The sequence below is a fragment of the Xanthomonas sp. 3307 genome (assembly GCF_014199735.1).
GTDB lineage: Bacteria > Pseudomonadota > Gammaproteobacteria > Xanthomonadales > Xanthomonadaceae > Xanthomonas_A > Xanthomonas_A rydalmerensis.
Genome location: NZ_JACHOG010000009.1, coordinates 56576 through 113090 on the forward strand (window position 1 = coordinate 56576; position 56515 = coordinate 113090).

The window sequence follows — 56515 nt, forward strand, 5'->3', positions numbered from 1 at the left end:
GGGGCGCCGGCACCGGACAAGGGCGTTGCAATGCAGAAAAGCGGGAAGTCGATGGCGCCGCCGGCGGTGCTGCTCGACGCCGAAGTGCAGGTCGAAAGCTTCCGCCAGGTGCGCGAGGCGCACCGCCTGGAGCTGATCGAGGACTACGTGGAGCTGATTTCCGACCTCCTTGCCGATGGCGGCGAAGCGCGGCAGGTGGATATCGCCGCGCGCCTGGGCGTGGCCCAGCCGACCGTGGCCAAGATGCTCAAGCGCCTGGTCAAGGGCGGCTGGGTGGTGCAGCGCCCCTACCGTGGCGTGTTCCTCACCCCTGAGGGCGAGGCGCTGGCCGCGGCCAGCCGGCAGCGCCACCAGACCGTGGAGCAGTTCCTGCTGGCCTTGGGCATCGACGCCGACACCGCGCGCCGCGATGCCGAGGGCATCGAGCATCACGTCAGCGAAGCGACGCTGGCGGTGTTCGCCGAATTCGTGCGCAAGCACGGCGCGGCGCGATGACTGTCGGCGACGACGCGCAACTGGCGCGCGACGAGCACTGGATGCGGCACGCACTGGCCCTGGCCGAGCGCGCCGAGCGCGAGTTCGACGAGATCCCGGTCGGTGCGGTCCTGGTCTCGGCCGAGGATGAGGTGTTGGGCGAGGGCTGGAACCTCAACATCGCCGAACACGATCCCAGCGCGCATGCCGAGATCGTCGCGCTGCGCCAGGCCGGCCGCCGGCTCGGCAACCATCGCCTGGTCGGCAGCCGCCTGTACGTGACTCTGGAACCGTGCGCGATGTGCGCGATGGCGGTGGTGCATGCGCGGGTGGCGGAGCTGGTCTACGCCGCCACCGATCCCAAGACCGGGGCCTGCGGCAGCGTGTTCGACCTGATCGCCGACCCGCGCCACAACCATCGCGTGCAGGTGCGTGGCGGGGTGCTGGCGGCGGCGGCCAGCACGCGGCTGACCAACTATTTCCGCGCCAAGCGCGGCAAGCCGCCACTCGGCGAGTGAGCGTCCAGCCCCTGCCTGTCACGCAGCCCGCGCGGTATCATTGACGCTTGATACGACACTTCCGCGCCGGCCTCGCCGCCGCGAACGACAGGACGGTGATATGGCGCAAGCGCACGTGGCGAACGATCGGCTGATCTGGATCGATCTGGAAATGACCGGCTTGGATACCGATCGCGATTCGATCATCGAAATCGCCACGGTGGTGACCGACGCGCAGCTCAACGTGCTGGCCGAAGGCCCGGAGTTCGCCATCGCTCATCCGCTGCAGACGCTGGAGGCGATGGACGAGTGGAACCGCAACCAGCACCGCCATTCCGGTCTGTGGCAGCGCGTGCTCGACAGCCAGGTCACGCTGGCGCAGGCCGAGGCCGAGACCATGGCGTTCCTGACCCAGTGGTGCAAGCCCGGCACCTCGCCGATGTGCGGCAACTCGATCTGCCAGGACCGGCGTTTCCTGCACCGGCAGATGCCGCGGCTGGAGCGGTTCTTCCACTACCGCAATCTTGACGTGTCGACGTTGAAGGAACTGGCGCGGCGCTGGGCGCCGGCGGTGTCGGCCGGCCTGACCAAGACCTCCTCGCATACCGCGCTCAGCGACGTGCACGATTCCATCGACGAACTGCGCTACTACCGTCCCTTCATGGGCAGGCTGGGCGGGCAGGGCGAGGGCTGATCCGCGAACCTTGCGCGTCGGGGCGCATGCGGAACACCGCCCGACGCTCGTCGGGCGGATGCAGTGGTGCAGGAATACAGAAGGTGAAGCCGCCGCTCAGCGCGCCAGCGGCGGTCCCGGCTTGGTCTCGCCGTCGTCGGTGACGCCTTTGGTCAACAATTCCGCGATCGGGCGGCCGTCGGCATCGTGGTGGTACACGTGCAGGTCGCGTTGCGGATACGGAATGCTCAGCCCGTTCTCCAGCAGCTGGTTGCGGATCTGCTCCAGCGTGCTGCTCTTGGCCGCGCCGAAATCGCTGTTCTTGGCGTAGCCGAACAACATCAGGTCCACCGTGCTCTCGCCCAGGTTGGTGACCTGCACGAATGGGGCGGGCGTCTTCAGGATGTTCGGATTCTCCTGCGCGATCTGCAGCAACAGCTCCTGCGCCTTCTTCAGGTCGTCGCCGTAGCCGACGCCGACGGTGATCTCCAGGCGCCGGTTGGGCAGGGTGCTGTAGTTGACGATCGGCGCGGTGGTGATGGTGCTGTTGGGCAGGGTCACCATGCGCTCGTCGAAGGTGCGGATGCGGGTCTGGAAGATACGGATCTCGTCGACCACGCCTTCCTGCCCGGCCACCACCACGTGGTCGCCGTCGCGCATCGGCCGCAGCACGATCAGCATCACCCCGGAGGCGATGTTGGACAGCGAGTCCTTCAGCGCCAGGCCCACCGCCAGGCCGGCGGCGCCGAGCACGGCGAACAGCGAGGTCGGCGGTACGCCGATCTTCTGCAGCGCGGTGACCAGCACCAGCACCAGCATCAACGCATAGGCGACGTTGCGCAGGAAGTTGCTGAGCGTGGTTTCCACCCGCGCCCGCAGCAGCGCTCTGCGCAGCCATTCACTCAGGCGCTTGGCGATCCACATCCCGACCACCAGGATCAGGATCGCCACGCCCCAGTTGAGCGCGTACTGCGCCCAGTCCAGCGTCCGCCAGTCGAACGGGCGCGCCGCCCGCGCCGCAGGCGCAGCGGTCGTGGCCACCGTCAGTGCCGTCAGCCACGACTGCATCGGCATCACCCCTGGCTCTTGAGCTTGGCCAGGCGCAGCCAGGTGTCGACCACGGTGTCGGGATTCAACGACACCGACTCGATGCCTTCCTGCATCAGCCACTCGGCCAGGTCAGGGTGATCCGACGGGCCCTGGCCGCAGATGCCCACGTACTTGCCCTTGGCGCGCGCGGCCTTGATCGCCATCGACAGCATCTTCTTGACCGCCGGATTGCGCTCGTCGAACAGGTGCGCCACGATCGAGGAGTCGCGGTCCAGGCCCAGGGTGAGCTGGGTGAGATCGTTGGAGCCGATCGAGAAGCCGTCGAAGATCTCCAGGAATTCCTCGGCCAGCAGCGCGTTCGACGGCACCTCGCACATCATGATGATCTTCAGGCCGTTCTCGCCCTGGCGCAGACCGTTGCTGGCCAATACCTCGACGACCTTGCGGCCTTCCTCGAGGGTGCGCACGAACGGGATCATGACCCACATGTTGTCCAGGCCCATTTCGTTGCGGACCTTGAGCACCGCCTTACATTCCAGCGCGAACGCCGCGGCGAAGCTCGGGTCGACGTAGCGGCTGGCGCCGCGGAAGCCGATCATCGGGTTCTCTTCGTGCGGTTCGTAGTTGCTGCCGCCGATCAGGTTGGCGTACTCGTTGGACTTGAAGTCCGACAGGCGCACGATCACCGGGTGCGGCGCCACCGACGCGGTCAGCGTGGCGATGCCTTCGGCCAGACGGTTGACGTAGAAGCTCACCGGGTCGGCGTAACCGGCGATCTTCGCGTCGATCTTCTTCTTGGTCGCCGCATCCTGCTTGGCGTATTCCAGCAGCGCATTGGGATGGATGCCGATGTGCGCGGCGATGATCATTTCCAGGCGCGCCAGGCCGATGCCGGCATTGGGCAGCTGGCCGAAATCGAACGCGCGCTCCGGGTTGGCCACGTTCATCATGATCTTCAGCGGCGCCGGCGGCATGTTACCCAGGTCCGTGGTGGTGCGCTCGAACGGCAGGCGCTCGCCATAGATGTAGCCGGTGTCGCCTTCGGCGCAGCTGACCGTCACTTCCTTGCCGTCCTCGACCAGCTCCATCGCGTTGCCGGTACCGACCACTGCCGGCACGCCCAGCTCGCGGGCGATGATCGCCGCGTGGCAGGTGCGGCCGCCGCGGTTGGTGACGATCGCCGAGGCGCGCTTCATCACCGGCTCCCAATCGGGGTCGGTCATGTCCGCGACCAGCACGTCGCCGGGCTGCACCCGGTTCATGTCGTCCAGGCTGCGCACCACGCGGGCGACGCCGGCGCCGATCTTCTGGCCGATGGCACGGCCTTCGGCGATCACCTCGCCGCGCTGCTGCAGCGCGAAGCGTTCGATCTGAGTGGCGTGGCCGCGCGACTTCACCGTCTCCGGGCGCGCCTGCACGATGAACAGCTTGCCGCTGACGCCGTCCTTCGCCCACTCGATGTCCATCGGGCGCTGGTAGTGCTGCTCGATCACCAGCGCCTGCTTGGCCAGTTCCTGCACATCCTCGTCGTTGATCGAGAAGGTGTTGCGCAGTTCGGCCGGGGTGTCCTCGATGCGCACGCGCTCGCCGGGCACGTCCGAATACACCATGCGGATCAGCTTGCTGCCCAGCGAACGGCGCAGGATCGCCGGCTTGCCGGCCTTGAGGGTGGGCTTGTAGACGTAGAACTCGTCGGGATTGACCGCGCCCTGCACGACCATCTCGCCGAGGCCGAAGCTCGAGGTAACGAACACCACGTCACGGAAACCGGATTCGGTGTCCAGGGTGAACAGCACGCCGGAGGAGCCGACGCCGGAGCGCACCATCAGCTGCACGCCGGCCGAGAGGAACACGTCCTCGTGCTTGAAGCCGTGGTGCACGCGGTAGGCGATGGCGCGATCGTTGTAGAGGCTGGCGAAGACTTCCTTGACCTTGTGCACGACATCGTCGGCGCCGGTCACGTTGAGAAAGGTCTCCTGCTGGCCGGCGAAGCTGGCGTCGGGCAGGTCTTCGGCGGTCGCCGAGGAGCGCACCGCCACGGCCACGTCGCCGCCGCCGTTCTCGCTGCATAGCTGCGCATAGGCCTCGCGGATCGCCTGGTCCAGTTCCGGCTGCAGCGGCGCGTCGATCACCCAGCCGCGGATTTCCTTGCCGGCGGCGGTCAGTGCGCTCACGTCTTCCACGTCCAGCGTGGCCAGCTTGTCGAAGATGCGCTGGTACAGATCGTTGTGGGCGACGAAGGCCTTGAACGCTTCGGCAGTAGTGGCGAAGCCGCCCGGCACGGACACGCCGAGGCCCGCCAGGTTGCCGATCATTTCGCCGAGGGAGGAATTCTTGCCACCAACGCGAGCCAGGTCGGCCAGGCGCAGCTCATGCAACCACAGGATGTTCTCGTTCAAGCGCGATGCTCCGTTAGGCCATCGCCCGAGGCGGGCTGAATGGCCGCGTCCGTGAGGGAAGAAGCCGATATGATGCAGTGCGCACCCGAGCCGGCACAAGCGAAGCGGGCGCATCCGTTGGGTTTCAGCCAGGAGAATGCAGGCAATGTCGACGATCAGACCGGTGTTCTACGTGTCCGATGGAACCGGTATCACCGCTGAAACCATTGGGCATAGCCTGCTCACCCAGTTCAGCGGTTTCAGCTTCGTCACCGACCGCATGTCGTTCGTCGACGATCCGGAAAAAGCCCGTGACGCGGCGCAGCGCATCCATGCCGCGGGCGAGCGCTATCAGGTTCGGCCAATCGTGGTCAACTCCTGCGTCGATCCGCAACTGAGCATGTTGCTGGCCGAGAGCGGGGCGCTGATGCTCGACGTGTTCGCGCCCTTCATCGAGCCGCTGGAGCGCGAATTGAACGCGCCGCGGCACTCGCGGGTGGGACAGGCGCACGGTCTGGTCGATTTCGAGACCTACCACCGCCGCATCAACGCGATGAACTTCGCACTCGCGCACGACGACGGCATCGCGCTCACCTACGACGAGGCCGACGTGATCCTGGTGGCGGTCTCGCGCGCGGGCAAGACCCCGACCTGCATCTACCTGGCGCTGCATTACGGCGTGCGCGCGGCCAACTATCCGTTGACCGACGAGGATCTGGAGAGCGATCGGTTGCCGCCGCGGTTGCGTGCCTACCGCAACAAGCTGTTCGGGCTGACCATCGATCCGGAACGGTTGCAGCAGATCCGCCAGGAGCGGCGGCCGAATTCGCGCTACTCCAGTGCGGAGACCTGCCGGCGCGAAGTGGCGGCCGCCGAAACCATGTTCCGCATGGAGCGGATTCCGACCCTGAGCACCACGCATACCTCGATCGAGGAGATTTCCAGCAAGGTGCTGACGACGTTGGGATTGCAGCGCGAGATGTTCTGAGCGGGCGGGGCCGCTCCTGGCGGCAATGGAATTTCCGCACGTCGCCGCATGGATTTCCACGGTAGGCCGCCGGCGCCGATCCGTCAATGCTGCCGCCGGCGCGATCCAGCGTGTAGGATCGGTCCATGCAGCACGCCATGACCCGCAGCGAACGCATCCCCCGGCTCAGCCGTTTCGGCTGGCTGATGGGGCTGTACGCCGAGAACTATCTGCACCTGAACCGCCTGTTCGTGCCGGCCGACCTCGAGGCCGGCAGCTACGTGTCCAGCATCGGCGACGGCCTGGACCTGCGCCTGGACGTGATCGAGCGGCACCGCTACACCGTCGAACTGCGCCTGACCTACGACCTGTGCGATCCGCTGACCGGCGAGCCGGACCCGTCGGCCTACGTGCGCCTGTACCTGGACGCGCGCCAGGCCGAGACCACGCATTGCTACGTCGGCCGCCGCTGGCAGGACGTGATGGGGCTGTACCCGCCGCCGGCGGAGCTGATCAGCCACCGCATGCGCATGAACACCTTCCTCGGCAAATGGCTGGAATACCTGGCCGAGCGCGGCCACGGCGTGGCCACGCTGCGACCGGCGCCGCCCCTGCCGCGCGACGCCGCGACGCCGGCCGTTTAAACGTCTAGCCTCAGGCTAGACCAGGCAACAGCGCGGATACGGCATACTGCGCGCCCGTCGCCCTCCGCCGTCACCGCATGCCTTACACCCCCATCGTCGCCACCTTGGGCTACGTGCTCTCGCCCGACCGTACCCAGGTGCTGCTGGTCCACCGCAATGCCCGGCCCGGCGACCATCACCTGGGCAAGTACAACGGTCTTGGCGGCAAGGTGGAGGCGGACGAGGACGTGCTGGCCGGCATGCGCCGCGAGATCCTGGAAGAGGCCGGCATCACCTGCGAGGCGCTGCAATTGCGCGGCACCATCAGCTGGCCGGGGTTCGGCAAGCACGGTGAGGACTGGCTGGGTTTCGTGTTCCTGATCGAGGCTTACACGGGCGAGCCGTTCGCCGAGAACGCGGAGGGCACGTTGGCCTGGGTGCCGATTGAGCAGATGGACACGCTGCCGCTGTGGGAGGGCGACCGTCACTTCCTGCCGCTGGTGTTCGACGGCGACCCGCGCCCGTTCCACGGGGTCATGCCGTACCGCGACGGGCGCATGCAGTCCTGGCGCTATTCGCGGGTCTGACACGCTCGCGCTGCCATAAAGCCCCTCTCCCTTCGGGAGAGGGGTTGGGGGTGAGGGTCCGGCGCGAAAGCGTCTCGCGGAGTTTGGGTGCACGAGGCTTCGCCCGCACCCTCATCCGCCCCTGCGGGGCACCTTCTCCCAATGAGAGAAGGGAACAGCCTAAGCCCCTCTCCCACCGGGAGAGGGGTTGGGGGTGAGGGTACGGCGCGAAAGCGTCTCGCGGAGTTTGGGTGCACGAGGCTTCGCCCGCACCCTCATCCGCCCCTGCGGGGCACCTTCTCCCGAGGGGAGAAGGACGAGCGCTGGCGCCTCTCCCGTCGTCCGGCGCACCGCTCGGTCGACCCCCGCGTGATGCCGCGTCGGGCTTGTCCACAGCGGCTGTGGATCGATTCTGCACAAGCCTGTGGGCAAGCGTGGCAAGTCACTGAAATGGCTGCCCGATTTTGCCGGGTGGTGAAAATTTCAGCAGTCCCGGTCGCGCTTCTCCACAGCCGGTGTGGATGAAATCGCACGAACGCTGTGGATAAGATCCGGGTGGCGTTGTGCCGCAACGGCCGCCGCCGTGTTGGCGAAAAATTCGCCAGTGTCGATCGCGCGATCCAGCAGCCGGACCTGCGTGCTTGCCGCAGCGCTACTGCGCGGTCCAGCCGCCGTCGATGGCGATGGTCTGCGCGGTGATGTTGCGCGCCGCCGGCGAGGCCAGGAACGCCACGCAGCCGGCCAGTTCGTCGTAAGCGATGAACACGCCCTTGGGCATCGGCTTGAGCATCACCTGGGCGATCACGTCGGCTTCGGAAATGCCGCGGGTGCGCGCCTGGTCGGCGATCTGCTTGTCCACCAGCGGCGTTTTCACATAGCTGGGGCAGAGCGTGTTGATGGTGATGTCGGTATCGGCGGTCTCCAGCGCGATCACCTTGGAGAAGCCGACCAGGCCGTGCTTGGCGGCGACGTAGGCACTCTTGTACGGGCTGGCGACCAGTGAATGGATGCTGCCGATGTTGACGATGCGGCCGAAGCCGCGCTCGCGCATGCCCGGCAGCACCGCCTGGGTCAGCCGCGCCACGCCGGTCAGCATCACCTCCACCAGCAGGCTCCACCTGTCCATCGGGAACTCCTGCAATGGCGCCACGTGCTGCAGCCCGGCGTTGTTGACCAGCACGTCCACCGGCCGGCTGACGGCGGCCAGCGCCGCGGCGATGCTGCCTGCGCTGGCCACGTCCAGCGCCACCGCCTCGGCCGAGCCGCCGGCCTGGCGCAACTGCGCGGCGACCGCGTCGGCGGCAGCCAGGTCGAGGTCGCTGACGACGATGTGGCGGCCGCCCGCGGCAAGTTCGTGGGCGATGCCGGCGCCGATGCCGCTGGCGGCGCCGGTGATCAGGACGGTCTGCATGGGGAGTGCCTGCGCGGAAGTGGGGAGCGGCCAGCGTAGCAGCGCGCGGCGACGCCCGGCAGCGGCCGCTCGCCAGTGCGGCGGCGCCACGCTACCCTGTGCTGTCGCTCGCCGCTCACGCCGGATCCGCCACGTTATGCCGATGAAACGCCACTTCTCCATGCTGCGCGAGTTCCAGCTGGCCGACTGGTTCACCCTGGCCAATGCCTTCTGCGGCACCGGCGCGGTGTTCGCGGCGATGCGCTTCCTGCAGGACGGCCGGCGCAGCGATCTGCTGTTCGGCATGGCGCTGATCCCGCTGGCGTTCGTGTTCGACGCGCTGGACGGCCGGGTGGCGCGCTGGCGCAAGTCGTCCTCGACCCTGGGCCGCGAGCTGGACTCGCTGGCCGACGTGATCTCCTTCGGCGTGGCCCCGGCGGCGCTGGCCTATGCCTGCGGCATGCAGGGCGGCTGGGACTGGCTGGTGCTGAGTTTCTTCGTCTGCTGCGGGGTCAGCCGCCTGGCCCGCTACAACGTCACCGCCGAGCAGATCGCCGGCGACGGCGACAAGGTGCCGTACTTCGAGGGCACGCCGATCCCGAGCAGCCTGGGGCTGGTCATCGTGCTGGCGATCGCGGCGCACCTTGGCCATATCGGCGATGCCTTGTGGTGGGGCGAATGGCGACTGGGGCCGTGGCTGCTGCACCCGCTGTCGCTGCTGTTCGCCTTGTCCGGCTCGCTGATGATCAGCAAGACGCTGCGCATTCCCAAGCCCTGATCGCAGCGGGTTGCTATCATCGCGGGCCAGTTCGGGAGAGTGGCGATGAAGGCTAGCGGCGGCGGTGGCGCCGGCGATTTCGAGGCGATGACGCGGCAGTACTGGGAGGCCTGGAATGCCGCGTTGCGCCAGGGCGCACCGGCCCCCGCGTCGGCCGCGGCTGGCGACGGCACCGGTTCCTGGCGCGAGGCGATCGCGGCCTGGAGCCAGTGGCTGCCGCGCGGTGGCGCGCCGCAGGCCGAGGACGCGGTGGCGCAATTCCAGCAACATGCCGGCGACTGGCTCGGCGCGATGCAGCAGGTGGCCGCGCAGTTCGCCGGCCGCGACGCCAGCAGCGCCGACGTCGCCGAGGCCTGGAAACGCCAGGTGCAGGGCAAGCGCGAGCAGTTGCTGCAATGGCTGCTGGGCGCGGTGCGCGGTACCGGTCAGGGTGGCATCGATCCGTGGTTGCAGCAGGCGGCGCAGTGGCTGCAAGGGCTGCAGCGCGACAGCGGTCCGTGGCTGCAGATGCCCGGGTTCGGCCCGGCGCGCAACCACCAGGCGCGCTGGCGGGCGCTGGCCAAGGCGCAGCAGGACTACCAGGCGCAGTTGCAGGCCTATCTGGGGCTGCTGCAGGGCGCCATCGACCGCGCCTTCGGCCTGTTCGAGGAGAAGCTGCGCGGCCACGAGGACCCGGGCCGGCAACTGACCAATGCGCGGGCGATGTTCGACCTGTGGATCGACGCGGCCGAGGAAGCCTATGCGGCGGCCGCGCTGTCGCCGGAGTTCCGCCAGGTCTACGCAGACGTCGCCAACGCGCAGATGCGCCTGCGCGCCCTGCTGCAGCGCGAGACCGAGCAGGTCTGCGAGCAGGTTGGCCTGCCCACACGCACCGAACTGGATGCCGCGCATCGGCGTATCGCCGACCTGGAACGGCGGCTGCGGCGGATCGAGCGCGCAGAAGGGCAGGGTGCGCCTGCCGCGCCTGCACCTGCTGCTGCGCCCCCTCCTTCTGCGCCGCGGAAAAGCGCCAGGAAGACCGCCGCCAAGCCCGCCGCTGCGAAGGCGGCAGCAGGCGCACCCGAATCCAAATCCAGATCCAACGCCGCCAAGCCAGCGAAGGCCGCGCCCGCCACCCCGTCGCGGCGGGCGGGACCCAAGCCCGCTGGGCGTCGGAGTCGCGCATGAAGGGACCGCTGAGTTTCAGCAGCGACGATCTGCTCCAGGAAACCCTGGAGCTGCAACGCAAGCTGCTCGAAGGCCTGCGCGTGCTGCCGGGCCTGGACACGGTGGACTACGGCGCCACCGCGCGCCAGGAAGTGTGGCGCGACGGCAAGGTGGTGCTGTACCGCTTCGTCGGCGAGCGCCCGCCCACCGCCAAGGTGCCGCTGCTGATCGTCTATGCCCTGGTCAACCGCCCCTACATGGTCGATCTGCAGGCCGACCGCTCGCTGGTGCAGGGCCTGCTGGCGCTGGGCGAGGACGTCTACGTGCTGGACTGGGGCTACCCGGATCGGTCCGAGCGTTACCTGACGCTGGAGGATTACCTGCTGCGCTATATCGACGGCGCAGTGGACCATCTGCGCGCGGCCGCTGACGGCGCGCCGGTCAACATGCTCGGCATTTGCCAGGGCGGCACGTTCTCGCTGTGCTACGCGGCGCTGCAGCCGGAGAAGGTGCGCAACCTGGTCACCATGGTCACGCCGGTGGATTTCCATACCCCGGACAACATGCTGTCCAACTGGGCGCGCCAGGTCGACGTCGACCTGTTCGTGGACACGCTGGGCAACGTGCCGGCGGATCTGATGAACGTCAGCTACCTGATGCTCAAGCCGTTCCGGCTGAATCTGCAGAAGTACGTCGGTCTGCTCGACATCCTCGACGATCCGCGGGCGCTGGAAGATTTCCTGCGCATGGAGAAATGGATCTTCGATTCGCCCGATCTGGCCGGCGAGACCTTCCGCGAGTTCGTCAAGCAGTTCTACCAGGACAATGCGCTGATGCACGGGCGCGCGCGCATCGGTGCGCACACGGTGGACCTGGGCCGGGTCACCATGCCGGTGCTCAACGTCTATGCCGAGCAGGACCACCTGGTGCCGCCGGACGCGTCGCGGGCGCTGCGCGGCGTGGTCGGCAGCTGCGACTACGCCGAACTGAGTTTCCGCGGCGGCCATATCGGCATCTACGTCTCCGGCCGTGCCCAGCGCGAAGTGCCGGCGGCGCTGCACCGGTGGCTGGCCGAACGCGATGGCGGGCACTGAGCGCTGATCGCCGCGTTCCGTCACGCGGTGCCCGCCTGGCGCGGGTAGAGTGGGTTGCCGCCGTTGCTGGAGCCGCCGCCATGTCGCAACCCCGTTCGCTGTCGCGCTCCTTGAACGACCGCATGATCGCGGGCGTGATGGGCGGCATCGCGCACCGCTTCGGCTGGAATGCAACCCTGCTGCGGGTGCTGTACGTGGTCGGCTCGATCGTCTCGGCCGCGTTCCCCGGCATCCTGGTCTATCTGATCCTGTGGCTGCTGATTCCCAACGAAGCCGACTGAAGCGGCCGCTGCCGCCGGCCTGGCGCCGTGCCGGCATCGCCGTCGGTGTGCTGTGGACCTTGCCCAATACCTTGCTCGGTGTGCTTGCTGGGGGCATCGCGCTGGCCTTCGGTGCGCGCCTGCGCTTCAGCCGCCGCGAGCTGGCGCTGGTGTTCGAACGGATGCCGTTGCGGCCGCGCGGGGCGATGACCCTGGGCAACGTGATCCTGCTCAGCGCCGACGATCTGGACGTGGCCTGCGCCACCTACGAACACGCCGCCGGTCGTTGCCGGCATCCCGCGGTACGGCTCGGCGACCACGAACGTGCGCACGTGCTGCAGTACATGCTGCTGGGACCGTTGTTCCTGCCGGTGTACCTGGCGTGCGGCGGTGTCAGCGTGCGCAATCCATTGGAACGCGCCGCGGATCGCTATGCGCTGCAAGGCCGCGGCTGGTGGCCGGGCACTGGTTGAGTGCGTGGCGCCAGCAAACCGCTGCGTTCGCCATGCACGACGTTATCGCGTAGGAGCGGCTTCAGCCGCGACAGGGGGCGTTCCCGGGAAAGCCCGTCGCGGCTGAAGCCGCTCCTACGGAGGTACCAGTGGCGCTTGTAGCGGCTCGGGTCAGTCGAGCCGGGAGAAGCCGAACAGGCGCTTGAGCGGATGCGCATGCCGCTCGATCTGCGCGCGCAGCAGGCCGGCGCCGATCATGCTGTAGGTGATGCCGTTGCCGCCGTAGGCCATCGCGAACTGTACGCGCGGGCCGTGCTGCGGGTGCGGGCCGAAGAACGGCAGGCCGTCCTCGGTCTCGGCGAAGGTGCCGGCCCAGGCGAAGGTCGGCTGCAGCTTGAGCCCAGGCATTACCTTGGCGATCTTGCGCGACAGCGTGCGCGCCTTGCTGTCGACGCGCGCGTCGCGGCGCGCCGGCACATCCACGCTGTCGTCCTCGCCGCCGGCGACGACGCGGCCGTTGCCGGTGCTGCGCAGGTACAGGTACGGCCGCGCGCTTTCCCAGATCATGGTGTCGCGCAGCGGGCCGAGAACGGAGGGTTCCAGCGGGTCGCTGACGAAGGCGTAGCTGCTGCGGTTGCGCGCCACGCGCTGGTCCAGCCAATGCTGATTGGCGTAGCCGGCGGCCATCACCACGTGGCCGGCGCGCACCTGCGCGCCCTGGTCGGTGTGCAGGGTCACGCCTCGGCCATTGACCTGGATCCGTGCGATGCGGGTGCGGTCGTAGACGCCAACCCCGCGCCGGAACGCGCGGCCGAGCAGGCGATAGGTAAGGCGGTACGGATCCACTCGCGCGGCCTGGTGACTGAGGATCGCGCCGTGCGCCTGGATGCCGTAGTTGGCGTCCAGCGCCTGCGCGCCCAACCATTCCACGTCCAGGCCGTGCCGCGCACGCACCTCCAGCTCCTCCTGTAGCACCCGCACGTGCCGGCGCTTGCTGGCGTAGTACAGGCTGTCGTTCCAGCCGAAGTCGACATCGCGCAGCGGCCGCACCAGGTCGCGCAGCTGCTCCAATGCTTGCGCGCAGGCGCCATAGGCCAGCGCGGCAGCGGGTTCGCCATAGCGCTTGGCCAGGTCGATCAGGTGGGTGTCGATCTCGTACTGCAACAGTGCCGTGCTGGCGGCGGTGCTGCCCCAGCCGATGTCGCGCTGCTCCAGCACCGTCACCGCGTGCCCGTGCGTGCTCAGTTCTTCGGCGATCAGCGCGCCGGTAATGCCGCCGCCGACCACGGCGACATCGCAGCGCACGTCGTCGCGTAGCTGCGGGAAACTCTGCATGAGGCCGTTGCGGACCGACCAGAAGGGATAACCGCTCTTGAGATCCATGACGCCCCGGCACAGAGAAGATGTGCGACTTACGCGCAGGCCTGGTTAAGTCAGCGTGAGCCGCGGCGGACGTCATGCTCGGGCAAACAGCCGCGATTAACCTCGGTGCAGAAGGCCCTCACATGGCGCTGTGTATGGTGCGCGCCAGTTCCACGAATTCCCTGTAGAGAAAGCGTCATGTCGGTCGTTCTGTATATCGGTGGCAGCAAGGACGGAGAGAAGGGCGTGATGCCCTACGGTTTCCGCAAGTCCATGAAGGAAACCGAGGCAGGCCCGGAAATCTACGTCGAGCGCGTGCTGGCGTTGAGCGACCGGCAGGTGCGGATCATGGCGCTGGAGTCGCTGCAGGACGATATCGTGGTAGAACGCCTGCACAGGTATTATTCGCGTTGACGCCGGCGTGCGAACCCCGGTGTGGCCGCCCGTCTAGCCGGGCCAGCGACGGTTCGCATCGACCTGCCATCGACCATGCCCGCACCAGAAATCAGCAACTGCCCGGCGCCGCACACCACCGTCGACCCTGACGCTCCCACCGACATGTCCAACCAGCGCAGCGATATCTTCTTCGCTGCCGTGCAGACCACGCGCATGCCCATGATCGTCACCGATCCGCGGCAGCCGGACAACCCGATCATCTTCGTCAATCGCGCGTTCCTGGAGATGACCGGGTATGGCAGCGATGAGCTGATCGGCAACAACTGCCGTTTCCTGCAGGGACCGGACACCGACCGGGAAACGGTGCGCAGCATCCGCGATGCGATCACCTCGAGCGACGAAGTGGCGGTGGAGATCCTCAACTACCGCAAGGACGGTTCAAGCTTCTGGAACGCGCTGTACATCTCTCCGGTCTACGACGACCGCGGCGAGCTGGTGTACTTCTTCGGTTCGCAGCTGGACGTCAGCCGTCGCCGCGACGCCGAGGATGCGCTGCGCCAGGCGCAGAAGATGGAAGCGCTGGGTCAGCTCACCGGCGGTATCGCCCACGACTTCAACAACCTGCTGCAGGTCATGTCCGGGTACCTGGAACTGATCGAGCATGCGGTCGAGAGCGATCCGCTGAATCCGCTGCTGCTGCGCAAGAGCGTGGACCGCGCGCGCGATGCCGCCGGCCAGGCCGCGCGCCTGACCCAGCAGTTGTTGGCGTTCGCGCGCAAGCAGAAACTGGAAGGGCGCGTGCTCAACCTCAATACCCTGGTGGCCGGGATGAGCGATGTGGCCGAGCGGACGCTGGGCGACGGCATCGCGTTTTCGCTGGAACTGGCGCCGGACCTGCGCAACTGCCGGATCGACCCGACCCAGGCCGAGGTGGCGCTGCTGAACATCCTGATCAATGCCCGCGATGCCATGGCCGAACAGGCATCGCCGCGCCTGGTGATCCAGACCCGCAACGTCTCGGTGCGCGCCGACGAACCCACCACCTACGACAACCTGCTGCCCGGCCATTATGTATGCGTGTCGATCACCGACAACGGCAGCGGCATGCCGCCGGAGGTGCTGACGCGGGTGCTGGATCCGTTCTTCACCACCAAGGAAGAAGGCAAGGGCACCGGCCTGGGCCTGTCGATGGTGTACGGCTTCGCCAAGCAGTCCGGCGGCGCGGTGCGCCTGTATTCGGAGGATGGCCACGGCACCACCGTGCGCCTGTACTTCCCGATCGACGACAACGTCGAGAACATGGCGCCGCGCGATTCGCGCACGCGCCGTCCGTTCGACCGCCAGGGCGACGAGACCATCCTGATCGTCGAGGACCGGCCGGACATCGCCGAGCTGGCGCGGCTGTTCCTGGAGGACCAGGGCTATGCCACGCATGTCGTCTACAACGCCCGCGAGGCGCTGGAACTGCTCGACACCGGCGTGCACGTGGACCTGCTGTATTCGGACCTGATCATGCCGGGCGGCCTCAACGGCGTGATGCTGGCGCGCGAGGCGCGGCGGCGCCGGCCCAAGATCAAGGTGCTGCTGACCACCGGCTATGCGGAGTCCTCGATCGAGCGCACCGATGCCGGCGGCAACGAGTTCGAGGTGCTGGCCAAGCCGTATAACCGCCAGGAGCTCACCCGCAAGGTGCGCATGGTGTTGGACGGTCCCAACGGCGTGAGCTGACCGACAGGTCGGCGCGCGCCTGTCAACGGGGTTTCCCGGCGGCGCGCGCACTGCGAAAATGCGGGTTTTCCGCAAGGCGGCTTCGGCCGGACGCAATGCACGACACTCAGCTCGCCCAGCAGATCGCCAACACCATCGCCGCCGAGATCGGCGCGCAGCCGGCGCAGGCCCGCGCCGCCATCGCCCTGCTCGACGAGGGCGCCAGCGTCCCGTTCATCGCGCGCTACCGCAAGGAAGTGACCGGCGGGCTGGACGACACCCAGTTGCGCAACCTGGAAGTGCGCCTGACCTATCTGCGCGAACTGGAAGAGCGCCGTGCCGCGGTGCTGGCCAGCATCGCCGAGCAGGGCAAGCTCAGCGACGAGTTGCGCGCGGAGATCGTCGCCGCCGATACCAAGTCGCGGCTGGAAGATCTGTACCTGCCATACAAGCCCAAGCGCCGCACGCGCGCGCAGATCGCCCGCGAGGCCGGGCTGGAGCCGCTGGCCGACGGCCTGCTGGCCGATCCGACGCTGGTGCCGGAGACCTTCGCCGCCGGCTTCGTCGATGCCGACAAGGGCGTGGCCGACGTCAAGGCCGCGCTGGAAGGCGCGCGCGCGATCCTGATGGAGCGTTGGGGCGAGGACGCCGCGCTGGTCGGCGAACTGCGCAGCTGGCTGGGCGAGGTCGGGGTCATCCGCGCGCGCGTGGCCGAGGGCAAGGAGCAGGAAGGCGCCAAGTACCGCGATTACTTCGATCACGCCGAAGCGCTGGCCAAGATTCCTTCGCACCGGCTGCTGGCGCTGTTCCGCGCGCGCCGCGAGGAGATCGTGTACCTGGAACTGGATCCGGGCAGCGAGGCCGAGGCCGGCCACCAGTACGCCGAAGGCCGCGTCGCGTTGCGTGCCGGCATCGCCAACCAGGGCCGCTCCGGCGACCGCTGGCTGCTGGATGCCTGTCGCATGACCTGGCGCGCCAAGCTGCACATGCACCTGCTGCTGGACCTGTTCAACCAGGCGCGCGAAAAGGCCGAGGCCGAGGCGATCGCGGTGTTCGGCGACAACCTGCAGGACCTGATGCTGGCGGCGCCGGCCGGGCCGCGCGTGACCCTGGGCCTGGACCCGGGCATCCGCACCGGCTGCAAGATCGCCGTGGTCGACGCCACCGGCAAGCTGCTGGCCACCGACACCATCTATCCGCACGAGCCGCGCCGGCAGTGGGACCAGTCGCTGCACACGCTGCGGCAGCTGTGCACGCAGCACGGCGTCGAGCTGATCGCGATCGGCAACGGTACCGCCAGCCGCGAGACCGACAAGCTGGCCGCGGACCTGATCAAGCAGAACCCGCAGCTGAAGCTGGAGAAGATCGTGGTCAGCGAGGCCGGCGCCTCGGTGTACTCGGCCTCCGAGTTCGCCGCCAAGGAATTCCCGCAGCTCGACGTGTCGCTGCGCGGCGCGGTGTCGATCGCGCGGCGCCTGCAGGATCCGCTGGCGGAACTGGTCAAGATCGAGCCCAAGGCGATCGGCGTGGGCCAGTATCAGCACGACGTCGACCAGTACCGCCTGGCGCGGGCGCTGGATGCGCGCGTGGAGGATTGCGTGAACGCGGTCGGTGTGTACGTCAATACCGCTTCGGCGGCGCTGCTCTCGCGGGTGTCCGGGCTGTCGTCGAGCGTGGCCGAGAACATCGTGCGCCACCGCGACGACAACGGCCCGTTCAAGCGCCGCAAGGACCTGCTCAAGGTGCCGCGGCTGGGCGACAAGACCTTCGAACAATGCGCCGGCTTCCTGCGCATCGCCGATGGCGAGGAGCCGCTGGACGCCTCGGCGGTGCATCCGGAAGCCTACCCGGTGGTGGAGCGCATCGTCGGCGCCACCGGCAAGCCGATCAAGGCGCTGATCGGCGACGGCGGCTTCCTGCGCGGCCTCAGGCCGGACCAGTTCACCGACGAGAAGTTCGGCCTGCCGACCGTGCGCGACATCCTCAAGGAACTGGAAAAGCCGGGCCGCGATCCGCGCCCGGAGTTCAAGGCCGCGCGTTTCGCCGACGGCGTGGAGGACATCAAGGACCTCAAGCCGGGCATGGTGCTGGAAGGCGTGGTCAGCAACGTCGCCGCCTTCGGCGCGTTCGTCGACATCGGCGTGCACCAGGACGGTCTGGTGCACATCTCCGCGCTCTCGGACAGCTACGTCAAGGATCCGCGCGACGTGGTCAAGGCCGGCGACATCGTCAAGGTCAAGGTGCTGGAGGTGGACGTGGCGCGCAAGCGCATCGCGCTGACCCGGCGCCTGGACGACACGCCGGCACCGGCGCGTCCCGCCGACCGCGACAGCGGTGCGCGGAATGCCGGCGGCCCGCCGCGGCGCGAGCGCGACGGGCGCGGCAACCCGGGCGGCGGCAACGCCAAGCCGCGTCCGGCCGCGGCGGCGGCGCCGGTCAACAGCGCGCTGGCCGACGCGTTCGCCCGCGCCAAGCGCGGCTGACGTTCCAGAAGAGGAGAAGCGCCGGCGCGCCTGCGCCGGCCGTTGCAGTCGCGATCGCCCGCTGCGGTCGCGCAATGCGCCGAACCGGCCTGATCAGGCCGGTTCGGCGTGCGGGCTCTGGTCCGGCGCGAGCGTGGCCGGTGGCGGCGCCACCAGTGAAGCGGCCAGCCCGAGCAGCTTGACCGGATCCACCGGCTTGCCCAGGTGCGCATCGAAACCGGCCTCCAGGGCCAGCGCACGATCCTCGCCACGCACATAGGCGGTCAGGGCAATGGCCGGGATGCGGCTGGCCGCACCGGCACCGCGGCTGCGGACGCTGCGGATCAGGCTGTGGCCGTCGCGGCGCGGCATGCCGACGTCGCTGACCAGCAGCGCATACGGCCGCTCGCGCAGCAGCGCCTCGGCATCGTCGGCGCAGACCGCGGTCTCGACCACGGCGCCGGCCTCCTGCAGGAAGCGCTGGGTGACGCCGCGCGAATCCATGTCGTCGTCCACCACCAGCACGCGCACGCCGTCCAGGCGAATGCCGCCGCGGCGCAGCGCGCCGCCGGACAGCGCCGCGTCGTCGCGGCGGATCGGATCGAGGCTTTGCAGATCGTTGCGCGGCAGCAGCAGGGTGAAGGTCGCGCCGAGGCCGACGCCATCGCTGCTGACCGACAACTGTCCCTGGTGCAGTTCGGCCAGTTGCTTGGCGATCGCCAGGCCCAGGCCGAGACCGCCGGCGCTGCGCGTGCTGCTCGCATCGGCCTGGCGGAAGCGGTCGAACACATGCGGCAGGAACGCCGGGTCGATGCCGATGCCGGTATCGCTGACGGCGATGCGCACATGGGTGCTGGTGCTGTCCAGGGTCACCGTGACCGTGCCGGCGCTGGGGGTGAACTTGATCGCATTGCCGATCAGATTGGTCAGCACCTGCTGCAGCCGCACCGGATCGCCCAGATAGGGCAGGGCGGTGGCCTCGTCGGCGACCAGGACGATGTCGACACCCTTGTTCTGCGCGCCGGGGCGCGCCGCATCGATGGTCTCGCCGAGCAGTGCGCGCAGGTCCAGGTCGTTGGGCTCCAGGTGCACCTTGCCGGACAGAATCGCACTCATGTCCAGCAGGTCGTCGATGATCTGCGCCTGCGAATGGGCGCTGCGTTCGATCACCTCCAGACCCTTGCCCAGATCCTTCTCGCGTACCGCCTCGTCCTGCATCAACCGCGACCAGCCCAGGATCGCGTTGAGCGGCGTGCGCAGTTCGTGGCTGAGCGTGGCCAGGAATTCGTCCTTCATGCGACTGGCGCGCTCGGCCTCGCTGCGTGCGCTCTGCTCGGCGGCGAGCAGCTGCTGCAGGCGCAGGTCGGTGCCGCGGCGCTCGATGATGATGCCGGCCAGGTGCGAGGCCGAGCGTGCCAGGTCCTGTTCGTGCGGGTTGGGGTAGTGCACGAACGGGTGGTACAGCGCGACCACGCCCAGCACTTCGCCGTCGCTGGCCAGGATCGGCGTCGAGCAGCAGGCGATGATGTCCGCTTCCATGGCCACGGCCAGATAGTCCTGCCAATGCGGATTGACCCGCACGTCGCTGCACAGCACTTGCCGGCGCAGGTAGGCGGCGCGTCCGCAGCAACCGGTGTTGGGACCGATCGGCAAGCGCTGCACGGCCTTGCGGAAGCCTTGCGGCATGCTTGGCGCGGCCCCTTCCAGCAGGCACTGGCGGTGCTCGTCGACCAGCATGATGGTGCAGCGCAGGCCGACGTCGCTCTGCGACTCGATGCCGCGCGCGATCGACTCCAGCACGGCGTTCAGGGGCTTGCCGGTGGTGATCATCTCCAGCGCCGCACGCTCGGCGGCGGTGGCGTTCTCGATGCGCTTGCGCTCGGCGATGTCCAGCAGCGAGCCGATGAAGCCGAGGAACTGGCCCGACGAGCTGAAGCGCGGTGTGGCGGTGTCCACGCACCAGCGGTATTCCCCGTCGTGGCGGCGCAGGCGGTACTCCACGGTGTAGGCGCGACGATCCGCGCAGGCGCGCGCCAGGGTACGGCCCACCGTGGCCAGGTCGTCGGCATGGATCATTTCCTGCCAGCCGCTGCCCAGCGCTTCCTGCTCGCTCTGCCCGGTGAACAGATACCACTGGCGGCTGATGTATTCGCAGTCGCCATCGGCATTGGACATCCAGATCATGACCGGCGCGTTGTCGCACAGCTGACGGAAGCGCAGTTCGCTTTCCTGCAGGCGTTGCTCGACCAGGCGGCGGTCGTGGATGTCGGTGTTGGTGCCGATCCAGCGCACGATGCGGCCGCTGTCGTCGCGGATCGGCAGGGCGCGGCCGAGGTGCCAGCGGTACTCGCCATCGTGGCGACGCAGCGGATACTCGATTTCGTACGGTTTGCCGCTGCGCAGCGCCTCCGGCCACACCTCCATCACCCGCGCCAGGCCTTCGTCGGTGTGCACCTTGCGCCAGCTGTCGTAGCCGGCCTCGCCGACCGGTAGCCCGGTGTACTCGTACCAGCGCCGGTTGAAGTAGTCGACATGCCCATCCGACGTGGAGGTGAACACGATCTGCGGCATCGCATCGGCCAGCTCGCTCAGGCGTGCGGCACTGCTGGCCAGTTCACTTTGCGCGCTCGCGCGCTCCATCGACTCCCAGCAGCGCGCTGCGACCAGCCGCACCAACTCGATCTCGGCCGAGGTCCACACCCGCGGATGGGTCTGGTGCACGCCGATCGCCGCGACCAGGCGGCCGGCCTTGTGCAGCGGCGCGGTGAGCACCGCGCGCATGCCCAGCCGGCGGTAGTTGGGATCGTCCAGGCGCATCGGCGGCTGGTGGGTCTCGGTATCCTGTACCACCCATGGGCGGCTTTCGCGCATGCACTCCAGCAGATCGCTGCCGAAGTCGCTGAAGCGCGAGCGCCCGGTCAGGTGCGAGGCGCCGTCGACATAGTCGGCGCGCACGTCGAACACGTCCTCATCGGCCTCGACGATCGCGTAGGCGCAGCGGTTGGCGCCCAGGTGCTGGCCGAGCAGGGCGGCACCGGTCTCGCAGATGGCTTCGGTGCTGTGCAGGTTCTGCAGGGTGTCCTCGAGCATCAGCAGGAAGCTGTCGTGCGCCTGCGCGCGCGCCTGCTCGGTGCGGTCGATGCCGTGCACCAGGATCCCGCTGACCCGGCCCTCGGTGTCGTGCATCGGCTGGTACACGCATTCCAGCGTGGTTTCCGAGGTCGCTTCGTGCGGGCTGCGGCACAGGTGGAAGGTCATCGACTCGTCGATGAACGCCTCGCCGCTGGTGCGGACGTTGTCGAGCAGGCCGATGACGCCCTGCTGCTGGATTTCGGGAATGGCCTCGGTCAGTGGCCGGCCGACCACGTCGCGTGGTCCGATCAATTGCTGGTAGCGCCGGTTGACGGTCTCGATCACGTAGTCCGGGCCGCGCAGGATCGCCAGCGCCGCCGGCGACTGCTCGAACGCGTCGGCCATCTGCGCGCGTTGCGCGTCCAGCGCCTTCAGCAGCGTGTCGCGTTCGCGGGCCAGGGTGATCCGTGCGGTGTCCTCGGTGCACACGCACAGCACGCCGGCGATGCGGCCCTCGTCGTCGAACAGCGGGCTGTAGGAGAAGGTGAAGTACACCTGCTCGCTGTAGCCGTTGCGCATCATCTTCAGCGGGATATGTTCGTTCCAGGTCGATTCGCCGCTGGCCATCACCTGGTCTGCCTGCACCCGGACCTCCGGCCACACGTCCGGCCACACCTCTTCCATCGGCCGGGCGAAGCCCTGCGGATGCCGCAGCCCGAGGATCGGCACGTAGGCGTCGTTGTAGAGGTTGAACTGGCGCTCGCCCCAGCGCACCGCCATCGGGAACCGCGAGTTCAGGCAGATCGACAGCGCGGTGAGCAGGCTCCGCGGCCACTGCTCCATCGGGCCCAGTTCGTGCTCATGCCAATCGATGGCGCGCAGCAAGGCGCCCGTGGCGCTGCCGGCGGGAAACCGGACAGGAGGCGGCGAACAGTCCTGGGCGTTGATGGCTGAGTCCCTCGAATCGTCCCCGCCAGGCGGCGGGCTTACTGCCGAGGATTCTCAGGGGCCTGCGGTCGTCTTGGCGTGAGCGTCCTGCAATGCCTTGATCAGCTGCTCGGACAGGTAGGGCTTGGTGAGCACCACGCCGGCGGTAAAGGCGGGAGGCAGGGCGTCGGCCGCCACCCCGGTGGCGAGCACGAAGGGGGTGCCGCGTTCGCTCAGCGCCCGCGCCACCGGCTCGCTGGTCTCGCCGGCCGAGAGGCGGAAGTCCAGCACGGCCCGGTCCGGGCGTTCGCTGTCGAGCAGGGCAAGGGCCTGCTGCACGGAGGCGGCGACGCCAACCACCTCGGCACCGGCCTGGGCAAGCTGCAGCTCGAGCAGCGTGGCGTTCATCTCGTCGTTCTCGACCACCAGGATACGCAGGCCCCGCAATGCCGACATCGCTTGCTCGTTAAGGTTTGGGAACGGAAAGTATAACGGGACCGTCACGGCCGCCGCCTAGACAAACGACGACAGGAAAATGAAGCGTTTACCTGTGATCGCCGTCAATGCGCTGTGGTGATCGCGCAAAAAACAAACGGCAGCCGAAGCTGCCGTCAGTCCTGGTGCCGAAGGTGGGACTCGAACCCACACGCTTTTAAGGGCGGCGGATTTTGAGTCCGCTGCGTCTACCGATTCCGCCACTTCGGCGCGGCCGCGGAGTATAGCCGACTGTTCGCCCGCGCCGCTAGCGATCCGTTCTTGCTGTTGTCGGGGCCGGGCAGGTGAGGACATGGCGGAGGCTGTGGTGGTGTGAGCCGCTCTCTGCACCTGCGGTGCGTCCTATATGTGTGGTGCGCCGTTGCAACCCCCTTGCCGCGCGCTTGCCACGCACGCCCTTTGCGTTGTGCCGATATCGGCAATCGCGGGCGACCGGTGGCGACGCGGGCGCAGCGCGATTCTGCGCTACGCACCGCGCCAGACGCAGCTCGCAGCAATGGCTTGGCGTGAGCCGTGCGCCCTGCGCAAAGCAGGGGCGCGAGTCGATTCCAGAGGGCGTGGCGATGGCCTTTGCGATGTCGCGAACGTTCCGCAAAAAAACGCTTGCGTGTGCCGATCACGATCGTTAATATTCCGCTCCTCGCAGCACGTGGGGCCATAGCTCAGCTGGGAGAGCGCTTGCATGGCATGCAAGAGGTCGCCGGTTCGATCCCGGCTGGCTCCACCAACTTTTCGGACATAGGCCGTCCGCAAAGGCGACACCGTTACACAGCGTCCCCATCGTCTAGAGGCCTAGGACATCACCCTTTCACGGTGGCGACCGGGGTTCGAATCCCCGTGGGGACGCCATTTTCGCAGGAATTCCTCGCGCGCATCCGGGTTCGGCTCTGCCGAACATGTTGAGTGCGGGGTTTGTACATCGGAAGAAAGTCGGGTATGATTCCGCTTCTGCCAGTACACGTGGGGCCATAGCTCAGCTGGGAGAGCGCTTGCATGGCATGCAAGAGGTCGCCGGTTCGATCCCGGCTGGCTCCACCAACTTTTCGGACATAGGCCGTCCGCAAAGCAACATCGTTATCCGCGTCCCCATCGTCTAGAGGCCTAGGACATCACCCTTTCACGGTGGCGACCGGGGTTCGAATCCCCGTGGGGACGCCATTTTTCGAAAACACCCGGCATTGCCGGGTGTTTTTTTATGGGTGTTGTGGGCGTGGGCGGTGAACGGAAGAGCGCCGCAGGGCGTGTGCTTCAAGCGGTGGATTGCTTGCATCTTCGAACAATGGCTTTCTTCTGAGTGCCTGCTTGCATCCATGGTGTGCGTGGCTGCGCCCGTACCCTCACCCCAACCCCTCTCCCGAGGGGAGAGGGGCTTTGCTTCTCCCTTCTCCCTTCGGGAGAAGGTGCCCCGCAGGGGCGGATGAGGGTACGGCCGCGCATAGCATTCCAGCCGTCAGCACATACGTCATTTGCATTCCGACCGCGCGTCGCTGCGCTCCGTACCCTCACCGCAACCCCTCCCCCGAGGGGAGAGGGGCTGACGCCCGTTCAGTGCAGCAGCCGGCGGATCTGCAGGATCGCCTGCGGCGTGCGTTGCACGCTGTGCCCGGAGACGATCACCGTTTCCGAGGCGGCGCCGGGCAGGTGGGCACTCCAGTACGGCACGATGCCGTCGCTGGACTGCGCCAGCGGCACGCGCGGATCCTCCTGCCCGATGATGGAGTGGTAGGTCACCTGCGGCGAGATCGGCAACTGCGCCGCGGCGAGGATGAAGGGATCGCGGTCGCTGAGGCTGTCGATGCTGTTGGGCAGTGCGCCGAGCCTGTCCTTGCCGGCGATGTCCTTGAACTGATCGAGGACGCGCCGGGGCAGGCCGATCACGGCGCGCGCCAGTTCGCCGACGGTGCCGGCGGCCTCGGGCGTGCCGCGCTGCGGCGTGGCCAGGAAGATCGCCTCCGACACTTCCGGCATCGGCGCGAAATGCAGCATCTGTCCGAGCCTGTCCTGCAGCGCCTGACGTGCCTGCGGATCCAGCTTCGTTTCGTCGAACAAGGTTCGCCACAGGCGCTCGCCGCTGCTGGAAGACACCATCAAGCGCGCCAGCACGCCGCCCATGCTGTGTCCGATCAGCACCATGTCGTGTGCGGACACGCTGCGGCGTTGCGGATCGAGCTGATCCAGTGTCTGCTGCAGCGCCATGCGAACCTGCAGGTGGGTGTAGGGGATCGGCAGGTTGGTCGGGTAGTACACCAGCCAGATCTGGTAGCGCGCGCGGACCTGCGGATCGCCGAGCAGGTCGTTGGCCAGGTTCACCCAGGCCTCCGGGCTGCTGGCCAGCCCGTGCAGCAGCACCAGCACGCGCCGGTTCGGATCGTAGGGCTGGGTCAGGAACACATGCGGCCGGTCGATGCCGTGCCCCAGGCCGAGCAGGGTGCGCAGCGATTGCGCGGCGAAGCCGGCGCGCGCCATCCACACGCCATAGCCGGCACTGAAGTTGGCCGCCAGCGGCACGTCGACACCGCCCATTGCCACCCGCTCGCTGACCGAGGGGTCGTGGACCTCCACGTGCGCGGTGTGGCTGGCCAGCACCTCCCTGAGGCTGCGGCCGTCGAAGCGCAGCAACACCGTGAGGTTGGGCGTGGGCATGTCGCTGTAGGCGGGCGTGGCATCGGCGTCGCGCGTGGCGCCCGCCGGCTGCGGCAGGACCGCGACCATTTCCGCCCCGAAGCCGTCTCGCCGATACACGCTGCGCAATCCGTCGAAGCGCAGGCCGCTGGCCGCTAGCACCGCCTCGGGCATTGGCATGTCCTGCGGGCTGCCCACGCTGGCATCCAGCGTCACCGTCCAGTCGGGCAGGGCGGCGATCTGCGCGTCGGCGTCGTGCGTGGCGGGCGGATGCTGTCGGTAGCGTGCGAACAAGGCGGTCACGGCCTGCTGCACGGCATAGTTGTAGTAGTCGCGCACTTGGGTCTGGCGTTCCTCGAAGGCGCGGTCGCTGGGCGTGCGTCCACTGAAGAACAGGTAGGCGTAGCGCGCGGTCTGCAGCCAGGCCGCCAGCGTGGCATCGCTGTCCGGTTGTTGTCTTGCGGCACGCTGCGCGGCCAGGAGCGACAGTTCCGCTGCCGTTGCCAGGACGCGTTCCTGGTCCATGTCGGCATTGCCGAGCAACTGGTCGATGCAGGGCGGCACTTTTGCCATGCAGCTTGCCACGTCGAGCCCGGCGACGTTCAGCGTCTGCAGGGCGGCGTCGCTGGGGCGAGCGGCGCTCAGCGCGTCGCCGCGCTTGGCCTGGATGTAGCGCGCCGCATCCACGCGCTGCACGGTGACGCTGGCGCAACCGCCGGCGCACAGCGCCAGTCCCAGCACCGCGCAAGTCGAGATTCCGCGGTGCCAGCGCTGCCGCCTCATGCCGCGGCCTTCGCCGGCATGCCGGCACGGCGCGCGAACAGCAAGTCGTACAGCACCGGGATCACGCCCAGGGTCACCAGCGTGCCCAGGGCCAGGCCGCCGATCATGGTGATGGCCATGCCGGTCCACAGCGGGCCGGCGAACAGCATCAGCGGGATCAGGCCGACGATGCAGGTCAGCTTGGTCATCACGATCGGGCGCAGGCGCTTGACCGCCGCGGCGATCACCGCCTCGTGCCGGGGCAGGCCATCGGCCAGTTCGGCTTCGATCCGCTCCAGCAGCAGCACCGCGTTGTTGACGATGATGCCGGCCAGCGCGAGCAGGCCGAAGGTGGCCATGAAACCGAACGGGTAGCCGGTGACCAGCAGGGCGAGGGTGGCGCCGATCAGCACGAACGGAATGCTGGCGACCACGATGAACAGCTTGCGGAACGAATTGAACTGCCACACGAACAGCAGCAGGATCGCGCCCAGCGCATGCGGCATGTATTGCAGCAGCGCCTGGTTGGCTTCGGCGGCGTCCTCCAGTTCGCCGCCCATCTCGATGCGGTAACCCGGCGGCAGGCGCAGTGCCGCGACCTTGTCGGCCAGTGCGTCCACCACCTGGTCGGTGGTCAGGTCCGGGTTGCGGCCGGTGATGGTGATGGCGCGGCTCAGGTTGCGGCGCTGGATCGTCGAGGGTTCCGAACGCAACTGGATGTCGGCGATCGCCGCCAGCGGCAGCGGCGCGGCGCCGGAGGACGGGTAGATCGGCGTGTTGCCGGGATTGCTGCCGCGCGCACCCTGGGCGCTGTCGCCGCGCAACACGATCGGCACGTTAGTGCCATCGTCGTGGATCACCGAGGCGTCCACGCCGCCGTAGCGCAGCTGCAGCGCCTGGGCGATGTCCTCGCTGGCGACGCCGGCGCGGCGTGCCTTGGCCTGGTCCACCTGCACCACGTAGCGCGGAATGCGGCTGTCCCAGTCGTCGCTGACGTCGAGCGTGCCGGGCAGGGCGCGCAAGGCGTCGGCGATGCCTGCGGCGAGGCGGCGCAGTTGCGCCTCGTCCGGGCCGATCACCCGGTAGATCGCCACGCCGGATTCGGTCGAGCCCAGGGAGAATCGCTTGGGCTCGGCGCGCACCGCCGGGTAGGCCCGGCGCAGGTGGGTGCGCACCTTGGCGATCAGCGTGTCGATGTCGCTGCCTGGCCGCACGCTGACGGTGAAGTAGGCGATGTTGGCCGCCGGCAGCGGCGGGTTCAGTCCGAGCACGATGCGCGGGCCGCCGTCGGCGACGTAGCCGATGCTGTCGACGATCTGCGGGTTCTGCCGGCGGTCGGCCAGCCACTGGCTGATCGACTGCACGGTGCGCAGGGTCTCGCGCGCATCGCTGCCCGGTTGCAGGGTCACCGGCATCTGGAACTGCAGGCGGTCGGACTTGGGCAGGAAGCTGTACGGCACCGAGACCAGCACCGTCACCGCCAGCGCAAGGAGCGCCAGCATGCTGCCCAGGAACAGCGCCTTGTGCGCCAGCAGCGCCTCGATCGCGCGCCGGTACAGGCGATACGGTCTGGACGTATAGGTATCGCCGTGGCCGGGCGCGGCATGCGCGCGGGCGAAGTACATGCACAGCAGCGGGGTGATGGTGATGCTGAGCAGCCACGAGCCGAGCAGGGTCACCGCCAGCACGATCGCCAGCGAGCGCATGTATTCGTTGGTGCTGGTCTGGCCGAAGAAGAACGGCGAGAACGCCAGCACGATCACCAGCGAGGAGGTCAGCAGCGGGATCGCCAGGCTGCGGCCGGCGGCCTCGCAGGCGGCGCGACGTTCCTCGCCGGCGGCAAGGCGCCGCTCGATGTCCTCGGCGATGACGATGCCGTTGTCCACCAGCAGGCCCAGCGCCAGGATGATCGCGGCGATGGACACGGTCTGCAGTTCCACGTTCAGCGCCCGCATCGCGATCAGCGCGCCGAGGATGGTCAGCGGCACGATCGCGCCGACGATCAGGCCGGTGCGCCAGCCGAGGAACAGCATCACCACCGCCATCACGATGACGATGGTCTCGCCCATGACGTGGTGCATCTTGCCCATCTCGCGCTCGACCACGTCGGCCTGGAAGGTGACCACGTGCTGCGCGAAGCCCACCGGCAGCGCCTTGGCGGTCTCGCCCAGGGTGCGTCGCAGCGCCTTGCCGACCTCGGCGACGTTGTTGCCCGGGGCCATCGACACCGCCACCACCACCGCCGGCTGGCCCTGGTAGATGGCGCCGGCCTCCGGCGGATCCACCGGCATCAGCTCGATCCGCGCCAGTTGCGACAGCGGAATCTGCCGCGGGCCGTCGGCGCCCTGCGTGGCGATCGGGGTATTGCGCAAGTCGTCCAGGTCGCGCACTTCGCCGGAGGTGGTCACGGTCATCGCCATGCCCGACGCGGCGACCAGGCCGCCACCGGCGACCACGTTCTGCGCGCGCAGTTGCTGCGCGACCGTGGCCGGGGTGAGACCAGCCTCGCCCAGTTTGGTGCGGTCGAAGGCGACATAGACGCGCTCGTCCTGCAGACCGTGGAAGGTGACCCGCTCGACGCCCGGCACGGTGTACAGTTGCGCGCGCATCTGCCGCAGTGGCCCGAGCATCTCGGCGGTGTTGAAGCCGGGTGCGGTGACCGCGATCGAGGCGATGGCGACGCGGCCGAAGTCGTCGTCCACCAGCGGCCCCTGCGTGCCCGAGGGCAGCTCGGCGCCGGCTTCGGCGGCCTTGCTGCGCACACGCTGCCACAGTGCCGGCAGGTCCTTGACGCTGTCCTGCGCGGTGACCTGCACGATGGCGCTGCCGGGATGGATGGTGGTGACGATCTTCTTCAGACCGCTGACCTCGCGCAGCCGTTCCTCCAGCGGGCGCGCGAGCAGGTTTTCCACGCGTTCGCTGGGCATGCCGGGGAAGCCGACCTGCACGATCGCATCGCGCACGGTCACGCTGGGTTCCTCCTGCGACGGAAAGCCGAGGAAGGTGACGATGCCGCCGATCAGGATCAGGGCGGCGCTGAACAGCGCCAGGCGGCTGGACTGCAGGGTGGCGCGGGTCAGGTTCATGGCGAGGTGGTGCCGAGGCGGGTGGTGGGACGGAACGGCACGACGTGCTGGCCGTCGTGGAGGAAGGCGGCGCCGGCGGCGACGATGCGTTCGCCCGCGGCTAGGCCGCGCAGGATCTGCACGCGGCCGCCATCGGCGTGCCCAGCGACGACCTGGCGGCGGCGTACGCTGCCGCTGTCCTGGCGGTACACGAACACCATGGTCTGGCCATCGGCCATGCTCGGGATCAGCGCGCTCAACGGCACGCTCGGCGCCTGATTGGCGGCGCTGTCGGGCAGGGCCAGCAGCAGCGATTCGCCGCTGCGCGGCTGCGCGGCATCGGTGCCTGTGCTGTCGAACAGCGCCTGCACGGTGGCGCCGCCGTCCACGCGTTCGGACACGCTGCGCAGGCTTAGCGGCAATCCCTGCTGCGGCGCGCTGCTGCGGTAGGCGAGGACGCGCTGGCCGGGTTGCAGCGCTGCCGCGCGATCGGCCGGCAGCGTCGCCAGCACCTGCGCGCGATCCGCGCCGTCCAGTTGCAGCACCGGCTGGCCGGCGCTGACCAAGGTGTCGGGCTGCTGCAGCCGCGCCACCACACTGCCGTCGAACGGCGCACGCAGTTCCGACTGGCGCACCGCGCGGCGCGCCAGCGCCAGGTCCGACTGTGCGCTGCGGACCCGCGCCTGCGCCGCGGCGAAGGCGCTCTTGGCGGCGGTCAGGGTCGCGGCGGAGGCGGCGCCGTCGTCGAACATGGCCTGCTGCTGGGCGAGCTGGGTCTGTTGCTGCTGCAGGTCGGCCGCGGCGATGCCGACGCCGGCCTCGGCCTGCTGCAGGCGCAGGCGGTTCGGCTCCGGATCCAGGCGCGCGAGCACCTGTCCGGCGTGCACGCGGTCGCCCACGTCCACGGCGATGGTGGCGATGCGGCCGCCGCCTTCGAAGCCGAGATCGGCACGTTGTTGCTGGCGCACCTGGGCGAGGTAGCGGGTGCTGTCATGCGCGGCGTCGCTGCCGACGGTTTCCAGCTTGACCGCGCGCGGCGCATCGGCGGACGGCGCGGCCTCGCGGTCGCAGCCGGACAGCGTCAGCGCAGCCAGCGGCAGGCACAGCATGAGAAGCAGGGTGGGGCGCAGGGTCATGGTCGGCGGTGTCCCGGAAGCGATCAGAAGGTGTAGGTGACGGTGGCGCCGCCGCCGGCAGCGGCACGGCGACGCACCACCGGGCTGCCATCGGCGGCGCCGACGTAGCGGGTGGCGTTGAGCAGCAGCGAGGCAGTCCAGTGCGGCGACAGGGTGTGATCCCATTCGGCACCGACCGTGTAGGCGTACACGCCGGCATCGGCGCGGTGCGGTTGGAAGCCGCTGGTCACGCTTTGCGCATCGGTGACGCCGAAGTACGCCTGGTTGAAGCGGCGGTCGCCGAAGTGCGCGTCCAGGTCCAGGGTGACGTTGTCGGCCGCGGCCTGCAGCAGGGTGAAGCGCGCCCCGGCGCGATAGCGGTTGCGGCGCGCGCCGTCCTTCAGCGCGAACTCGGCTTCGGCGTCCAGCGCCAGGTACGGGGTGAGCTGCTGCATGACCAGGCTGCGCGCGGTGATCGCGCCGGGCACGTCGCCCATGCCAGCCAGGCTCCTGGAGCCGGGGCGCCAGCTGCTGTTGCGCTGCAGGCGGCCCAGGTCGTAGCCGAACGACTGGCTGGCGGAGAAGCCATGCGCATTCTGGAACTGCACGCCGGCGCCGCGCACCGTGTCGGCGAACAGGATGCCGCGCTGCACAGAGAACACCGGCACCGCCTGCACGCGATCGTCGGCGGAACCGGCATAGCGCGGGGTCAGCATGGCGCCGATGCCCACGCTCAGTTGGGTGCGGTCGCCGAACAGACCAGCAACTGAAGCCGGATCGGAGTCTGCGGCGTGCGCGGCCGGCGGCAGCGCCAGCAAGGCCATGGTCAACGTGGGCGAAAGAGCGGACAGGACATGTTTCATCGGGGCAACCTCGTGCGGGGGGAAGGTCAGGGCGCGTGCGGCAGCGGCACGCCGTAGAACGCGCGGAACAGCGCGATGCGATCGAGCAGCAGATCCTGGCGTGCCTGCAGGTGCGCCAGTTCGGCCTGCGCGGCCTGGATATCGCCTGCCAGGAGCTCGGGGCGGTCCTGCAGGCCCTGCGCCACGCGTTCTTGCAGGCACGCTGCGCGCTGGCGTTCGCGTTCCAGGTTGGTGCGTTCGCCGCGCTCGCGCTGCTGCAGCGCCGGCAACGCATCCAGCGCATCGGCCACCTCGCGAAACGCCGCTTCCACGGTCTTCTCGTAGTCGGCCACCGCGCCGTCCTTGCGCAGCTGCGCGAGATCCAGGTTGGCACGGTTGCGGCCGCCATCGAACAGCGGCAGCAGCAGTTGCGGCATGAAGCTCCAGGTGCGGCTGCCGGGCATGAACAGGCCGTTCAATGCCTCGCTGGCGGTGCCCAGCGAGGTGCTCAGGCGGATCGACGGAAAGAACGCGGCGCGCGCGGCGCCGATGTCGGCATTGCGCGCGCGTAGCTCGGCCTCGGCCTGGCGCACGTCCGGGCGCTGCAGCAGCAGCTTCGAGTCGAGGTCGCGCCAGGCGTGGCCGTCGTCCTGCTCGGCGCGGGGCAGCAGATCCTGCAGGGTGCCGGCGCCATCGGGCGTGGCGTAGCCGGCGAGCAGTTGCAGGGCGCGGCGGGCGGCGGCGTGGTCGCTGACAGCTTGCTGCGCGCGCGCCTGGGCCTGGTCGTCGTCGTGGCGCTGACGGTCCAGCGCATCGCGGGAGATCAGCCCGACCGACTGCTGGCGCGTGGCGATCGCCAGCAGCGCGGCGCTGCGTTCGGCGATGGTCTGCGCCTGCTGCTGGCTCTGCAGGGCGGCGCGTTCCAGCGTGTAGGCGCGCAGGACCTCGGCGATCAGCGCACCGCGCGCCGCCTGGCGGCCGTCTTCGGAAGCCAGGTAGCGCTGCTGCGCGGCCGCCGACAGCGAGGCCAGCTTGCCGAACAGATCCAGTTCGAAGCCGTCCACGCCGACCGCGACAGTGCTCAGCTTCTGCCCGTAGCGCGCCTGCGTGGCCGCGTCGTCGTAGCTGCGGCGCGTGCCCTGGGCATCGAGGCCGAGCTGCGGCAGCTGCTGCGCGCGTTCGATGCGGTACTGCGCGCGCGCCTGCTGCACGGTCAGCACGGCATTGCGGAAGTCCGGGGCGTGGGCCAGCGCCTGCGCCAACAGCGGGGTCAGGTCGTGCTGTGGCGAGAACGCCTGCACGAACTGCTGTTCCTGCTCGGTGAGCCCATTGTCGCTACGGTTCGGGGCGGCAGCCTCGGTCGCAGTGGTCGCGCCCAGCGTGGGCGGCAGGGCCGCTTGCGGGCGCTGGTAGACCGGCGCCAGGGAGCAGCCACCCAGGACAAGCGCGAGCAGGCCGAGCAGGGCGCCGGTGCGGCGCGGGCGGAGCAGCGGGGACGGTAGAATCATGGCGGCGGTCGGGTGATCGAACTCGACTGCCAGCATGGGCGGGCATGTTCAAGCCGCCTTCTAGGAATCTTCAAGATTCCATCAAGACGCGAAATACAGGCACCAGGCAATGCACGCGAAGAAGATCCTGCTGGTCGAAGACGATGCCGACAGCGCAAGCATCCTCGAGGCCTACCTGCGCCGCGACGGCTTCGAGGTCACCATTGCCGAGGACGGGCAGAAGGCGGTGGCCGTGCATGCGCAGTGGAAGCCGGACCTGGTGCTGCTGGACGTGATGCTGCCGCGGCTCAGCGGCACCGAGGTGCTGTCCACGATCCGCCGCAGCAGCGACACGCCGGTGATCATGGTGACCGCGATGGGCGACGAGCCGGAGAAGCTCGGCGCGCTGCGCTACGGCGCCGACGACTACGTGGTCAAGCCGTACAGCCCCAAGGAAGTGGTGGCGCGGGTGTATGCGGTGCTGCGCCGCGCCGGGCCGGCGCGCGCCAGCGAGGAGCCGCTGCGCCACGAGCGGCTCACCGTGGACACGGCGGCGGTGCGCGCCACCGTGCGCAATGCCGATGGCCACGAGGTGGCGCTGGAACTGACCCCGACCGAGTTCAACATCCTGGCGACGCTGATGAAGACGCCGTTCAAGGCCTTCACCCGCAGCGAACTGCTGGAGATCTGCCTGCCCGACAGCGATGCGCTGGAGCGGGTGGTGGATGCCCACGTGCACAACCTGCGCAGGAAGCTGGAACACGAACAGGTCACCGGCCTGCTGGTGACGGTGCGCGCGATCGGCTACCGCTTCCGATGAACTGGGCCTGGTTCCGCCGCAAGCGTCACGTGCCGCTGTGGCAGTGGGTAGGCCTGCGCATGAGCGCGCTGGCGGTGCTGACCATCATCGCGATCGCACTGGGCATGCTGCTGCGTTTCGCGATCTGGGATGCCTCCACGCTGAGCCGCCTGCCGCCGCAGGCGCGGCAGGAGATGCTGCAACTGCGCGAGGATCCGCACAGCAACGCGCGGCGCCTGTGGGAGTTGTTCGAGACCTACTACGACGTGGCCGATTTCCTGCCCGGGCTGGCCAGTCGCGACTGGCTGCTGCTGGCGGGCATGATCCTGGCGTCGATCCCGGTGATCGTGGTCTGCGGCCTGCTCGCCTCGCGGCCGTTGTCGCGGCAGTTCTCCAACGTCGCCGAGGCGGCGCGGCGGATCAGCGACGGCGATTTCGCCGCGCGTGCGCGGGTGGTACCCGGTGCACCGGACGAACTGGCCGGGCTGGCCATCGACTTCAACGGCATGAGCGCGCAGCTGCAGCAGTACGAACGCGAGGTGCGCGAATCCAGCGCGATGTTGGCGCACGAACTGCGCACGCCGCTCAACGCAGCGATGGGCCGGGTGCAGGGCATGCTCGACCAGGTGTTCCCGAGCAGCGAAGAGCAGCTGCGCATGGTCCAGCGCCAACTGGAGCAGATCAATCGCCTGGTCGGCGACCTGCACCTGCTGTCGATGGCCCGCGCCAACCAGCTGATGCTGGAACCGCAGCGGTTCGCGCTCGGCGCGCTGGTCCGCGAACGCCTGACCTGGGCCGCGCAGCCGCTGCAGGAGGCCGGCATGCAGGTGCAGGTACGCATTCCCGAACAGCTGCACATCAGCGCCGACCGCGACCGCCTGGGCCAGGTGCTGTCGGTGCTGATCGACAATGCGCTGCGCTACGCCGCGGCCGGTGGCGAACTGGCGCTGGAGGCGCAGGCCGATGCCGACGGTGTGATGATCCGCGTCGCCGACCGCGGTCCCGGTGTCGACGAGGAAGCGCTGGCGCGGATGGGCGACCGTTTCTGGCGTGCCGACGACTCGCGCGCACGCCATTCCGGCGGCAGCGGCCTCGGCCTGTCGATCGCCGCGGCCATCTGCCATGCGCACGGTGGCGCGCTGGAATTCGCCAACCGCGAAGGCGGCGGGTTGTGCGCGCGGGTGCGTTTGCCGCCTGGTTTTCCAGGTGACGCCGGCCCGGGTGGAGGCAACGCGCCTGCGCCAAATCCGCGCAAACGGCAGGTTTGAGATCGGCGCTGCGGTAAAGTCACTGCACGAAGAATGCGTTCAGGACTAGCTTCCACATGAGTACCGCATTGGACACCAACCGCCAGCGCCAAGCCGTCCCAACAGGCAAGACTGCCGAAGAATGGCGAGCCATCGAGCACGCCGCCATCCAGGAGCTGCGCCGCCGGGCCGATGAGGCACATGCGACTGTGGTGGAGTTGCTGGATCGTCACGGCAGGGACTTCAACGCCAGGCAGATGGCACAGATACAGCGGCGGCTGGGGAAGCGCTGAGGGGCTGACGCGAGGGGCACTGCTGCAGTTCGATTTTACATAAGATACATTATGCGAAATTACATGTTCGCCTGACACGGGCGCGCCTGTATTGGACCCGGCTAGAAACGCGTCAGCAGCTTCTCCGGTTCGTGTCCTTTGCTTAGACCGTACCCTACCTACCTGTTCGCTCTCAATTGATGAGCCTCTTTGATCTCCTAGCACGCCCGATCTACCTTCGCATGTGCCCGATCTTCGCTGGCGCGCCCACGTTGGGTAAAAGTGTCGCGCTCAGGCGGCGTCGCTTCCTGCATGTGCTGAAGCTCAATAAGCAGCGCTTTGTGGGCGCCTTCTGCTTCGGGATGCGTAAGCGCTGCTCGTCACGCTGCGCGCAACGAGAAGCCTGAGAAGCGGCGCTCGGAGCAGTTTACGCTCGCAGCACAACCGCAACCGCGCTTAGCGGCAGGATTCCGGTAACGTCTCCAACAATCCGGTCACCATCGGCGTCTATGGTGACGCGATCGCCATAGCGATCTCCAACGCTCTGGATCCATCCAATCCGCCAACCATCATCGAAGCGACCGAAAGGTCTCTCGCACGTGATCAGCAAAAGCGGACGGATTTTCCATTGCAGCGAAATGCCCGCCCCGCTCCGCTTCTCCAAAGAAACGTAAATCCTCAAAGCGTCGCTTTGCCCATTGCCGGGAAATACGCACCTGTTCTCCTGGAAGCATGCTGATGCCCGTTGGAGTCCGCATCGCGTGCGAAGGCATCGCTGTCCCTATTTCATGCGCGGCTTCCCAATAAAACCGCGCGGAGCTTGGGCCTGCATTGGGGAGCCAGTACAACATGATGTCGTCGATGAGATGGTCCAATGTGACCACTTTTTCGGGTTCGCCGTTGCTTTGGGAGACGTCCTGAAAGAGCGCATAGATCCAGGCAGCCAAGCCGGTCGGAGAATCAGCCAAGCCGAAACTCACAGATTGCGGCCGCGTGCTTTGAAGCCGCATGTAGCCGGAAAATTCCGTGTAGTAGCGCTTGGCGTCATCGAGCATCCTCTGCTCAGCAGGCGTGGCGTTGGCGATCTCCTCTGCTCTCGGGTCGAACATCACCATGTTCAGATGGATGCCGACCAAGCCTGGCGGCTGCATAAATCCAAGTGCTGTCGTGATCGCACTGCCCCAGTCGCCACCCTGGGCACCCCACCGCTTGCCGTAGCCCAGCCGCTGCATCAACTGGACCCATGCCATCGCCGTTCGCCCTACTCCCCATCCGCTGGTGACGGGTTTCCCGGAGAAACCAAAGCCAGGCAACGACGGAATCACCAAATGAAAGGCGTCCGACGCTTTACCGCCATTGGCTACCGGGTCACTCAGTGCGCCGATGACCTCACGAAACTCAAGAATGGATCCCGGCCATCCATGCGTCAACAGCAATGGAAGCGCATCCGGTTCCGGGGAGCGCACATGAAGGAAATGGATATCCAATCCGTCAATGGCAGTGCGACTGCTGTTCCAGCCATTCAGAAGCTTCTCCGTTACGCGCCAGTCGTAGCCAGTCTGCCAGCGGTCGACCAGACGTCGAATGCGCTCGACTTGTGGGCCCTGGCTCTGGTCGCTCACCGTTTCCGCGCTGGGCCAGCGGGTTTGCCCGAGACGTTGCTGGAGGTCATCGAGTTCTGACTGTGAGACGTGGATCTGAAACGGTGCAATGGCGTCCGTCATTTTAGGCTCCCGATGCATACGTTCTGGTTAGGGTCCGACGATCGGTCTGCCAAGTTCGCACGCAGTAGCGATCGTTATCCAGCTAGGTCAAGGCGCCGGCGACGACAACCCGCGAATTCAGACCGACGTTCGACACATCGTTCTCGCTTGACTCTTTATTGCGCCGAAACCCGCAGATGGCCAGTGCAATAGAAGAGACAAGCGCCCTGTCACATCGGCTGCGATGCAATGTGCAGCCCAGAGCTCGTGCAGAGAACAACTGAACGATATCGTTCAGTTGTTGAAAACGCAAGCGCCGTGTAACTTTTCGCCGATGAAAGCTGCGAAGCAGAAATCCAAAGGCGGGAGGCCGCCGCTAGATAAGGCGGGCGATGTCGAGCGGCGCCTACTCGACGCGGCATTGCAACTTTTTCTGGAACGCGGCTTCGAGCACACCTCGTGTGAAGACATTGCGCGATTGGCGGGCGCAGGAAAGGCAAGTCTTTATGCCCGCTATGCCAACAAAGACGCCATCTTCGAGGCGGTGATTCGCCGTGATGTCGAGACGCAGCCCGCGCCCGCCCCTGCCAGCGTCCCGATGGATCTGGAGGGGCGGCTAAGGCTCGCAGGTCAAGGAATACTCGCGCACGCCTTGCAACCCGAGACAGTGGCCATGATGCGTTTGGTCGTCGGCACGTCCATCCGAGCGCCGGCGCTTGCCGCTGAGGTCAACCGGATCGGTTGGGAGGGCGGGCTGCAGCGCGTCCGCGTGGCGATTCTCGATGGCCCGGATCAACCTGCCGACCCGTCCACGTTGGCACGCAACTTCGTCGACCTGGTCTTCGCCCCGCATCAACTTCGAGCGCTGCTGGGAGAAGACCCCGGAAACTTGGTCGACACTGCATCAGACCGCGTCGAGTGGGCACTTGGGCTTCTCAGAGCTGCGGGTCAGCTAAAGACTGAGCGCCCTCGTTGACATGCCTTCCGGCTTAGCCCGCACTTTTTTCTCCCACGAAGAGTGGACGAACGAGAGGCGATAAACTGCTGATCTTTGGCTCGGGCGGCCAGAAATACCATGCTACGCCCGGATCAAAATCGTCTGTCATAGACGATACAGACTGCCAGCACCGTTGGCCGGCGCCCGGTCAAGGCAGTCGGCCATCGGCAACCCCTGCGACCATGTTGCCGCCATGGCCTGGGCATCGCGCAATGGATCGGACGCCTTGGCGCGCTCATTGCGAAGACGGCAGGTTTCGGGGTCTTGGGCGAAAAGTCCGCGCGCGAACAGTCTGCCCTGCTCTGCCAGCTTTGTGGTCTTTGGTCCGCGGACTGCGGCGAAGCGCAGCAGTGCTTCATCAAGGCCACCGTCGGCGCCAGCGAGGCACGGCGCCAGATGCCAGGCGTCTTCCAAGGCCTGACAGGCGCCCTGGCCCGAGGTCGGCAGTGGCGCGTGCGCCGCATCGCCGACGAGCAGCACATTTGCTCGGCTCCACGTGTGCAACGGCTCGACGTCGTGCACTGCAATCAGCTGGATGGTGTGCGCCGGTGTGGCCTCGATGAGGCAGGCGACAGGCTCGGGCCATCCTGCAAACAGATCCATCACCTCCTTGCGCAAATCCGCTGCCGGCGTCGCCTCGGGCAATGGCCGCGCCTGCGCGGCGGCCCAGTACACCAGATCTGTCCGGATCGGGACGCAACCAAAACGATCGCCAGACCCCCAGTAGTCCTGAATTGCGAGGTCGCTCACCAACGCGCCACTTCCCTGTGCAACGCCGATCCAGTTCACAAAGCCTTGGTAAATGGGCGTGTTGTCCCCTGCGACGAACCTGCGCGCCACCGAATTCATGCGCCCATCCGCGCCGATAAGCAGGTCCGGGCGGATACGCTTCCCGTTCTCGAACCGCGCCACAGCCTTGTCGCCGGCATCCAGATCAATGGCTACCGCGCGATGCCCGAACTCCACTTGGATACCAGCGCGTGCCACATGGTCGAGCAGTACCGCCTGCAAGTCCCGACGCAGGATCGTATGGGTCGGGTAGCCCATGAGTCGGTCCAGCAGCGTGATGTCCAGGCCTCCCAGCGAGTTACCCGCTGCGTCCTTGCGCTGCACTGACAATGGCCGGCCGCCCGCTGCCGCGACATCCTCCAACAACCCCAACTCTTGCAGCACAAAGCCAGCGTTGGGCCAAAGCGTCACGCCAGCGCTCATGGTCGCCAGCCCGTTCCGACGTTCATAGACGCGGACGGTGTGCCCCTGCTTGTGCAAAGCAAGCGCCACGCTCAGGCCTGCGATGCCGCCACCCAGTATTCCGATCTCCATTCCGATGCATCCCGATTCAATTTGTCCAGGCGTGCCGTTGAAGGGCAGCCGTTGGACGGGAGTGCATCTTGGTCCCCACCAATTGCACAAACTAGCATGCAAAAATGGCGGGCTTTCATACCTCAGGTGGGATAACGGTGCGCAGCAAGCTCGACCTGAATGCAGTCCGCGTCTACCTGGCCGTCGTCGACGAGCAGAGCTTTTCCGGCGCGGGTCGCCTGCTGGCCCTGCCGTCGTCGAACGTCAGCCGTCACGTCGCGGCGCTGGAGCGCAGGCTGGGCGTGCGCTTGCTGGAACGGAGCACGCGCCATCTGCGCATGACGGAAGCCGGCAGGCTGGTTTACGAGCGCGCCAAACCGGTCCTCGACGCCTTGCTGTCCACGGAGGAGGAGCTTGGCGCGGTACAGGGCGATTTGAAGGGGCCTCTCAGGATGTGCATGCCCAACGAAGCGCCCAGGCTGCTCGCGCCTATCCTCGCCGAGTTCTGCAGTCTTCATCCTGGCATTGCGTTGGAATGCGATACGCGCCTGACCGGCCTGGAGGTGCTGCGGGAAGACATGGACCTCTCCATCGTCTTCCACCGCGGGCGCCAGGATGACAGTGCGTTCATCACCCGCGAACTGGCCACACTACCCAGCATCGTGGTCGCGTCCCCCGCGCTGTTGGCCCGAACCGGAACGCCGCGCTACGTGCGCGAACTCAAGTCCTTGCCTTGCATCACCACCGTGAGCGCACTGAAGGGCCAGCCCTGGCAGTTTCTCGATCCTGCGGGCGAGATCGTGAAGGTGCCTGTGCGCAGCCGCTACCGCGTCAACAGCGGAGAACTTGCAGTGGCGGGCGCGCGCCAGGGCCTTGGCTTCGCGATCGTTGCGGCCTACCCGTGCCAGGAGGATCTTGCCGCGGGCCGGTTGCAGGAAGTGCCGCTGGATCTAAGCCCTGCACCGCTGCAATTGCTTGGTGCCTACAGCCACCGTCATTCGGTCACTGCGCGGGTTCGGGCGTTGCTGGAGTTCATCCAGGTGCGGTTGCAGGGGTTCGGGGGCACGTCAACGTAAGGCCCGACGCGATAACGTGGCGTGGGAGCCACCCTAATCAGCTGCTTCGCGAACTTCTGTCTTGGCCAACTCCGGCCTTTCGGAGCCGTTAGCTTCCGCCGTGCGAAAGCACGCGCGCTCAGCGACAGGATTCCGGCAACTTCTCCAGCAAGCCAGCCACCACCGGCGTCAGTCGGTGGGCGACTTCAGGTGGAATCGCCTCACCAGCCCCCTGCCCGCCTTCGCTACGGGCCTGCTCGCAGGCCTTGACGATCCGCGGGCGCATGCCGGACCACAGCGCCCTGCACTGCCAACCTTCCCGACCCAACGGCAGCACCGCGTAGGCGATCGACTGGCATTCCTGCGCCGCGCGGTCGCCCAGCGGCTGACCGGCGTATTCGTGCGGCACGGTGTCCAGCGTCGGTTGGTAGTAGCTGTCGGGGAACGCTGCTGCGTAGCGTTCTGGGTCCAGTTGCAGCGGGATGCCGGTCGCCGTCAGGTCGAACGTGCGGCCGCACGGTGCCGCGGCGGCGATGCGCTGGATCGCCTGGTAGATCGGATGGTCCAGGTCGGGTTCGCGCGCCGTTACCTCGGACGTTGCGGCCAGCACCGGCAGGCGCGCGCGATTGGCCATCTTCGCCAGTTCGCCGGCATGGGCCGGTGCGCAGCGTTCGCGCACGCTGGCTGCAATCAGGAACGTGGCGTCGCGCGCGAATGCGGGATTGCTGTGCAGCAGTGCGGTGATGCGCTTGTCGGCCGCATCGTCAGGCAACGGTGCGACAGGAAATGCGGGAGCAATCGGCGGGCGGGCCGTCGCGGTGGCAGCACTTTGCGCCGGTATTGCGTGTCGTTGCGCGCGTAACGTCAGCAGCACGCCGCCGACAATGGCGAGCGCGAAGGCAGCGAGCGCGATGCCCCAGAAGACCGGTGACTTCAGGCGCACAGATCCGCGCATTCAGCCCTGCACCGGAGTGATCGTGGCGTCCTCTGCCTCGTAGGTGGCATTGGCGATATCCGCCTTGAAGTCGGCCAGATGCAGACGCCCCTGCAGGTGGAACGGGTCCCACAACTCGGGCACGTCGATCGGGGTGCGTAGCACCACGTGCAGGATCTGGTTCGGTGGCGGCGGTGGTACGTGGATGCAGGCGCCATAGAACGGAACGAACAGCAGTTCGCTGACCTTGCCCTCGTCGTCGCTTTCCAGCGGCACCACGTAGCCGTCCAGGGCGAAGCGTTTGCCTTCCAGCCCCTTCACCACTTGCGACGATCCGAACTGCGCGGCGCGTTGGGTGCCGGAATGGTCGATCGGCATGCCGTTGACCACCGACGGGCCATCGTCGACCGGCGCCGCCTGATCCATCACCGCGGCGTCGCCGCGCCAGGCCGTGCCGATCCGCGGCGGCGGGCGCTGGTAGATGTCGTTGGCCGGTGCCAGTTGTTCCCAGCGTTCCACTGTGTCCGGGACGCTGTCGGCGGCTGCGGTCGCGTGCGTCGCTACCGGTGATGGTGTCGGCGCGGCGTCCGGCTGCTTCCCGCCGTCACCGTGGCAGGCCGCCAGCAGGCACAGCACCGCGACCAGCGCGAAATGGCGATCAGCCTTTTTCATAAGGATGCAGGTGCGCCTGCTCCATCGTGTAGGCGGTGCCGGCGAGTTCGCCGTGGAGGGTTTCGGCGCGCAGTTGGCCGGTCAGGTAGAACGGGCTGTACATGTCGGGCGGGTCGATCGGGGTGTCCAGGCGCACATGCACGATCTGGTTCGGCGGCGGTGGCGGCACATGGATACAGGCGCCGTAGTACGGCACGAACAGGAACTCGCGCACGCGGCCGGCGTCGTCGCTGTCCAGCGGCACCACATAGCCCGGCAGGCGCACTTTGCGCGCCAGCACGGCGGCAACGGTGTTGTAGGTGCCGGTCTGCGGCATCGCACGCTGGCCGGTGTGGTTGACCGGCGCCTCATCGCTGTTTTCCAGCGCCTTCAGCTCGGCCGGCGGCAGCATCGCGCTCCAGTCCAGCTCGCGATAGCCGTCGGCGTCAGGTTCGCCGAGTGGCGGGTCGATCGCCGCGTCGTTGGTCGGCGCTGGCTGGGCCGCCGCTGTTTCCTGCGGCTTCACCGGGGCCGCGGGTTGCTGCCGGCCGCAACCGCACAACACGGCGAGCGCCAGCAAGGGAAGGATCCAGCGGGTCATGCTCACAGCTCCGGCGACAGGCCATCGGCCAGGGTGCGGCGATAGGCCAGCAGGGCCGGCACAATGCCGGCGAGCACGCCGGCCAGCAGCACGCAGCCGAGCCAGCCCCACTCCGCTGCGCTAGGCGCGATGCGGTTGAGCGCCAGTCCGAAATGATCGAGCACCCAGCCGCGCGCCAGCCAGCTGGCCGCGGTCACCACCAACAGTGCCAGCGCGCACGACACCACGGTGACCAGGCCGGCCTCGAACAGCAGCAACCAGGCGATGTCGCGCGGCCGTGCGCCGACCGCGCGCAGGATCGCCATCTCGCGCCGGCGCTCCTGCAGCGTGGCCACCAGCAACGCGACCATCGACACCAGGCCGAGCAGCACCACCAGCGAGGCGATCATGCGCAAGGCGCCTTCGGCGGTGCCCAGCGTGCCCCACAGCTGCTGCAGGGTGACGCCCGGCATGATCGCCAGCATCGCTTCTTCCGGGTACTCGTTGATCCGCCGCTGCACCGAGAAGGTGGCGATGCGGGTCTTCAGGCCGAGCATGAAGGCGGTGATGGTGTCCGGGGTCAGGTTCATTGCCCGCGCCTGCGCCGCGCTGACGTGCTGGCCCGGCAAGCGCACACCGGAATGCCAGTCGATATGGATCGCCTCGATCGCCTGCAGCGACACCAGCACGCTGGAGTCCACCGGCGTGCCGGTGCGGCGCAGGATGCCGACGATCCGGAACGGCTTGTCGGCATGGGTGGCCAGGCTGATGCGTCCGGTGCCATGGGTCAGCACGATTTCGTCGCCCAGGTGGCGGCCGAGCGCGGCGGCGGCGTCGGCGCCGATCACCGCATCGTAGAGGTCGTCGAATGCCCTGCCCTGCGCGAACGCCAGGGGATGCTTGGCGCCGTAGTGATAGTGCTCGAAGAATCCGGTGCTGGTGCCGACCACGCGGTAGCCGCGGTAGGAATCGCCCAGCGACAGCGGTACCGCCCACTTGACCTCGGGCATCGCGCTCAGGTCCTGGTAGCTCTTCCAGGAGACGTTGTTGGTGGCGTCGCCGATATGGAACACCGAGTACAGCAACAGGTTCACCGGGCCCGAGCGCGCGCCGACGATCAGGTCGGTGCCCGACACCGTGCTGGCGAAACCCTCGTGCGCCTGCATGCGGATCCGCTCCACGCCCAGCAGCAGCGTCACGCTCAGGGTGATCACCAGCACGGTCAACGCCACGCCCAGTCGCCGGCTGCGCAGGCTGGCCAGGGCCAGCTTCAACAGGGTCATCGCGCACCTCCGGCGCTGGCGCGGTTGAGCGTGGCCAGGTCGGCCTGAGCGTCGAACAGCGGTGCGATCGACGGATCATGGCTGACCACGATCGAACTGGTGCCGCCTTGCCGGCACTCGGCGAACAGCAGTTGCAGGAAGGCCTGCGCCGCCAACGGGTCGAGCGCGGAGGTGGGCTCGTCGGCGAGCAGCAACGGCGGCCGCGCGATCAACGCGCGCGCAGCGGCCACGCGTTGCTGCTGGCCGACGCTGAGGCGGGCGGCCGGGCGCGACCACAGCGCCGCCACGTCCAGGCCCAGCGCGACCATCAGCCGCTCGATCTCCGTGTCCAGCGCCTGCGTGCCTGGTGCCAGCCGGCCGCGGCGCGCGGAAAACTGCAGGCCCAGGGCGATGTTGTCGCGGGTGCTCAGGAACGGCAGCAGGTTGAACTGCTGGAACACCACGCCGCAATGGTCGGCGCGAAAACGGTCGCGTGCGGCCTTGCGCAACGCCGCCAGGTCCTGCCCGGCCACGCGCACGCAGCCGGCGGTGGGCTGTAGCACGCCGGCGATCAACGCCAGCAAGGTGCTCTTGCCCGATCCGCTGGCGCCGCGCAGCAACAGTTGTTGCCCACGCGGCAGCGCGAACGATGCGATGTCCAGCACCGGGGCAGTGCCACCGGGATAGCCGAAGCGCACCTCGGTCAGTTCGACGACGGGCTGCTGGTTCATTCCGGCAACTTCACCCGGGTCTGCCCGGGCACGACCTCGGTGCGGCCCTGCCCGGCCGCGGTGGCGACGTCCACCACCACCGTGTGTAGACCCGGGAAACGCTGAGGCAACAGCACCTGTAAATGATCCAGCCGCGTCGGCCGGGCGCAGTTGAATGCGTAGTGGGCGTGGAATTCTGCATGGCTGTGGCCGGGCTCGTCCGGATCGGCCATCGCCACGTCGTAGCCCTCGGTGGTGACCTGCGCACTGCGCAGCGAGCAGGCCGCCGCGACCGGGAACTGCAACCAGCTTGCACCGCGCAAGGTGGCGACGGCGGCCTGCAGGCGCTGGCGCTCGCCGGCATCGCGCGTCGGGTGTTCGAAATCGAGGATGCCGATGCCCGGCGCGCTGAGCTGCACGTCCACGGCGGTGCCATCCACGGCGACTTCCAGGTTGGCCTGGCCGTGCACATGCGGGCCGTGGTGGCGGACCGCAGCGGCGGGCGAACTGGCGAAGAGGAGCAACAGGATCAGGGGAATGCCAGGTCGCATAAGGTGCGCATCGGTTTAGTTACACTATAACATTAGTGAACAATCGATCGCGGGCGCAAGCCTGCCGTTGCCGTCAGTCAGCCGCGGTTCGCATCCGGCCACCATCGACGTGCGTCGCACGGGGGCTGTGCCGCGGTGGGTGCCGAACTTCAGGGATCTTCATGTCTTTTTCCATCATTCCCGATAGCTACACCGCGTGGCGCCACTGCATCGAGGTCGACTGCGGCCTGCGATTGGAGCCTGCCTATATCGCGCAACGTATCGCTGCGCTCAACGATCCCACCGACCATCACACCCAGCAGTTCGTGCGCTGCTGGGGCGAGCCGCATCGCCAGCAGGTGCTGCAGTGGTTTGCGCAGGCGCAGGCTGCATTCGCCGATGGTCGCGTTTGAACCCTCCCGCATGGCGCGACGCGGTCGCGGGTGCCGTTGGACCGCGATGCGTTTCTTCTGCAACCGCTGCTCGGCCGGGCGTGTCGGTCGCGGCGCAGCCCTGCATGGCAAGGTCCTGATCCAATGCGGGCAGTGAGTCGTCAAGCGATGGAGGTCGGCCCCGACCGGCGCGCGCATCGGCGGCGCGCTCTACCCTGACGCGCTGACGCGCCTGGACAGGACCGCGCCAAGCTATCCGGAACCCATCGGCACCGGGGCATCTCACTGACACGTGCGTTGCAGCAACGGGCTGCCAAGCTACGACGGCTGCCGGTAGCATGCACGCGCATCGCCGCCCGGCGTCCACTTCCCAGCTCCCGCAAGGACACCCAACGTGCCTCTCGCTTCCATCGCCAGCGCGCATCGCGCACGCCGTTTCCTGTCCGCCGCCATGGTCTGCCTGCTGCTGTCGGCAGCCACCGGTGCCGAGTCCCGGCCGCAGCCCTCGCAGTTCCAGATCGTCGAGAGCGTGCCCGAGGCCAGCGTCTACGGCGAACCCGGGGTGCCGCGCACCCAGCAGACCTGGCTGGCGATGATCAACGGGGCGAAGCAGCGCATCGACATCGCCGCGTTCTACATCTCCGAGAAGCCCGGCACCGGCCTGACGCCGGTACTGGACGCGCTGGCCGCCCGCGCCCGTGCCGGGGTGGCGGTGCACCTGCTGGTCGACCACACCTTCCTGGCCAAGAATCCGGACAGCGTCGCCTGGCTGGGCAAGGTGCCGGGCATCACCGTGCGGGTGCTGCCGGTCGATACGCTGACCGGCGGCGTGCTGCACGCCAAGTACATGATCGTCGACGACGCCAGCGTATTCGTCGGCAGCCAGAACTGGGACTGGCGGGCGCTGGAGCAGATCCACGAGATCGGGGCGCGCATCGATGATGCACGCTTCGCTAGGACCTTCGCCGCCAGCTTCGACTACAGCTGGCGCCTGGCCGACGAGGGCGATCTGGCCAAGGCGCAGGCGCGCGGCGTGCTGCCGCCGGACTTCGTTCCGGTCACTGCCAGCGATCCGGTGCTGCTGGACGCCGGCAGCGATGCACCGCTGACCGCCTTCCCCGCGTTCAGCCCGCCGGCGTTGCAGCCGGCATGGGTCACTGCCGAGGAGCCGGCGCTGGTCGAGATGATCCGCGCCAGCCAGCATGCGCTGCGCATCCAGGTGATGACGCTCTCGGCGATCCGCAGCTTCGGCCCCAAGGGCTGGTGGGCGCCGGTCGACAGCGCCATCCGCGATGCCGCCGCGCGCGGCGTGCACGTGCACATCATCGTCGCCGATTGGGCGCTGCGCGACCCGATGCAGGGGTATCTGAAGAGCCTGGCCGCGCTGCCGAACATCACGGTGAAGTTCAGTCGTCTGCCGCCGGCGCCGCAGGGCTTCATTCCGTACGCGCGGGTCGAGCACGCCAAGTACGCGGTGGCCGACGACCGCAGCAGCGTCATCGGCACCGGTAACTGGGAGTGGAGCTACTTCAACACCGCAGTGGATGCTTCGGTGTTCGTCAAAGGGAAGGGCCCGGCCGAAACGCTGACGCGGATCTTCGACCGCGACTGGAACGGTCCCTACGTGACGACGTTGCAGCCTGGGCAGAGCTACGAGGCGCCGCGTACCGAGTAGCCTCCGCTGTCGCGCTGGCGGCATGCCCTTTCAGGGTTGGGCACCCCCGGGCCACGCGTATCGGCTACAGGGCGCAACCGAGACCGAAATGCATGATCGCTGCGAGGGTGGTGCTGCAACGTCGTGCCGCCGCTATCCCCACGAAGCCTTAACCACCGCTGCCTATGCTAGCCCCGCGCTGGAAGACGGCCGCTGTGCCAGGCATTGCCGCATGCGTGGCGACAAACGCCTCCGGCTGCGTAAGGATACCCAACAACAAGGAGACGCCATGAAGAAGCTGTACGCACTCGTGTTCGCAGGAAGCTTGCTGGGCCTCGCCTCGCCGGCCTTCGCCGAGGTCGCCAACCTCACCAACAGCGCGGACGGTGCCAACCGCGAAGCCGGCATCGCCGCGGTCAAGAAGAAGTTGCAGGAGGCCTGCACGTCGCGCAAGGGCACGCCGGATCCCAACTCGTTCGAGGTGGTGTTCGAAAAGACCAGCCAGAATCCGGACGTCCCCAAGCCGTACTACGTGGATGGAAAGATGAAGTGCGACATCCCGCAGGGGTGAGTTGGACGTCAGGTGGACTTACACCACCTGAGTTTGAATGCGAACGAGGCCTCGCTTGCGGGGTCCTCGTTTTTTGTGAGTGTGCCGAGCACGCACGCTCCGTCAGCTGCCAATGAAAATCGACGGCAGTTCCACCGATGGTCTGCAACGCAAGTAATTGCGATCACGGTCCAGGGCCTGCTCCCAGCCGTTGCCCACTTTGCGGATCACGCGCCCCTCCGAGCAGGAAACACCGGCGGCACGGGCTTCGGCAGTGCCCAGTGCGGGAATGTCGAGCTGGATCCGGGATGGCCTCGGTCGGCCGAAGGTATGGGCCAGGTTGTCCTGTATGGAGAAGTCCACGTGTTCGCAATAGGCATGCGTCCAGGGCCGCGGATCGTTTGCCAGCAGCTTGCGGCAATCCAGGCGTGGAATCGGGGCGACGTTGCGCTGCGGGTTCACACGCTCGAGGCCCCGCCCGATCGCGGAACGCGTTTGCGCGGATGCGGTCACCGAGACGGCGATAAGGAGCAGCCCTGCAGCTACCCGTTGAATGACGTCCATGCTCTCCCCCTGTGCGCAGAGCTTAGCGACGCCCAGCCCCTGGCGCTTAGACAAAACCGCGCGTAGCACGCTTGGACCGACGCATCGGGCTGGCGGCTGGAAACGACAGCGTCCTGGGTTCGCCAGCGCACCGCCGCGGTCGCTCAGGACGCGCGGTCCGCCAACAGCAGCGGAGCCACAGTCCCGCGTTGCACCATCAAACACTGGTCGGCGATCGCCGTCAGGCCGAGCCGATGCGACACCACCACAAGAGCGGTCTGCGGCAAGCGGCGCCGCAGCGTCCCCAGGACCTGTTGTTCGGCGATGGCGTCGAGAGCGCTGGTGGCTTCGTCGAGCAAGGCCACGCGCGGTTGCCGCAGCAGCACCTGGGCCAGTAGCAGCCGCTGCAGTTCACCGCCGGACAGGCGCGCGCCGGCGCCGTGCGCGGCGGTGTCCAGGCCGGCGCCGCCCTGCAGACGTGCGGCCAGGCCGACGTCGCGCAGGGCCTCCCACATCGCCGCCTCGCCCGCGCTCGGCGCCGCCCAGGCCAGGCAGTGCCGCACGGTGTGCTGCCAGGGCCGCACGCCCTGGGCGACGTAGGCCAAGGGCTGTAGCACGGCACGATAGCCGGCGAAGTCGAGCGCGCGGCCGTCGCAGTGGGCGACGAACTGCGGAGGCGCGACCATGCCGGCCAGCGCATCCATCAGGCTGCTCTTGCCGACCCCGGACGGGCCACTGATCAGGGTCAGCGTGCCCGGCGCCAGGACCAGATCGGTCAAGGCGACGGCGGCCAGCGGCGGGGCGAGACCGATGCGTTCGATCTGGATGGCCGCTGGCGCCGCCGCCTCGGTCGCTGCACTGGACTGCGCTGCCACCGTGGTTGGCGGTGCCGGCGCTGGCGCCGGTGCTGGCGTACCAAGCGCCACATAGCGCTGCCATAGCTCCAGCGCCGGCGCCGCCGAGCGCAGCTGCTGCACGCTCTGCCGGGTTGAGACCAGGTACGGCAGCAGCCGTCCCAGCAGCAGGCCGACGGTGATCAGCGCACCGCGATCGATGCCGTGCCACATCCCGGCCAGCAGCATGATCGCGGCGACGGCCGCCACCGCCGCCAGTTCCAGCCATAGGCGGCCGGACGCGACCAGCGCCTGCTGCCGCGCGTAGCCATGGGCGAGCCGACCGGCGATCGCCTCGTAGGCTTCCTGCTCGCGCGCCACGCGCGCGAACGAACGCACGTGGCGCAGGCGCCGCGGAAAATCCTCGCTGAGCCAAAACAGCCGGGTCATGTCGGCGACGTACTGGCGGCTGACCCGGGCCTGTTCGTGGCCGGCGATGCGGAAGGCAAGCAGGCCCAGCGCCAGCAGTGGCGGCAGTGCCAGCACCAGCATGGGCGAGACCAGGAATGCCGCGGCCAGGCTCACCGCCGCGGTGATCGCCGCCACCAGCAGCTGCAGTAGCGCGCTGAAGCCCTGCACCACGATCTCGACGTTGTAGGTGAGCAGGTTGGCGATTTCCGCCGAGCTGGCATCGGCCAGGGCCGGCAGCGGCGCCTGCAGCAGCCGCGCATGCACCTGCCGGCGCAGGTCCAGCGCGTGACGGCTGGCCAGGTCCGCGGCCAGTCGCGTCGCCCACCAGCGCAGCAGGGCGAAGCCGCTGCTGGCGGCGACGAACAGCAGGGTCTGCGCGAGGAAGCCGCTCGGCAATGGCAAGGCGTGCCCGGCCAGGGTCAGTACATGGCTGGGTTGCACCAGCGGCACCAACGCGACCGCGGCGAGCGCGCCGGCCAGCGCGCCGAGCAGCGACAGCAGCACGTACCAGGCGATGCGAAGGCACTCGCCGCGACCGAGTACGGCAATGAAGGCACGCAGCAGGTGCGAGGCTGGATCCGGTCGCGTGCTCATCGTCGGGTGTCTGCGCCGTGGACCATGAACACCTTGCCTAGCCGACACTCCGGGACGCCGGCGATGCGCATCGCCGGCACCATCACCATGTGCGAGGACTCAGCCCAGCAGCGTCTGCAGCGCATCGACCGAGGCCTCCGGATGGGTGCCGCGCTGCAGTTCGTAGACGCCCAGCCGCTGCAGCTGACGGGCGAACAACGGCCATTGCGGCTGGCCCGCGGCATAGGGCTGGTCCGCGGCCAGGCGCGCCGCCACGTCCGCGTCGGGCAGCGGCTGCAGCAGGCGCTGCGGATCGGCCGCCACGGTGGCCGAGACGAACACGGCCGCGGCCAGCCGCAATGGCGCCTGTGCCAGGCGCCAGTCGCCCTGGCGGATGTCGACCTCGTGCTTGAGCGCACCGCTGCGGCGGCGGATCATCGGTGCCGCTGCGATCCAGGCGCAGGTCTGCGGGTCGAGCAGGCGCAGCAGTTCCGGCCGCAGGTGCAGGAAGTTGCCGATGCCGGTGGCGAGCAGGTACTGCGGCGCGACGAACAGGGCGTCCTCGGCGAGGAACTCCAGCCCGCGCAACAGGCTGTGCAGGGCCAGAGTCGACTTGCCGGCGCCGCTGCCGCCGAGCAGCAGCACGCCGCGGCCATCGCGGCCGACGCAGGCGCCGTGCAGCGGCACCAGGCGCATGCCGCGCGCGGCGAGGACGAACACGGCGAACTCGATCAGTTCGTAACGCACGTGGTAGGCGTGCGCGAGCATGTCCTCGGACACCACCACCAGCGCCCTGCCCTGCTCGGGCACCAGCACCACGTAGTTGTGCGCATCGATCACCCCACTCAACACGCCGGCACCGGAATGGGTCTGCACCGGCGGCGGTTCCAACGCCAGCGCGTAGGGCGCCTCGCCGCGGTTCACCAGGGTCAGCTCGATACGGAACGCAGCGCTCTCCGGCAGGCGATGCGCCGGCACCGCGCCGAAAGCGGCCTCCACCAAGGCCAGCAGGGTCGGACTGTTGCTTTCGAAGTGGAAGCGGCCGCCGAGCAGTTGCTTGCTGAGCGTGTGCGGTCGCGGCAACCGGGTGTGGAACGGATCGCAGGCGCCGCTCGCGGCGACGACAGGCGCGGCGTGGTCGCTTGTCTCCACGTCCAGAACACGCACGGTCGATCGCTGCATCGGAGAAGAGTCGCTTGAGTGGATGCAGCGTGGGTGCGCTGGTCGCGGCCAAAGGTTGCGCCGGCGCCACCCACGCAGCGCGCAACCAAACGACGCAGCCCCGGCACCTACCGCCACGGCCACCTGCGCGCGGCCATCGCTGCATGCGCCTTCTCCCCCACGGCGCCGAACGAGACCTTTCGCCGATGCTCAAGATCCAGGTCAGCCACTCCTACTTCCTGCGCTACGACCCCAAGCAATGGGAGCGTGGCAAGCCGTATCCGCCGCTGGCCACGCTGCAGGTGGCGGCACTGCTGCGCCAGCACGGACACCAACTGACGCTGTTCGACGCGATGCTCGCCGAGGGTGTGGAGGACTACGACCACGCCGTTCGCACGCAGCGGCCCGACCTGGTGGTGTTCTACGAGGACAACTTCAACTTCCTCACCAAGATGTGCCTGAGCCGGATGCGCGAGGCCGCGTGCCGGATGATCGCCGAGGCGCGCGCCGGCGGCAGCCGGGTGATCGTCGCCGGCTCCGACGCGTCGGATCACCCGGGGGCATTCCTCGCCGCCGGTGCCGACGCGGTGCTGATCGGCGAAGGCATCGCGGCGTTGCTGGAACTGGTGGCGCGCCTGCAGGCGGAACCGGACATCGACCCGGCGCGCTGGGTGGCCGGCATCGCCGAAGTGGCCAGCGCGGTGTTGCCGCAACTCAAGCGCGCGCAGATCGGCGCGCGGCCGCCGGATCCGCGGCTGTCGGTGACGGCGGCCTGGGACCTGCTGGACATCGCCCGCTACCGTGCGTTCTGGCAGCAGCGGCACGGCCATTTCAGCCTGAACATGGCCGCATCGCGCGGCTGCCCGTTCCGCTGCAACTGGTGCGCCAAGCCGATCTGGGGCAATCACTACAAACGCCGCGAGGCGCAGGACGTGGCCGCGGAGATGACCCAGCTCAAGCGTAGCTTCGCGCCCGACCATGTGTGGATGGCCGACGACATCTTCGGCTTCCACGTCGACTGGGTGGAGGACTTCGCCGACGCGTTGGCCGCCGCCGACGGCGCGGTGCCCTTCACCATCCAGACCCGCGCCGACCTGTGCAGCGAGCGCATGACCGCCGCGCTGGCGCGGGCCGGTTGCCGCGAGGCCTGGATCGGCGCGGAGAGCGGCAGCCAGCGCATCCTCGACAAGATGACCAAGGGCACCGACGTGGACGGCGTGATCGCCGCGCGCCAGCGCCTCGGCGCGCAGGGCATCCGCGTCGGCTTCTTCCTGCAATTGGGCTACCTGGACGAGCAGCTGGACGACATCCTCGCCACCCGCCAACTGGTGGCGCAGGCGCGGCCGGACGACATCGGCGTCAGCGTGTCCTATCCCCTGCCCGGCACCGTGTTCTACCAGCAGGTCAAGGACCAGCTCGGGCGCAAGACGCATTGGCAGGACAGCGACGACCTGGCGATGATGTTCCGCGGCGCCTACGACTCGGCGTTCTATCGCCAGGTGCGCGACCTGCTGCACCGGCAGGTGGACCTGCAATGCCGTGAGGATGCGCGCCCGGCGCCGACGCATGCGCAGGACTGGGTGGCGCTGGACGCCGACTGGGCGGCGTTGATCGCGCGCGAGGCGCAGCATCGGACCGAGGCGCTGCCAGCGCCGCCGGCCAAGGCGGTCGCCGCCGGTAGCAGCCGCCGCATCCCGCTGGTGCAGCGCTCATGAACGACGTGGCGACGCCATCGAATCCCGCTGTGGCGGCCGACCCGCCGGCGGCGGTCCCCACGGTGACGCCGGCACAACTGCCGCTGCGGCGCATCGGTCGTGGCCTGCGCCTGGCCACCGAAACCTTGGCGCACGAGCTGGCGCGCCCGGGTGCGCCGATGCCGGCCTGGAGCGGTCTGCACTGGCAACTGGCCGCCGCGGCGGCGGTCGCGCACGGCGTGGCGCCGCTGCTGAGCCAGCGCTCGCAGTGGCCGGACCGACCGTGGCGCGCGTTCCTGGACGGGCAACGCGAGCACGTGGCACATCGCTACCAGCGCATCGCCGCACTGTTACAGCGGATCGATGCCCTGGCGCAGACCGCCGGCCTGGCGATCGTGCCGCTGAAAGGCGCGGCGCTGCATGCGCAAGGCCTGTATCGCCCGGGCGACCGCCCGATGGCCGACATCGACCTGCTGGTGCGCCCCGAGGACGCCGAGCGTGCCGCGGCGCTGCTCGGTGCGCTGGGCTACGTGGCCGAGTTCGTGCAATGGAAGCATCAGACCTTCCGCCCGGCACAGGCGCAGGCCGTGCCGGCGCTGGGCGAGCACCGCGACACCCCGATCAACATCGAACTGCACGTGCGCATCCAGGAGCGCCTGCCGCTGCACACGGTCGACCTCGGCGAACGGATCCTGCCGCGCGACGGCAAGCCTGGCTTGAATCCCTACCCCAGCAACGGCGCGCTGATGAGCCACCTGCTGCTGCATGCGGCCGGCGGGCTGTGCAGCCGCAGCCTGCGGCTGATGCACCTGCACGACCTGGCCCTGCTCGCCCCGCGCATGCGCGCCAGCGACTGGCAGGTGCTGACCGGCGCCGATGCCTGGTGGGCATGGTCGCCCTTGCGGCTGATGTTGCGTTACTACCGAGCGGCGATCCCGTCGGCGGTGCTCAAGCAACTGCGCGCGCAATGCCCGCCGCTGCTGCGGCTGCGCACGCGCGGGCTGGACCTGACCGCGGCGTCGTGCTCGCAACTGTGGCTACCGGCAGTGCCGGGCATCGAGTGGGCGCGTTCGGGCCGCGAGGTGCTGGACTATCTGCGCCAGCGCCTGCAGCCCTCGGCGGAAAGCCGGCAGGAACGCGCCGAGATGATCCGCACCCAACTGTGGTTGCAGGGCCAGGACTGGGTGCGTCTGCCGCAGCGTCGCCGCGTGCTGCAGCGGCTGCTGCGTCCGGTGCCGCGGATGGACACGCTGTACGCGGTGCGGACGGCGCTGCAGGGGTATGTGCCGTCGTCGGATTGACGCACGCCCTCATCGAGCGCGCAGTAAAAGACCGTCGTAGGAGCGGCTTCAGCCGCGACAGCCATTGTGGCGGCGCATGTCGCGGCTGAAGCCGCTCCTACCACAAAGCGTGATTCCGTCTTGAAGGCGAAGCGCCGGAATGCCGCGCTGCGCGTCAACCATGCTGCGCGGCGCGCCGGCCATCGGCGTTGCGCGGTGCGCATAGGCGCTGATACAGCGCAGTGAAGCCGCGCACGCTGCAGTCGGCATCCTCGCGCACGGCCCGGCATTGCGCCGCCCAGGCCAGACGCAGGCGCAGTTCGTCGTCGCTGAGCACCTGGCGCAGCGCATCGGCCAGGCCGGCCCAGTCGCCCACCGGCACCGCCAGCGCCGCCGAGGGCGCCCACTCCTGCAGATGCCCGACCGCAGTGCCCACCGTCGGCACGCCCGCCACCGCCGCTTCCAGCAGCACCAGCGGCCCGGCCTCGTGCTGCGACGACAGCACCAGCAGATCCGCCGCCTCCACCAGCGGCCGCAGTTCGCGCTGGGTCTTGAAGCCGAGGAAGCGCACGCGCTCGCTCAGCCCCAACGTGGCAACCAGGCGCTGCATCGCGCCGTCGAGGGTGTCCACGCCAACCAGGTCGACGCGGAAGTCGACCCCGGCGCGGACCAGCGCGGCGAGTGCGCGCAGCAGGGTCGTCTGGTCCTTGACCGGATTGAGGCTGGCCACGTGCAGCAGGCGCGCCGGCCCCTCCCCGCGCGCACGCGGCGGGCGCGGCGGCCAGGCGCGCAGGTCCACGCCCAGCGGCACGCGTTCGGCGGCGATGCCCAACGCCCGCAGGCTGTCGAGGATGGGCGCGCTGGCGGCGGTCACCGCGCTCGCCAGGCGCAACACCAGCGCCTCGCGCAGCCGACCCTGCCATTTGCGCCGGCCGCCGTAGCCGATGGTATGCAGCGCGACCAGTTCGCCGCCGGCGATGTGGACGAGGCTCGGCCGCCGCAGCCAGCGCGCCGCCACCACCGCGATCAGGCTGCAGTGGCCGGAAAACAGCGACTGCACCAGGTCGAACGGCGCGCGGCGGTGCTCGGCGCGGATCGCGGCGATCGCGCGCCAGCGCGTGCGCACCGCGCCGATGTTGTGGATGTGCGCGCCCAGCAGCTCCCACTGCGCCGGCAGCGGCTCCTGGTGCAGCACGAACACGTGCAATTCGTGCACGCGTGCCAGGCGTTCGATCAGGCTCAGGAAGGCCGGAATCACCCGGTACTCGCCGCTGCGGTCGACGCCGCCCGGCACCACCAGCGCCAGCTTCATGCTGCGCTCTGCGGCGCGGCGCCGAGCAGCTGCGCATAGGCGCGTGCCCAGCGCCGCCCGACCGCCGAGAACGACAGCTGCGCATCGAAATGCGCGCGCACCAACGCCCGCGACGGCCCGTCGCGTGAGGCCTGCAGCAGCGTGGCCGCCAGGCGCTCGGCGTCGCCGCAGGGCCACAGCGCGCCGACCCGGCCGCCATCGCTGAGCGCACGGAACGCGGGGATGTCGGTCAGCACCGGCACCGCGCCGCAGGCATAGGCCTCCAGCGCGGCGTAGCCGCAGCTCTCGGCCAGGCTGCCGGACACGAACAGGTCGGCCGCACGCATCAGGGTCTGGATCTGCGCGTGCTCCACCCGGCCCAGCAGGTGCACGCGGCCGGCCAGCCGCGGATCGGCCTGGAGGCGCTGCTGCACCACCGGCAGCAGCGGCGCATCGCCGAACGCGCAGAACAGTTGCAGCTCGGGCAACTGCACGCTGGCGCGCGCCACGCCTTCGAGGACGGTGAGCGGATCCTTGCCCTCGCTCAGATGGCCGACCCACAGCACACAGGGCGCGCCGTGCAGTCCGCTGTCGCGGCGCGCCTGGTCGCGCTCGCCGGGAGTGAAGCGGCAACTGGATTCGGGAATGGCGAACAGCCGCGTGGATCCGGCGAACAGCCCGGCACCCACGAAGCCGCGCGCCAGGCCCAGCGAGGTGAAGGCGATGCCGGCGGCGGCCGCATACCAGCGTCGCCACTGCGGCCGCCGCCACCAGCGCGGCGGACGGTTGGCGTGGTCCTGCAGCAGGATCGGCAGCGACGGCCGCCAGCGCGCCAGCGTCGCCGCCTCGCGCGCGAACTGCAGGCCGTGCACGTGCACCACGTCGGCATCGAGCTCGGCCAGCAACGCGGCGATGCGCCGCAGGTGGCGCCGGCGTCCGGCGTCGGCGCGACGCACGAAGTGATAGTCGACGCCGTTGCGCCGCAGCTGTGCATCGACCGCAGCGGCCTGGATCACCGAGACGCGGGTGCCGGCGCTGGCCACGGCCTCGGCGATATCGGCCAGCGATGGCCACAGCGCGAACGCCTGCTCCGGCGTCACCCCGTCCGGCAGCGGCACGAAGTTGAGCTGCACGGCGTGTACGGCGCGGGCGGCGTTGCCGGCCATGCTCAGATCCCGGACGCCTGCGGCCGGTGCAGGCGCACCAGCCGGTTGGCCAGGTTCAGCTCCCATGGCCGGTCGTAGCGCCGGTAGCGGTAGCGCCACGCGGCCAGGGCGCTGAGGCCACGCTTGGCCCAGCCCGGCGAGCGCGGGTCCTGCGCGGTGGGATAGCGGCAGCCGAGCACCGTGACGAAATCGCGGATGCGCTG

General features: G+C 68.5%; 49 protein-coding genes and 5 tRNA genes (1 of these 54 only partly in view). 28 read left to right on the forward strand and 26 right to left on the reverse strand.

Features of this window, described 5'->3' with window-relative positions:
- Positions 1 to 30 precede the first annotated feature (30 nt).
- The 3 genes from mntR (at position 31) to orn (ending at position 1665) form a co-directional block, all read left to right on the forward strand.
- Positions 31 to 495: a manganese-binding transcriptional regulator MntR gene (gene mntR, locus GGR64_RS18045; protein ID WP_184447882.1), complete on the forward strand. Its 465-nt coding sequence runs from the start codon at positions 31 to 33 to the stop codon at positions 493 to 495.
- Entirely contained in the window at positions 492 to 992 is a 501-nt protein-coding gene (tadA, locus tag GGR64_RS18050) for a tRNA adenosine(34) deaminase TadA (RefSeq protein ID WP_184647551.1), read from the forward strand. The genes mntR and tadA overlap by 4 nt, the downstream gene beginning before the upstream one ends.
- A gap of 100 nt (positions 993 to 1092) precedes the next feature.
- A complete protein-coding gene (orn, locus tag GGR64_RS18055; protein ID WP_160967969.1) occupies positions 1093 to 1665 on the forward strand; it encodes an oligoribonuclease in 573 nt (190 codons plus the stop codon).
- A 96-nt stretch (positions 1666 to 1761) separates the two neighbouring features.
- Here orn and GGR64_RS18060 read toward each other — a convergent pair whose 3' ends face one another.
- Together GGR64_RS18060 and ppsA are read right to left on the reverse strand one after the other, a co-directional pair.
- Complete coding sequence (locus tag GGR64_RS18060; protein WP_184647553.1) at positions 1762 to 2712, reverse strand: mechanosensitive ion channel family protein; 951 nt, start codon at positions 2710 to 2712, stop codon at positions 1762 to 1764.
- A gap of 5 nt (positions 2713 to 2717) precedes the next feature.
- Positions 2718 to 5093: a phosphoenolpyruvate synthase gene (gene ppsA, locus GGR64_RS18065; RefSeq protein WP_184647555.1), complete on the reverse strand. Its 2376-nt coding sequence runs from the start codon at positions 5091 to 5093 to the stop codon at positions 2718 to 2720.
- Between the two features lie 145 nt (positions 5094 to 5238).
- Here ppsA and GGR64_RS18070 point away from each other — a divergent pair, with 145 nt between their 5' ends.
- From GGR64_RS18070 to GGR64_RS18080, 3 genes are all read left to right on the forward strand, one after another.
- Positions 5239 to 6060, forward strand: coding sequence for a pyruvate, water dikinase regulatory protein (locus GGR64_RS18070; RefSeq protein ID WP_184447884.1), 822 nt, complete (start codon positions 5239 to 5241; stop codon positions 6058 to 6060).
- Between the two features lie 125 nt (positions 6061 to 6185).
- Positions 6186 to 6683: a DUF1249 domain-containing protein gene (locus tag GGR64_RS18075; RefSeq protein WP_160967977.1), complete on the forward strand. Its 498-nt coding sequence runs from the start codon at positions 6186 to 6188 to the stop codon at positions 6681 to 6683.
- A 77-nt stretch (positions 6684 to 6760) separates the two neighbouring features.
- Positions 6761 to 7249 carry an 8-oxo-dGTP diphosphatase gene (locus GGR64_RS18080; RefSeq protein ID WP_184647557.1) on the forward strand — a complete coding sequence of 163 codons (489 nt, stop codon included), beginning with the start codon at positions 6761 to 6763 and terminating at the stop codon, positions 7247 to 7249.
- A gap of 631 nt (positions 7250 to 7880) precedes the next feature.
- Here GGR64_RS18080 and GGR64_RS18085 read toward each other — a convergent pair.
- On the reverse strand, positions 7881 to 8639 hold the full coding sequence (locus GGR64_RS18085; RefSeq protein WP_184647560.1) for a 3-hydroxybutyrate dehydrogenase: 759 nt from the start codon (positions 8637 to 8639) through the stop codon (positions 7881 to 7883).
- Between the two features lie 142 nt (positions 8640 to 8781).
- Between GGR64_RS18085 and GGR64_RS18090 the strand changes: the two genes are divergently transcribed.
- From GGR64_RS18090 to GGR64_RS18110, 5 genes are all read left to right on the forward strand, one after another.
- Positions 8782 to 9396, forward strand: a complete 615-nt coding sequence (locus tag GGR64_RS18090; RefSeq protein WP_184647678.1) for a phosphatidylcholine/phosphatidylserine synthase — start codon at positions 8782 to 8784, stop codon at positions 9394 to 9396.
- A 45-nt stretch (positions 9397 to 9441) separates the two neighbouring features.
- Complete coding sequence (phaE, locus tag GGR64_RS18095) at positions 9442 to 10563, forward strand: class III poly(R)-hydroxyalkanoic acid synthase subunit PhaE (protein ID WP_184647562.1); 1122 nt, start codon at positions 9442 to 9444, stop codon at positions 10561 to 10563.
- A complete protein-coding gene (locus GGR64_RS18100) occupies positions 10560 to 11636 on the forward strand; it encodes a class III poly(R)-hydroxyalkanoic acid synthase subunit PhaC (protein WP_184647564.1) in 1077 nt (358 codons plus the stop codon). Before phaE ends, GGR64_RS18100 begins: the two co-directional genes overlap by 4 nt.
- An 80-nt stretch (positions 11637 to 11716) precedes the next feature.
- A complete protein-coding gene (locus tag GGR64_RS18105) occupies positions 11717 to 11917 on the forward strand; it encodes a PspC domain-containing protein (RefSeq protein ID WP_026144177.1) in 201 nt (66 codons plus the stop codon).
- Positions 11914 to 12369: a hypothetical protein gene (locus GGR64_RS18110; protein ID WP_184647680.1), complete on the forward strand. Its 456-nt coding sequence runs from the start codon at positions 11914 to 11916 to the stop codon at positions 12367 to 12369. The genes GGR64_RS18105 and GGR64_RS18110 overlap by 4 nt, the downstream gene beginning before the upstream one ends.
- A gap of 150 nt (positions 12370 to 12519) precedes the next feature.
- On the opposite strand, the gene GGR64_RS18115 is transcribed toward GGR64_RS18110, so the two are convergent.
- Positions 12520 to 13731 (reverse strand): FAD-dependent oxidoreductase, encoded by a 1212-nt coding sequence (locus tag GGR64_RS18115; protein WP_184647566.1) that lies wholly within the window; start codon positions 13729 to 13731, stop codon positions 12520 to 12522.
- Positions 13732 to 13908: 177 nt separating this feature from the next.
- On the opposite strand from GGR64_RS18115, the gene GGR64_RS18120 reads away from it, so the two are divergent.
- The 3 genes from GGR64_RS18120 (at position 13909) to GGR64_RS18130 (ending at position 18296) form a co-directional block, all read left to right on the forward strand.
- Entirely contained in the window at positions 13909 to 14124 is a 216-nt protein-coding gene (locus GGR64_RS18120) for a hypothetical protein (protein ID WP_010342968.1), read from the forward strand.
- 144 nt (positions 14125 to 14268) lie between these two features.
- Complete coding sequence (locus GGR64_RS18125; RefSeq protein ID WP_237475364.1) at positions 14269 to 15834, forward strand: hybrid sensor histidine kinase/response regulator; 1566 nt, start codon at positions 14269 to 14271, stop codon at positions 15832 to 15834.
- Positions 15835 to 15929: 95 nt separating this feature from the next.
- Positions 15930 to 18296, forward strand: coding sequence for a Tex family protein (locus tag GGR64_RS18130; protein WP_184647568.1), 2367 nt, complete (start codon positions 15930 to 15932; stop codon positions 18294 to 18296).
- 93 nt (positions 18297 to 18389) lie between these two features.
- Here the strand turns inward: GGR64_RS18130 and GGR64_RS18135 are convergent, their stop codons facing one another.
- The 3 genes from GGR64_RS18135 to GGR64_RS18145 all read right to left on the reverse strand — a co-directional run bounded on the left by GGR64_RS18135 (position 18390) and on the right by GGR64_RS18145 (position 22979).
- Positions 18390 to 22190 (reverse strand): PAS domain-containing protein, encoded by a 3801-nt coding sequence (locus GGR64_RS18135; protein WP_260303462.1) that lies wholly within the window; start codon positions 22188 to 22190, stop codon positions 18390 to 18392.
- 159 nt (positions 22191 to 22349) lie between these two features.
- Positions 22350 to 22730 (reverse strand): response regulator, encoded by a 381-nt coding sequence (locus GGR64_RS18140; RefSeq protein ID WP_160967995.1) that lies wholly within the window; start codon positions 22728 to 22730, stop codon positions 22350 to 22352.
- A gap of 162 nt (positions 22731 to 22892) precedes the next feature.
- Positions 22893 to 22979 (reverse strand) — tRNA-Leu (locus GGR64_RS18145).
- Positions 22980 to 23420: 441 nt separating this feature from the next.
- On the opposite strand from GGR64_RS18145, the gene GGR64_RS18150 reads away from it, so the two are divergent.
- From GGR64_RS18150 to GGR64_RS18165, 4 genes are all read left to right on the forward strand, one after another.
- Positions 23421 to 23496 (forward strand) — tRNA-Ala (locus GGR64_RS18150).
- 46 nt (positions 23497 to 23542) lie between these two features.
- Positions 23543 to 23618: transfer RNA gene (locus GGR64_RS18155), tRNA-Glu, on the forward strand.
- A gap of 113 nt (positions 23619 to 23731) precedes the next feature.
- A tRNA-Ala gene (locus GGR64_RS18160) sits at positions 23732 to 23807 on the forward strand.
- A 44-nt stretch (positions 23808 to 23851) separates the two neighbouring features.
- Positions 23852 to 23927 (forward strand) — tRNA-Glu (locus GGR64_RS18165).
- A gap of 387 nt (positions 23928 to 24314) precedes the next feature.
- Here the strand turns inward: GGR64_RS18165 and GGR64_RS18170 are convergent.
- Genes GGR64_RS18170 through GGR64_RS18190 form a run of 5 tightly spaced genes read right to left on the reverse strand, consistent with a single transcriptional unit; the run spans position 24315 to position 32683 of the window.
- Positions 24315 to 26132, reverse strand: a complete 1818-nt coding sequence (locus tag GGR64_RS18170; protein ID WP_326520375.1) for an alpha/beta fold hydrolase — start codon at positions 26130 to 26132, stop codon at positions 24315 to 24317.
- Between the two features lie 38 nt (positions 26133 to 26170).
- On the reverse strand, positions 26171 to 29239 hold the full coding sequence (locus GGR64_RS18175; RefSeq protein WP_184647574.1) for an efflux RND transporter permease subunit: 3069 nt from the start codon (positions 29237 to 29239) through the stop codon (positions 26171 to 26173).
- On the reverse strand, positions 29236 to 30354 hold the full coding sequence (locus GGR64_RS18180) for an efflux RND transporter periplasmic adaptor subunit (RefSeq protein ID WP_184647576.1): 1119 nt from the start codon (positions 30352 to 30354) through the stop codon (positions 29236 to 29238). Before GGR64_RS18180 ends, GGR64_RS18175 begins: the two co-directional genes overlap by 4 nt.
- A gap of 23 nt (positions 30355 to 30377) precedes the next feature.
- Entirely contained in the window at positions 30378 to 31196 is an 819-nt protein-coding gene (locus GGR64_RS18185) for a MipA/OmpV family protein (protein WP_184647578.1), read from the reverse strand.
- Positions 31197 to 31222: 26 nt separating this feature from the next.
- Positions 31223 to 32683 (reverse strand): efflux transporter outer membrane subunit, encoded by a 1461-nt coding sequence (locus GGR64_RS18190; protein WP_184647581.1) that lies wholly within the window; start codon positions 32681 to 32683, stop codon positions 31223 to 31225.
- A 109-nt stretch (positions 32684 to 32792) separates the two neighbouring features.
- Between GGR64_RS18190 and GGR64_RS18195 the strand changes: the two genes are divergently transcribed.
- From GGR64_RS18195 to GGR64_RS18205, 3 genes are read left to right on the forward strand one after another with little or no spacing between them, the layout of a single operon-like run.
- Positions 32793 to 33482, forward strand: a complete 690-nt coding sequence (locus GGR64_RS18195) for a response regulator (RefSeq protein WP_184647583.1) — start codon at positions 32793 to 32795, stop codon at positions 33480 to 33482.
- On the forward strand, positions 33479 to 34729 hold the full coding sequence (locus tag GGR64_RS18200) for an ATP-binding protein (protein WP_260303463.1): 1251 nt from the start codon (positions 33479 to 33481) through the stop codon (positions 34727 to 34729). The genes GGR64_RS18195 and GGR64_RS18200 overlap by 4 nt, the downstream gene beginning before the upstream one ends.
- Before the next feature lie 56 nt (positions 34730 to 34785).
- On the forward strand, positions 34786 to 35001 hold the full coding sequence (locus GGR64_RS18205) for a hypothetical protein (RefSeq protein WP_184647585.1): 216 nt from the start codon (positions 34786 to 34788) through the stop codon (positions 34999 to 35001).
- Positions 35002 to 35549: 548 nt separating this feature from the next.
- Here GGR64_RS18205 and GGR64_RS18210 read toward each other — a convergent pair.
- Positions 35550 to 36704 carry an epoxide hydrolase family protein gene (locus GGR64_RS18210; RefSeq protein WP_184647587.1) on the reverse strand — a complete coding sequence of 385 codons (1155 nt, stop codon included), beginning with the start codon at positions 36702 to 36704 and terminating at the stop codon, positions 35550 to 35552.
- Between the two features lie 313 nt (positions 36705 to 37017).
- On the opposite strand from GGR64_RS18210, the gene GGR64_RS18215 reads away from it, so the two are divergent.
- Positions 37018 to 37659, forward strand: a complete 642-nt coding sequence (locus tag GGR64_RS18215; protein ID WP_184647681.1) for a TetR/AcrR family transcriptional regulator — start codon at positions 37018 to 37020, stop codon at positions 37657 to 37659.
- 126 nt (positions 37660 to 37785) lie between these two features.
- Here the strand turns inward: GGR64_RS18215 and GGR64_RS18220 are convergent, their stop codons facing one another.
- Positions 37786 to 39003: an FAD-dependent monooxygenase gene (locus GGR64_RS18220; RefSeq protein ID WP_184647590.1), complete on the reverse strand. Its 1218-nt coding sequence runs from the start codon at positions 39001 to 39003 to the stop codon at positions 37786 to 37788.
- A gap of 137 nt (positions 39004 to 39140) precedes the next feature.
- Here GGR64_RS18220 and GGR64_RS18225 point away from each other — a divergent pair, with 137 nt between their 5' ends.
- Positions 39141 to 40058: a LysR family transcriptional regulator gene (locus GGR64_RS18225; protein WP_184647592.1), complete on the forward strand. Its 918-nt coding sequence runs from the start codon at positions 39141 to 39143 to the stop codon at positions 40056 to 40058.
- Positions 40059 to 40176: 118 nt separating this feature from the next.
- Here GGR64_RS18225 and GGR64_RS18230 read toward each other — a convergent pair whose 3' ends face one another.
- Genes GGR64_RS18230 through GGR64_RS18255 form a run of 6 tightly spaced genes read right to left on the reverse strand, consistent with a single transcriptional unit; the run spans position 40177 to position 44698 of the window.
- Positions 40177 to 40992, reverse strand: a complete 816-nt coding sequence (locus GGR64_RS18230; RefSeq protein ID WP_260303465.1) for a hypothetical protein — start codon at positions 40990 to 40992, stop codon at positions 40177 to 40179.
- Complete coding sequence (locus tag GGR64_RS18235; RefSeq protein WP_260303466.1) at positions 40993 to 41643, reverse strand: DUF3299 domain-containing protein; 651 nt, start codon at positions 41641 to 41643, stop codon at positions 40993 to 40995.
- The gene (locus GGR64_RS18240; RefSeq protein ID WP_184647594.1) at positions 41630 to 42223 is read right to left on the reverse strand and encodes a DUF3299 domain-containing protein; all 594 of its coding nucleotides are present in this window, start codon (positions 42221 to 42223) and stop codon (positions 41630 to 41632) included. Before GGR64_RS18240 ends, GGR64_RS18235 begins: the two co-directional genes overlap by 14 nt.
- A gap of 2 nt (positions 42224 to 42225) precedes the next feature.
- Positions 42226 to 43479: an ABC transporter permease gene (locus GGR64_RS18245; protein WP_221236284.1), complete on the reverse strand. Its 1254-nt coding sequence runs from the start codon at positions 43477 to 43479 to the stop codon at positions 42226 to 42228.
- Between the two features lie 2 nt (positions 43480 to 43481).
- The gene (locus tag GGR64_RS18250; protein ID WP_184647598.1) at positions 43482 to 44195 is read right to left on the reverse strand and encodes an ATP-binding cassette domain-containing protein; all 714 of its coding nucleotides are present in this window, start codon (positions 44193 to 44195) and stop codon (positions 43482 to 43484) included.
- Positions 44192 to 44698, reverse strand: a complete 507-nt coding sequence (locus GGR64_RS18255; protein WP_184647600.1) for a DUF2796 domain-containing protein — start codon at positions 44696 to 44698, stop codon at positions 44192 to 44194. The genes GGR64_RS18250 and GGR64_RS18255 overlap by 4 nt, the downstream gene beginning before the upstream one ends.
- Positions 44699 to 44886: 188 nt before the next feature.
- On the opposite strand from GGR64_RS18255, the gene GGR64_RS18260 reads away from it, so the two are divergent.
- From GGR64_RS18260 to GGR64_RS18270, 3 genes are all read left to right on the forward strand, one after another.
- A complete protein-coding gene (locus tag GGR64_RS18260) occupies positions 44887 to 45117 on the forward strand; it encodes a hypothetical protein (protein WP_184647602.1) in 231 nt (76 codons plus the stop codon).
- 373 nt (positions 45118 to 45490) lie between these two features.
- Entirely contained in the window at positions 45491 to 46771 is a 1281-nt protein-coding gene (locus GGR64_RS18265; protein WP_326520376.1) for a phospholipase D-like domain-containing protein, read from the forward strand.
- Between the two features lie 268 nt (positions 46772 to 47039).
- A complete protein-coding gene (locus GGR64_RS18270; RefSeq protein ID WP_184447922.1) occupies positions 47040 to 47321 on the forward strand; it encodes a hypothetical protein in 282 nt (93 codons plus the stop codon).
- Positions 47322 to 47423: 102 nt separating this feature from the next.
- On the opposite strand, the gene GGR64_RS18275 is transcribed toward GGR64_RS18270, so the two are convergent.
- From GGR64_RS18275 to GGR64_RS18285, 3 genes are all read right to left on the reverse strand, one after another.
- The gene (locus GGR64_RS18275) at positions 47424 to 47864 is read right to left on the reverse strand and encodes a hypothetical protein (RefSeq protein WP_184647605.1); all 441 of its coding nucleotides are present in this window, start codon (positions 47862 to 47864) and stop codon (positions 47424 to 47426) included.
- 143 nt (positions 47865 to 48007) lie between these two features.
- A complete protein-coding gene (locus GGR64_RS18280) occupies positions 48008 to 49741 on the reverse strand; it encodes an ABC transporter ATP-binding protein (protein ID WP_184647606.1) in 1734 nt (577 codons plus the stop codon).
- A gap of 99 nt (positions 49742 to 49840) precedes the next feature.
- Positions 49841 to 50902 (reverse strand): serine kinase, encoded by a 1062-nt coding sequence (locus GGR64_RS18285; protein ID WP_184647608.1) that lies wholly within the window; start codon positions 50900 to 50902, stop codon positions 49841 to 49843.
- A 185-nt stretch (positions 50903 to 51087) separates the two neighbouring features.
- On the opposite strand from GGR64_RS18285, the gene GGR64_RS18290 reads away from it, so the two are divergent.
- Both GGR64_RS18290 and GGR64_RS18295 read left to right on the forward strand, forming a co-directional pair.
- A complete protein-coding gene (locus GGR64_RS18290; RefSeq protein WP_184647610.1) occupies positions 51088 to 52596 on the forward strand; it encodes a radical SAM protein in 1509 nt (502 codons plus the stop codon).
- A complete protein-coding gene (locus GGR64_RS18295; RefSeq protein ID WP_260303468.1) occupies positions 52593 to 53876 on the forward strand; it encodes a nucleotidyltransferase family protein in 1284 nt (427 codons plus the stop codon). The genes GGR64_RS18290 and GGR64_RS18295 overlap by 4 nt, the downstream gene beginning before the upstream one ends.
- Positions 53877 to 54030: 154 nt before the next feature.
- On the opposite strand, the gene GGR64_RS18300 is transcribed toward GGR64_RS18295, so the two are convergent.
- The 3 genes in view from GGR64_RS18300 to GGR64_RS18310 are tightly spaced (at most 2 nt apart) and all read right to left on the reverse strand, a layout consistent with a single transcriptional unit that may run on beyond the window.
- Entirely contained in the window at positions 54031 to 55167 is a 1137-nt protein-coding gene (locus GGR64_RS18300; protein WP_184647612.1) for a glycosyltransferase family 4 protein, read from the reverse strand.
- The gene (locus GGR64_RS18305) at positions 55164 to 56312 is read right to left on the reverse strand and encodes a glycosyltransferase family 4 protein (RefSeq protein ID WP_184647614.1); all 1149 of its coding nucleotides are present in this window, start codon (positions 56310 to 56312) and stop codon (positions 55164 to 55166) included. Before GGR64_RS18305 ends, GGR64_RS18300 begins: the two co-directional genes overlap by 4 nt.
- Before the next feature lie 2 nt (positions 56313 to 56314).
- Positions 56315 to 56515: the 3' end of a radical SAM protein gene (locus GGR64_RS18310; RefSeq protein ID WP_184647616.1), read on the reverse strand. The gene runs 1311 nt beyond the window's last position; the window shows 201 of its 1512 coding nt (coding positions 1312-1512); its start codon lies off the right edge, out of view; its stop codon occupies positions 56315 to 56317.

Coding starts and splice junctions, on each gene's coding strand:
- orn (WP_160967969.1), top strand. CDS start 1,093: ATGGCGCAAGCGCACGTGGCGAACGATCGGCTGATCTGGATCGATCTG.
- GGR64_RS18070 (WP_184447884.1), top strand. CDS start 5,239: ATGTCGACGATCAGACCGGTGTTCTACGTGTCCGATGGAACCGGTATC.
- tadA (WP_184647551.1), top strand. CDS start 492: ATGACTGTCGGCGACGACGCGCAACTGGCGCGCGACGAGCACTGGATG.
- GGR64_RS18205 (WP_184647585.1), top strand. CDS start 34,786: ATGAGTACCGCATTGGACACCAACCGCCAGCGCCAAGCCGTCCCAACA.
- GGR64_RS18120 (WP_010342968.1), top strand. CDS start 13,909: ATGTCGGTCGTTCTGTATATCGGTGGCAGCAAGGACGGAGAGAAGGGC.
- GGR64_RS18195 (WP_184647583.1), top strand. CDS start 32,793: ATGCACGCGAAGAAGATCCTGCTGGTCGAAGACGATGCCGACAGCGCA.
- GGR64_RS18275 (WP_184647605.1), bottom strand. CDS start 47,864: ATGGACGTCATTCAACGGGTAGCTGCAGGGCTGCTCCTTATCGCCGTC.
- GGR64_RS18220 (WP_184647590.1), bottom strand. CDS start 39,003: ATGGAGATCGGAATACTGGGTGGCGGCATCGCAGGCCTGAGCGTGGCG.
- GGR64_RS18230 (WP_260303465.1), bottom strand. CDS start 40,992: ATGCGCGGATCTGTGCGCCTGAAGTCACCGGTCTTCTGGGGCATCGCG.
- GGR64_RS18210 (WP_184647587.1), bottom strand. CDS start 36,704: ATGACGGACGCCATTGCACCGTTTCAGATCCACGTCTCACAGTCAGAA.
- GGR64_RS18285 (WP_184647608.1), bottom strand. CDS start 50,902: ATGCAGCGATCGACCGTGCGTGTTCTGGACGTGGAGACAAGCGACCAC.
- GGR64_RS18290 (WP_184647610.1), top strand. CDS start 51,088: ATGCTCAAGATCCAGGTCAGCCACTCCTACTTCCTGCGCTACGACCCC.
- GGR64_RS18135 (WP_260303462.1), bottom strand. CDS start 22,190: ATGGAGCAGTGGCCGCGGAGCCTGCTCACCGCGCTGTCGATCTGCCTG.
- GGR64_RS18190 (WP_184647581.1), bottom strand. CDS start 32,683: ATGATTCTACCGTCCCCGCTGCTCCGCCCGCGCCGCACCGGCGCCCTG.
- mntR (WP_184447882.1), top strand. CDS start 31: ATGCAGAAAAGCGGGAAGTCGATGGCGCCGCCGGCGGTGCTGCTCGAC.
- GGR64_RS18300 (WP_184647612.1), bottom strand. CDS start 55,167: ATGAAGCTGGCGCTGGTGGTGCCGGGCGGCGTCGACCGCAGCGGCGAG.
- GGR64_RS18100 (WP_184647564.1), top strand. CDS start 10,560: ATGAAGGGACCGCTGAGTTTCAGCAGCGACGATCTGCTCCAGGAAACC.
- GGR64_RS18085 (WP_184647560.1), bottom strand. CDS start 8,639: ATGCAGACCGTCCTGATCACCGGCGCCGCCAGCGGCATCGGCGCCGGC.
- GGR64_RS18080 (WP_184647557.1), top strand. CDS start 6,761: ATGCCTTACACCCCCATCGTCGCCACCTTGGGCTACGTGCTCTCGCCC.
- GGR64_RS18175 (WP_184647574.1), bottom strand. CDS start 29,239: ATGAACCTGACCCGCGCCACCCTGCAGTCCAGCCGCCTGGCGCTGTTC.
- GGR64_RS18140 (WP_160967995.1), bottom strand. CDS start 22,730: ATGTCGGCATTGCGGGGCCTGCGTATCCTGGTGGTCGAGAACGACGAG.
- GGR64_RS18280 (WP_184647606.1), bottom strand. CDS start 49,741: ATGAGCACGCGACCGGATCCAGCCTCGCACCTGCTGCGTGCCTTCATT.
- GGR64_RS18240 (WP_184647594.1), bottom strand. CDS start 42,223: ATGACCCGCTGGATCCTTCCCTTGCTGGCGCTCGCCGTGTTGTGCGGT.
- GGR64_RS18270 (WP_184447922.1), top strand. CDS start 47,040: ATGAAGAAGCTGTACGCACTCGTGTTCGCAGGAAGCTTGCTGGGCCTC.
- GGR64_RS18305 (WP_184647614.1), bottom strand. CDS start 56,312: ATGGCCGGCAACGCCGCCCGCGCCGTACACGCCGTGCAGCTCAACTTC.
- GGR64_RS18200 (WP_260303463.1), top strand. CDS start 33,479: ATGAACTGGGCCTGGTTCCGCCGCAAGCGTCACGTGCCGCTGTGGCAG.
- GGR64_RS18250 (WP_184647598.1), bottom strand. CDS start 44,195: ATGAACCAGCAGCCCGTCGTCGAACTGACCGAGGTGCGCTTCGGCTAT.
- GGR64_RS18215 (WP_184647681.1), top strand. CDS start 37,018: ATGAAAGCTGCGAAGCAGAAATCCAAAGGCGGGAGGCCGCCGCTAGAT.
- phaE (WP_184647562.1), top strand. CDS start 9,442: ATGAAGGCTAGCGGCGGCGGTGGCGCCGGCGATTTCGAGGCGATGACG.
- GGR64_RS18060 (WP_184647553.1), bottom strand. CDS start 2,712: ATGCAGTCGTGGCTGACGGCACTGACGGTGGCCACGACCGCTGCGCCT.
- GGR64_RS18235 (WP_260303466.1), bottom strand. CDS start 41,643: ATGAAAAAGGCTGATCGCCATTTCGCGCTGGTCGCGGTGCTGTGCCTG.
- GGR64_RS18105 (WP_026144177.1), top strand. CDS start 11,717: ATGTCGCAACCCCGTTCGCTGTCGCGCTCCTTGAACGACCGCATGATC.
- GGR64_RS18260 (WP_184647602.1), top strand. CDS start 44,887: ATGTCTTTTTCCATCATTCCCGATAGCTACACCGCGTGGCGCCACTGC.
- GGR64_RS18125 (WP_237475364.1), top strand. CDS start 14,269: ATGTCCAACCAGCGCAGCGATATCTTCTTCGCTGCCGTGCAGACCACG.
- GGR64_RS18115 (WP_184647566.1), bottom strand. CDS start 13,731: ATGGATCTCAAGAGCGGTTATCCCTTCTGGTCGGTCCGCAACGGCCTC.
- GGR64_RS18185 (WP_184647578.1), bottom strand. CDS start 31,196: ATGAAACATGTCCTGTCCGCTCTTTCGCCCACGTTGACCATGGCCTTG.
- GGR64_RS18090 (WP_184647678.1), top strand. CDS start 8,782: ATGAAACGCCACTTCTCCATGCTGCGCGAGTTCCAGCTGGCCGACTGG.
- GGR64_RS18075 (WP_160967977.1), top strand. CDS start 6,186: ATGCAGCACGCCATGACCCGCAGCGAACGCATCCCCCGGCTCAGCCGT.
- GGR64_RS18295 (WP_260303468.1), top strand. CDS start 52,593: ATGAACGACGTGGCGACGCCATCGAATCCCGCTGTGGCGGCCGACCCG.
- GGR64_RS18130 (WP_184647568.1), top strand. CDS start 15,930: ATGCACGACACTCAGCTCGCCCAGCAGATCGCCAACACCATCGCCGCC.
- GGR64_RS18180 (WP_184647576.1), bottom strand. CDS start 30,354: ATGACCCTGCGCCCCACCCTGCTTCTCATGCTGTGCCTGCCGCTGGCT.